Here is a 57,671-nt window from a genome sequence, read left to right on the forward strand (position 1 = left end):
CGACGGTCGCCGCGTTGTCGCGCATGGTGAACGACCAGTCCTGGCCCCAGTTGGGGGCGTCCACCATGAGCAGGTGCTGGAAGCCGGCCGTCCGCATGCGCTGGATGGCGGCCGAGGTGGCCTGGGTCCAGCCCGGGGTCACCGCGTTGTTGCCGATCGGCTCGTTGCCGATGTTGATGATGACGTTGTTCTCCTCGCCGGTCAGCACGCTCTGGAGGGAGATCCAGTAGTCGACCGCCGTGTCGAGGCTGACCGAGCCGCTCTGCTCGCCGAAGCCGGTCGTGTCGTGGTTCTCCAGGATGCAGATCAGCTTGCTGGCCTTGCACAGGGAGATCACGTTGGCGACGTCGGAGGCGCCGTTGGCGGGCCAGCGCCCGCCGCTGAGCACGATGCGGACCGCGTTGGCCCCCTTGGCCTTGATGTTCGCGATCGAGCTCGTCTGCGAGGTGTACCAGGTGTGCGCGTGGCTGGTGCCGCGGATGACGAAGACGCTGCCGTTGGCCTCCACGATGTTGCGGCCGCTGACCCGCAGGCCGACGGCGGCCTGGGCGGGGGTCGCGGCGACCAGAAGTGACGCGATCAGGGTGAGGACGGCCGCGCATGCCAGCGCGCATTGTCGTCTCATGTTGTGGACCTTTCCATGAACCGGTTAAGGAGCGTGCACCCCAGAGTCGGGGGAGGCGTGCGAGGTGTACAGGAATCCGTCTCCGGGAGGAGCCGAAGCCCAAGGTGACCGGCCAGGATGGATGAAAGCTTCAAGCGAGACGCGGACGGCCGAAGGCCGGCCGTGGCTCGCGCCATGAATCAGTCTCAGACAGGCGTCAAATTTGGTTGACACTTCCGCGAGCGTCAACCTACATTGACGTTGTCAACTTACATTGACGTCCCAAGGGGGCAAACCGTGACGTCGTCCTGGCAGATGCTCGGAGATCTCGTCAAACCACACCGGCGCACGCTCGTGTTCGCCGGTCTTCTCACGCTCGCCGGTTCGGCCGGCGGGCTCGCCATGCCGCTGTTCGTGCGGTCGGTGATCGACCGGTTCGGGGCCGGGGAGAGCGTCCTCGGGCCCGTGTTACTGCTCTCGGCGGTCGTGCTCGTCGGCGCGTCGATCTCGGCGCTCGGGCAGTTCGTGCTGGAGCGCATGGGCGAGGGCATCGTGTTGTCGGCGCGGGTGCGGCTCGTCGACCGGGTGCTGCGGCTGCGGGTGCCCGAGGTCGACCGGCTCAAGCCCGGCGACCTGCTGTCGCGCGTCACCTCCGACACGACGCTGCTGCGTACCGTCACCACCGACGGCCTGGTCGGCGCGGTCGGCTCGGCCGTGCTGTTCGTCGGCGCGGCCGTGCTGATGGGGGTCATGGACTGGGTGCTGCTGGTGGTCACCCTCGGGGTGGTGGCCGGGGTCGCGGGTCTGGGGTCGCTGCTGCTCCCGCGCATCCGCCGGGCCTCCCTCCTCGCCCAGGAGGCGCTGGGCGACATGGGCTCGGCGCTCGACCGGGCTCTCCAGGCCTTCCGTACGGTCAAGGCCTCCGGCGCCGAGGCCCGCGAGATCGCCGTCATCGAGGCCGCCGCGACCAAGGCCCGCGACCGGGGCGTGCGCTCCTCGGCCTACCAGTCGATCGCCGGCACCACCGCGTGGCTCTCGGTGCAGCTCGCCTTCCTGGTCGTGCTGGCCGTCGGCGGCGCCCGGGTGGCCGCCGGGTCGATGTCCATCGCCACCCTGATCGCGTTCCTGCTCTACCTGTTCTTCCTGGTCGCGCCGCTCGGCCAGCTGGTGCAGGCGGCCACCCAGCTGCAGAACGGCCTGGCCGCGCTGGTCCGCATCAGGGAGATCGACGCGCTGCCGGTCGAACCGGCCGCGACCCAGGGGCAGACCACCGGCGTCCCGGTCGGGGTGGTCTTCGACGACGTCGTCTTCCGGTACGGCGACGACCGCCCGGTCGTCCACCACGGAGTGAGCTTCGAGGTTCCCGCCGGCCGCCTGTCGGCGCTGGTCGGCCCGTCGGGCGCGGGCAAGTCGACCGTGTTCGCGCTGCTGGAGCGGTTCTACGAGCCCGGCTCCGGCCGCATCTCGGTCGGCGGGACCGACATCGCCGACTGGCACCTGCCCGACCTGCGGGCCGCCGTCGGCTACGTCGAACAGGACGCCCCCGTGCTCGACGGCACCCTGCGGGAGAACCTCACCTTCGCCGCCCCCGGCGTGACCGAGGAGGAGATCCGGCGCGCGCTGGCCCGCACCCGCCTCGACGACCTGGTTGACCGGTTGCCCGAGGGCCTGGAGACCGAGGTCGGCCACCGCGGCGTCCTGCTGTCGGGCGGCGAACGCCAGCGCGTCGCCATCGCCCGCGCCCTGCTCCGCCGCCCCCGTCTGCTGCTGCTCGACGAGGCCACCTCGCAGCTCGACGCCGTCAACGAGCTGCGGCTGCGCGAGGTCATCGCCGAAGTGGCCCGCGAGACGACCGTGCTGGTCATCGCCCACCGCCTGTCGACGGTCACCGGCGCCGACCGCATCATCGTCATGGAGGCCGGCCGGGTGCGCGCCAGCGGCACCCACGACGAGCTGATCGCCGAAGACGACCTCTACCGGGAACTGGCGGCAACCCAGTTCCTGGTCAACTCGTAGCCGGAGCTTTCCCCTGCGGGGGAGGTGACGCGAGCGGATCGGGGGCACCCCGCAAGGAGCGGAGCCTCTCCTTCGCCACAGAGCCGGACCCGGGTCAAACGCGTACGTGCGGTCGCGTCCGGGAGGGGGTGCCCCGGGACGCCGGGGTGCCCCTCCGACTCTCGCCGCCGTATCCTGCGTGAGACGACGTGAATAGTCTCATTCAGGAGAGTGCCCATGCCGACCGTGCGGAGCCCCCGCGGCACGACCTTGACCGCTAAGGGCTGGCCCCAGGAGGCCGCGCTCCGGATGATCCAGAACAACCTCGACCCCGAGGTGGCCGAACACCCCGAACAGCTCGTCGTCTACGGCGGCTCGGGCAAGGCGGCCCGTGACTGGCCCTCGTTCCAGGCGATCACCCGGACCCTCACCACCCTCGACGCCGACGAGACCCTGCTCGTGCAGTCGGGCCGCCCGGTCGGCGTCATGCGCACCCACGAGTGGGCGCCGCGTGTCCTCATCGCCAACTCCAACCTGGTGCCCGACTGGGCCAACTGGGAGGAGTTCCGCCGCCTGGAGGCCGCCGGGCTCACCATGTACGGCCAGATGACCGCCGGTTCCTGGATCTACATCGGCACCCAGGGCATCCTCCAGGGCACCTACGAGACCTTCGCCGCCGTCGCCGCCAAACGTTTCGGCGGCACGCTGGCCGGGACCGTCACGCTGACCGCCGGGCTCGGCGGCATGGGCGGCGCGCAGCCGCTGGCCGTCACGATGAACGGCGGCGTGGCCATCTGCGTCGACTGCGACCCCCGCTCGATCGAACGCCGCATCGAGCACCGCTACCTCGACGTCCGGGCCGACTCCCTGGCCGACGCGCTGCGGCTGGCGTACGAGGCCCGCGACCAGCGAAGGCCGCTGAGCATCGGGGTCGAGGCCAACGCGGCCGACGCGCTGCCCGAACTGCTGGCCATGGGCGCCGAGATCGACGTCGTCACCGACCAGACCTCCGCCCACGACCCGCTCATGTACCTGCCGCGCGGCGTCGCCTTCGCCGACATGGCCGCCGAGCGGGAGAAGGACCCGGCGGGCTTCACCGTCAGGGCCCGCGAGTCGATGGCCCGCCACGTCGAGGCCATGGTCGGCTTCCTCGACGGCGGGGCCGAGGTGTTCGACTACGGCAACTCGATCCGCGGCGAGGCCCAGCTGGCCGGGTACGCCCGCGCGTTCGCCTTCCCGGGCTTCGTGCCGGCGTACATCCGGCCGCTGTTCTGCGAGGGCAAGGGCCCGTTCCGGTGGGCGGCGCTCAGCGGCGACCCGCGCGACATCGCGGCCACCGACAAGGCGATCCTCGACCTGTTCCCCGACAACGAGCCGCTGGCCCGGTGGATCCGGCTGGCCGGGGAGAAGGTGCACTTCCAGGGCCTGCCGGCGCGCATCTGCTGGCTCGGCTACGGCGAGCGCGACAAGGCCGGCGAGCGCTTCAACCAGATGGTCGCCGACGGCGTGCTCCAGGCCCCCGTCGTCATCGGCCGCGACCACCTCGACTGCGGCAGCGTCGCCTCGCCCTACCGCGAGACCGAGGGCATGCTCGACGGCTCCGACGCCATCGCCGACTGGCCGCTGCTGAACGCGATGGTGAACGTCGCCTCCGGCGCGTCGTGGGTGTCGATCCACCACGGCGGCGGCGTCGGCATCGGCCGCTCCATCCACGCCGGGCAGGTCACCGTCGCCGACGGCACCCCGCTGGCGGCCGAGAAGCTGAACCGGGTGCTCACCAACGACCCCGGCATGGGCGTGATCCGCCACGTCGACGCCGGCTACACCGAGGCGGCCGAGGTGGCGGCCGATACGGGGGTCCGGGTGCCGATGCGGGAGGATTGACCCGTGGTCGACGGTCTCGAACGCCTCCTCGACGGTCGCCGTCTCTCCCCGGCGCAGCGCCGCATCGCCCATTACCTGGGCGAACACCTCCACGAAGCGATCTTCCTGTCGAGCGTGGAGCTGGCCGACCGGGCCGGGGTGAGCCAGCCGTCGGTGACCCGGTTCGCCGCGGCGCTCGGCTTCGCCGGATATCCGGAGCTGCGCCACGCGCTGCGCCCGCTCGTGCTGGGCGGCCCGCCGCCCAGAGTGGAGGCGGGGCCCGACGCGCTCGACGCCGAGATCGGCAACCTGCGCTCACTGCGCGAGCGCATCGGGCCGGTGACCGAGACCGTCGGCGAGGTCGGGGCCGCGCTGGCCGCCAGCGAGCCGCTGCCCATCCTGGGCCTGCGCGTCTCCAGCGGCCTGGCCACGACCTTCGCCTACTTCGCCCGCCGCATCCACCCCGACGTGCGGCTGTTCACCCACGGCGGGTCGGAGCTGGCCGACGGCCTCCACGCCGCCCGGCGGGCCGGGGCGGGCTGGTTGCTGGCGGTGGTGCTCCCGCGTTACCCCGCCGAGGCGGCGGCGGCCCTGACCGAGGCCCGCGACCTGGGCCTGTCGATCGCGGTGCTCACCGACCGCCCCGACGTGCCCTTCCCCGCCGACGTCGTCTTGGACGCGCCGGTCGGGGAACGGCTGGTGTTCGACTCGCACGTGGCGCCGCTGGCCCTGGCGATGCTCCTGGTGGAGGCCATGGCCGACGCCGCGCCTCTTCGCACCAGGGCCCGCCTCGACGACCACGAGCGCATGACCGAGCGCGGCGGCGTCTTCCTCTAGGAGGCCAGCCGGCGCAGCGACCGCATCGACCACACCATCGTGATCAGCGCCAGGCCGATGAGCAGCGCGAACGCGATCGGGATGGTCGAGTCGCCGAGGTCGCCGCGGAACAGCGAACGGCCGGCCTCGACGCCGTAGTAGAGCGGGTTGAACCGGGCGAGGGTCTGCAGCCAGTCGGGGCCGAGCGAGACGGGCAGGAACAGGCCCGCGATCAGGGTCAGCGGCATCGCGAAGAACTGCACGAGCTGCGAGACGCCGTTCTCGTCCTTGATGGCCAAGGCCAGGCCGTAGGAGAGGCTGGCCGCGAACAGGCCGGTCACCGCCATCAGCAGCAGCATGATCAGGAACGCGGGCAGGCCGATGCGCAGGCCCATCAGCATGGCCACGCCCATGACCAGGATCGCCTGGATGACCAGCACGAGCATGTCTTTGGCGACCCGGCCCAGGATGATCGCGGGCGGCCAGGCGGGGGAGACGGCCAGGCGCTCCAGCACCCCGTTCCGGGTCTCGTTGATCATGCCGAAGCCGGCGAACAACGAGCCGAACAGCGCGATCATCATCATCGAACCCGGCGTGAACATGGCCAGCACCTCGGGCATCGACCCGCTCGCCGTGGTCCTGCCGAGCAGCGGCGCGAAGAACAGCAGGTAGAGCACCGGCTGCATGATGCCGAACAGCGGCCACACCGGGTTGCGCAGCAGGAAACGCAGCTCGTAGCCGAGGAACAGGGAGGTCTGGCGGATCATGCGGCATCTCTCAGGGATCGGCCCGTGTGGCGGAGGAAGACGTCGTCGAGGGTGGCCCGGTCGAGCGAGATCGACTCGAGCGTGAGGTCGCGCTCTTCGAGCACGCGCAGCAGGTGGGGCAGGCCGTGCTCGCCGTCGTCGAGGTAGGCCCGCAGCAGGCCCTCCTCGGTGCGCACCTCCTTGACGTAGGACTGCGCGCGCAGCACCTCGGCCGCCTCGTCGACGCCCTTCAGCTTCAGCGTGACGACGTCGCCCGCGACCTCCTTCTTCAGCGAGGAGGGGGTGCCCTCGGCGACGACGGTCCCGTGGTCGATGATGACGAGCCGGTCGCAGAGCGCGTCGGCCTCGTCGAGGTAGTGGGTGGTCAGCAGGACGCTGGTGCCCCGGTCGCGCAGGGCCCGCACCTCGTCCCACAGGTTGGCGCGGTTCTGCGGGTCGAGGCCGGTCGTGGGCTCGTCGAGGAACACCAGCGGGGGAGCGGTGACCAGGCCGAGCGCGATCGAGAACCGGCGCTTCTGGCCGCCCGACAGGGTGCGCGCGGGCCGCCGGGCGATCTCGGTCAGGCTGAACGCGGCCAGCAGCTCGTCGGCGCGGGCCAGGGCCTGCTTCTTCGACAACCCGGCGATCCGGCCGGCGAGCAGGAGCTGGTCGATGCCGGGGTTGTTCTCGTCGACGCCGCCGGCCTGGCTGACGTAGCCGATGTTCTCGCGGACCTTCGCGGCCTCCTTCACCACGTCGAACCCGGCCACCCGGGCGGTGCCGGCGGTGGGCGCGATGAAGGTGGCGAGCATGCGGACGGTGGTGGTCTTGCCGGCGCCGTTGGGGCCCAGCGCCGCGAAGATCTCGCCCTTCTGGACCTCCAGGTCGATGCCCCGGACGGCCTCGACCTCCTCGGTCTTCCCACGCCCGCGTTTGGCGTGGAAGGTCTTGCGCAGCCCGTGCGCTTCAATGATCATTCGGAAAACCTGTTCTCGCTCAGGGGGAGGACCCAGCGTCGTGGATGACGCAGGGTCAGGGTCAACCGGTTTTACGGCAGCTCGCCGTTCTCGACCCGCACGATCGCGCCCTCGACCCATTCGAGCTGCGACCGGAGCTGCGCGTTGGCCAGCCGGATGCACTCGTCGATGTGGCGCGGGGCGTCGAACGCCAACTTCGCCTCCAAGGCCCGCTCGGTCGAGGAGACCGCCGCCCGCAACTGCTCCAGCCGGGCCTTCATGGCGTTGACCAGGTCGGGCGTGGGCAACCGGTCGATGAACGTGAGCGCGACCTGGAACGGGTCGACGATCGGCTTGATCTCCCACCAGTAGCCGAGCAGCTGCCGCCGGAACTCCTCGCGCCCCTCGTCGGTGACCTCGTAGACGGTCTTGCCGCCCTGGCCCTGCTCGACGACGGCCAGCAGCCCCTCGCCGGCCATCTTGGCCAGCCCGTGGTAGATCGACCCGTAGGCCACGTTGGCCCAGTAACCCGCCCCCCACAGCTCCAGCCGCCGCCGCACCTCGTAGCCGTGCAGCGGACCGTCGAGCAGCGTGCCCAGGATGAGAACCCGTGTGGAGGACATGCTCAAATTTATATACAAATTTGAATAGCGGTCGCAACCCAGGGCCAGAACTGGACGCGGTAGAGCTCGGCCAGGCCGACGCGGGCGTCGAAGTCGGGCTCCCGGTCGTTGACCAGGACCCGGGTGGTCAGCCGGGCCGACCACGTCGCGCCGGCCCGCCCCAGGTCGAACTCCTCTCCCTCGTCGGTCCCGCCCCAGTCGGCCGCCGCGACGACGCCCGAACGCACCGTCAGGCGCCCGCTCCACAGTTCCTCCCACTCGGCGGGCGACGGCGGTGGGCCGTCCCATGATTCGAACCTGATGTGACTCGGGTGGCGACAGGAGAGGTCGGGTGGCCGGGCAGGCGGAGCCGTAACGGAAAGAAAGCAGTTCACCGGAGACGGCGGGGAGGGGATGCGCGGCGATCATCCGGAGTCGGCGGGAATCACGCAACTAAGGTGAGCGGCATGAGTGATCGACCTGTCGCCCTGATCACGGGCGGTTCTCGCGGCCTCGGGGCCGCCGTCGCGCGGGCCCTCTCCCCTTCCTACGACCTGATCCTCGGTGGCCGGGGTGGCGGGAAGCTCGACGAGATCTGCAAGGAGCTCGACGCGCGGCCCTTCCCGGTGGAGCTCACCGAGATCACCGGGCGCGACGTCGAAGGGCTCGGGCGCATCGACCTGCTCGTGCACAGCGCCGGGGTCGTCACGCTCGGGCCGGTGGCGGAGACGCCGTTGCGCGTCTGGCGGGAGACCTTCGAGGTCAACGTCTTCGCCGTCGCCGAGCTGACCCGGCTGCTGCTGCCCTCGCTGCGGGCGGCCAAGGGCCAGGTCGTGCTGGTCAACTCCGGGGCTGGGCGCAACGCCCACCCTGACTGGGGGTCCTACGCCGCCAGCAAGTGGGCGCTGCGCGCCTACGCCGACGTGCTGCGGCAGGAGGAGCCGGAGCTGCGGGTCACCACCGTCTACCCGGGGCGCATCGACACCGACATGCAGCGCGACGTGCGCAACCAGGAGGGCGGCGAGTACGAGCCGCACCGCTACCTGAAGGCCGAGTCGGTGGCCGGGGCCGTGGTCGCGGCGGTGACCGCGCCGGCCGACGCCCATCTGACCGAGGTGATCGTCAGGCCGCGCTAGACACCCCGTCAGACACGGCGGCGGGGCGTGCGGCGCGGATACTGCTTGGCCGTCTCGGCCAGGACCTGGGCGTGTTCGGCCTGCTTGCGCCAGTGGCCGTAGGCGTCGCCGCGCTGGGCCAGGCGGTCGAGCTCGGTCGAGGTGGTCAGCGGGATCAGCGCCGGTTCGGCGTCGCGCCACGGGGTGCCGGGCAGCGGCATGAACGTGTGGGTGTGGATGCGGGCGCCCAGGTCGGCCAGGTCGGCGGCCAGTTTCAGGGACGCCTTCTGGTCGTCTTCGGTCTCGCCCGGCATGCCGAAGATGAAGTCGACGTTGGGGCGGAACCCGAAGTCGATCGCGATCCTGGCCGCGTCGAGGACCGGCGCCGCGCCGTGGCCCCGGCCCGAGGCGGCCAGGATGCGGTCGGAGCCCGACTGGGCGCCGATGATGATGTTGTCGTTGGCGACGTAGCCGCGCAGCATGCGCATCGCCTCGGGCGTCACGTGCTCGGGGCGGATCTCCGAGGGGAAGCTGCCGAAGAACACCCGGCCGTTCGCGGGCGCCTCCTCCTTGCACGCCACCAGCAGCTCCTCGACCTTGTCGAGGTCGGGCTCGGCGGTCTGGCTGCCGTAGCTGAGCGAGGTCGGCGTGATGAACCGGACGTCGCGCAGGCCCCTGGCGGCCATCCGCCGCACGTGGTCGCGCACGCTCTCGACCGAGCGGTGCCGGAACTGGGCCCCGAACATGAACGGGGTCTGGCAGAACTTGCAGGTGTAGCGGCAGCCGCGGGTGATCTCGATAGGCCCGGCCCGGCCGGCCGGGAACGAGGGGAAGGCGTCGAGCGGCAGCTGCGGCGCGCCCGGGGTGCGGAGCGCGATCCCGTCGTGGTCGCGGACCGCCAGGCCCGGCACCCTGCGCAAATCGGGTTCGGCGACCAGAGAGATGATCGTGGTCTCGCCCTCGCCGATCGCGGCGACGTCCCAGCCGGCGTCGATCACCTGCTGGGGTTCGGCGGTCGCGTGGACACCGCCGGCCACGTGGACGACATCGCTTCTCGTGGAAAGCGCCCTGACTTCGGCCAGTTCGGCCGTCATTAACGGGAAATCGGGCGAATAGAAGGACCAGAGCACCAGAATCCGGTCGGCGTCGGCCTGGCCGATCTGGATCGCCGTCTCTTCGGCGCTGGTGGCGTACCGGACCTCGAAGTTCACCGCCGGGGGCGCAGCTTCGAGGGCCGCCAGCAGGGCGTGCATGCCGTAGGTGACCGCCTTGCGGTAACGGACGACCACGCTGACATCGAAACTCACCGGGTCAGGGTAGCCCTCCCTGGACTGAATGAAGCCATTCAGTAGGGTGGAGGAATGCTGGCGGACATCGAGCAGATCGGCAGAAACCCGCGCACCGGGGGCTATCGGCGTGACGCCTGGTCGTCCGCCGACATGGAGTTGCGCGAATGGTTTGCCCACCAGGCCGCGAAACGGGGCCTGACCAGCCACGAAGACCGAAACGGCAACCTGTGGGCCTGGTGGGGCGACCCGTCCAGGCAGGGGCCGGGACTGGTCACGGGCAGTCATCTCGACTCGGTCCGCGAAGGCGGCGCGTTCGACGGGCCGCTCGGCGTGGCGTCCGCGTTCGAGGCGATCGACCTGCTCCGGGGCGACGGGTTCGAGCCCGACCGGCCCATCGCGGTCGCCTGCTTCACCGACGAGGAGGGCGCCCGGTTCGGGGTGCCCTGCATCGGGTCGCGGCTGCTGACCGGCGTGCTCGACCCCGACCGCGCCCGTGGCCTGCGCGACGACCAGGGCCACAGCCTCGGCGAGGTGCTCACCGCCCGGGGCCGCGAGCCGGGCCACCTGGGCCGCGACGACGAGACCCTCGCCCACGTCGGGGTCTTCGTGGAACTCCACGTCGAGCAGGGCCGCGCCCTGGAGGCTCCGGTCGGGGTGGCCAGCGCCATCTGGCCCCACGGGCGCTGGCGCTTCGATTTCCGCGGTACGGCCGATCACGCCGGCACCACCGCCTTCGACGACCGCGACGACCCGATGCTCGCCTACGCCCAGGCCGTGCTGGCCGCCCGCGCCCAGGCCGAGGCCCACGGAGTCCGCGCCACCTTCGGCAAGGTCCGGGTCGAGCCCAACAACGCCAACGCGATCCCCTCCCTGGTCACCGCCTGGCTCGACGCCCGCGGCCCGGAGACCGACGCGGTGCGGAGCCTGGTCGCCGAGCTCGCCGCCGGTGCCGAGGTCACCGAGGAGTCGTGGACGCCGGAGGTCGCCTTCGACGAGGTGCTGCGCCTGCGCGTCGCCTGCGTGGCCGGGCTCGACGGCCATCCCGCCCCGATCCTGCCGACCGCCGCCGGGCACGACGCCGGGATCCTGGCATCCGCCGGGGTGCCGACCGCGATGTTGTTCGTCCGCAACCCCACCGGGGTCTCCCACGCGCCCGGCGAGTTCGCCGAGCCGCGCGACTGCGTCTCCGGGGTGATCGCGCTGGCCGCCGTGCTGGCCGATCTGACCGGGGGCGGCGCCTGATGGAGACGTACTGGTGCGAGCTGGCCCTGGTCGGCGGCGCCGTCGCCGAAGGGGTGCAGATCGACGTCGAGGGCCGCCGCATCTCCGAGGTGAAGCAGGGCGTGCCGCCCAGCGGCGAGATCCTCGGCGGCCTGACCATCCCGGGCCTGGCCAACGCCCACTCCCACGCCTTCCACCGCGCCCTGCGCGGCCACACCCAGGTCGGCCGGGGCAGCTTCTGGACCTGGCGCGAGCAGATGTACGCCGTCGCCGGCCGCCTCGACCCCGACACCTATTACCGGCTGGCCCGCGCCGCCTACGCCGAGATGGCCCTGGCCGGGATCACGGCCGTGGGCGAGTTCCACTACCTCCACCACGGCCCCGGCGGCGTCCCCTACGAAGACCCCAACGAGATGGGCCACGCCCTGGTCAGGGCCGCCCGCGACGCCGGGGTGCGGCTCTCGCTGCTCGACACCTGTTATCTCAGCGGCGGCTTCGGCGCCCCGCTCGAAGGCGTGCAGACCCGGTTCGGCGACGGCACCGCCCACGAGTGGGCCGACCGCGCCGACCGGCTCGCCGGGGCGTACGCCGGGGCCGACGACGTCGAGATCGGCGCGGCCATCCACTCGGTGCGGGCCATGCGCCCCGAGCAGATGCCCGTCGTGGTCGAGTTCACCCACCACCACGCCGGGCCGCTGCACGCGCACGTCTCGGAGCAGCCCGCCGAGAACGACCAGTGCGTGGCCGCCTACGCGGCCTCCCCGGTCCGGGTCCTGCACGAGGCCGGCGCGCTCGGCCCGAGGTCGACGGCCGTGCACGCCACGCACGTCTCCGACGAGGACGTCGCCCTGCTCGGCGGCTCCGGCACCCACGTCTGCGTCTGCCCGACGACCGAACGCGACCTGGCCGACGGCGTCGCCGCCGCCCGCCGCCTCCACGCCGCCGGGAGCCCCATCACGCTCGGTTCCGACAGCCACGCCGTGGTCGACCTCTTCGAGGAGGCCCGCGCCGTCGAGCTCGGCGAGCGCGTCGTCAGCGGCGAACGCGGCCACTGGCGCGCCGACGAACTGCTCACCGCCGCCACCCTGGCCGGGCACACCTCCCTCGGCTTCCCCGACGGCGGCCAGCTCGTCCCGGGGGCCTGGGCCGATCTGGTCACAGTAAGGCTCGACTCCGTCCGTACGGCTGGCGCGACGGCCCGTTCGGCAGTGGAATCGGTGGTGTTCGCGGCGACGGGTGCCGACGTCGTGTCCGTCGTGTCGGGTGGACGACGGGTCGTCGGCTCCGGCCGCCACGTGATCGGTGAGGTGGGCCACCTGCTCCGGGACGCCATCGGCGCGGTCCGCGGCTGACGTGATTGCGAGTGCTGAATGAGCGCGACGCTCTTCTATGACATCGGGCTGCTCTTCACGGCCGACCCCGGCCGCGAGGAGATCGTCAAGGCGGCGGTGGTGGTCGACGGCGCGGAGATCGCCTGGGTGGGCGAGGCCGCCCGCGCCCCGGCCGCCGACCACCGCATCGACGCCCGCGGCCGGGCCGTGATCCCCGGGTTCGTCGACAGCCACGCCCACCTGGTGTTCGCGGGCGACCGGACCGCCGAGTTCGCGGCCCGGATGGCCGGGGAGCGCTACACCGCCGGGGGCATCCGGACCACGGTCGCCGCGACGAGGGCGGCGACCACCCCGGAGTTGGCGAACCGGACCGCCGGGCTGGTCCACGAGATGACCGGCCAGGGCACCACCACGGTCGAGATCAAGAGCGGCTACGGCCTGACCACCGGCGACGAGAAGCGCTCCCTTGAGGTGGCGCGGGCGTTCACCGAGGAGTCGACGTTCCTGGGCGCCCACGTGGTGCCGCCCGGCACAGACGCCGACGAGTACACCCGCCTGGTCGCCGGGCCGATGCTGGCCGCCTGCGCCCCCCACGCCAAGTGGATCGACGTCTTCTGCGAGCGCGGCGCCTTCGACGAGGCGCAGAGCCGCGAGATCCTCACCGCCGGTAAGGCGGCCGGGCTGGGCGTGCGGGTGCACGCCAACCAGCTGGGGGAGGGGCCGGGCGTCCGGCTGGCCTGCGAGCTCGGCGCGGCCTCGGCCGACCACTGCACCCACCTCACCCAGGAGGACGTCGGCATGCTGGCCGACGCCGGGGTGGTCGCCACCCTGCTCCCGGGGGCCGAGTTCTCCACCCGCTCGCCCTATCCCGAGGCCCGCCGGCTGCTCGACGCCGGGGTCACGGTGGCGCTGGCGACCGACTGCAACCCGGGTTCCTCGTTCACCTCGTCGATGCCGTTCTGCGTGGCGCTGGCCGTACGGGAGATGGGCATGACCCCGGCCGAGGCGGTCAGGGCCGCGACGGCGGGCGGGGCGGCGGCGCTGCGCCGCGATGACGTCGGGGTGATCAGGCCGGGCGCGCGGGCCGATCTGGTCATCCTCGAAGCGGCCTCCTATGTGCACCTCGCCTACCGTCCCGGTGTCCCGTTGGTCACACAGGTGTGGCAGGCCGGACGGCGGGTAGTGTGAGATTTCGCGATAAAGAGATGCGCATCCTCCTTTAGGAGGAATCGAAAACCATTCTGGCGGCGTATCTCTTGAGGGAATCTTTGCCCTGTTCCAGCCGTTGGCACGTTCAGGACGAGGGTGTTCGCGCTGCGGAACGAGGTGCCTTGAATGGCGACGGGGAACAGGACGCAGGAAGTCGCGGATCGTGATCTGCTGGGAACCTACCTGGCGGAGATCGGGCGCGTTCCGCTCCTGAGCGCAGAGCAGGAGGTCGAGCTCGCCAAGCGGATCGAGGCGGGGCTGTTCGCCGAGCAGCTGCTCGACACGGGCGACCCGGAGCCGAAGGTCTCCGACGCGCTCGACGAGGAACTCGAACGGATCGCGGTCTCGGGGCGCCGCGCCAAAGACGAGTTCATCCAGGCGAACCTGCGCCTGGTGGTGGCGGTGGCCAGGAAATACTCCGGCCGCGGAATGCCGCTCATCGATTTGGTGCAAGAGGGAAACCTGGGTCTGGTGCGCGCGGTCGAGAAATTCGATTACCGCCGGGGTTACAAGTTTTCGACGTATGCGACCTGGTGGATCCGCCAGTCGGTGGGCCGCGCCATCCACGAGCAGGCCCGCCCGGTGCGCCTGCCCACCCACGCCGGCGAGCAGATGACCCGCCTGATGCGGGTGCGCCGCGACATGCTGGCCGAATTCGACGCCGAACCGACCGACGACGATCTCGCGAACGTGCTCGACCTGCCGATCGAGCGGGTCCGCGAGCTGCGCCGCTGGGCCTCCGACCCGGTCTCGCTCCAGCTGGGCGTCGGCGACGAGGACGAGACCGAACTGGGCGACATGATCGCCGACGAGTCGTGGGCCGACCCCGAGGAGCAGGCCCTGGCCACCCTCGACCGCGAGCGCCTGGAGCACTGGCTGACCGGCCTGGAGGGCCAGGCCAGCGAGATGCTGCGCTGGCGTTACGGCCTGGTCGACGGCCGCGAGCACACGCTGACCGAAGTGGGCGAAAGGTACGGCATCGGCCGTGACCGGGCCCGCCGCCTGGAACGCGACGCGCTGGCCCGCCTGCGGAAGATGGCTCACGCCGCCGCGTAGTCTTACCAGCTCAAGAGACGCCTGCCGGTTTACCGGCAGGCGTTTTTTGCGTGTACGTAGCGTCCGAAACACCCCCGAAACACCCCTGTGGCGAGTTTCACAGATGTGAAACATGCAGGGTCGCGACCTGAAACGGCGGAAGAACACCCTGGCGTGCACGGGATAGCTAGCCAACCCCGACTACGTCAGTGCGCGAGCCGGTCGATGACGCCTAGGTGAAGCCCACTGCGCAAGTGATAACCGGCCACACGCCAATTGGAAGGAGGGTCGCATCGAATGAAGATCGATAGCGGCTCCACTGCCTGGATGCTCGTGAGCACGGCGCTCGTGCTGCTCATGACGCCGGGACTCGCATTCTTCTATGGGGGCATGACCAGGGCGAAGAGCGTCCTGAACATGATGATGATGTCGTTCGTGGCCATCATCACGGTGACGATCGCGTGGGTGGCCTACGGCTACTCCCTCGCGTTCGACGCCTCTGATGGCTTCCTGAACAAATTCGTCGGCGGGCTCGACAACATCGGGCTGATGGGCGTCAACGAGGCTGCCTACAACGACACCTTTCCCATGATGGTGTTCTCCGCCTTCCAGCTGACTTTCGCGATCATCACGGTCGCCCTGATCAGCGGTGCGATCGCCGACCGTGCCAAGTTCGGCGCGTGGGTGGTCTTCACCGTCGTCTGGGCCACCCTCGTCTACTTCCCCGTCGCCCACTGGGTGTGGGGCGGCGGCTGGCTCACCGAGCTCGGCATCGAGGACTTCGCGGGCGGCACGGTCGTCCACATCAACGCCGGCGCGGCCGCTCTGGCCCTGGCGCTGGTCCTCGGCAAGCGCTCCGGCTGGCGCAAGGAGCCGATGCGTCCGCACAACCTGACGCTGGTCCTCCTCGGCACCGGTCTGCTGTGGTTCGGCTGGTTCGGCTTCAACGCGGGCTCCGAGCTCGCCGCCGACGCCACCGCCGGTCTCGCCTTCATGAACACCCAGGTCGCCACGGCCATCGCGGCCGGCGCCTGGCTCGTGGTGGAGAAGCTCCGCGACGGGCACGCCACCACCCTCGGCGTCGCCTCCGGCGCCGTGGCCGGTCTGGTCGCCATCACCCCCGCGTGTGGTTTCGTGGACGTCTGGGCGGCCGCCCTCATCGGTCTGCTCGCCGGTGCGATCTGCGCCTACGCCGTCGGCTTCAAGTACAAGTTCGGCTTCGACGACTCCCTCGACGTGGTCGGCGTCCACCTGGTCGGCGGTGTCATCGGCGCCGTGGCGCTGGGCTTCGTCGCCAACTACCCGTTCCTCGACGGGCAGGAGAAGGGCCTCATCTACACCGGGTCGTTCCGGCAGCTGGGCCTCCAGGTGCTCGGCCCGGTCGTGGTCGGCCTCTACTCCTTCATCCTCACCTACGTGATCGGTAAGGTCATCGACAAGACCATGGGCTTCCGGATCACCCAGGAGGACGAGGTCACCGGCATCGACATCACGACCCACGCCGAGACCGGTTACGACCTCGGCACCATTCACTCCTCGGGCGTGTCCTCGCTCAACGGGCCGGCCGTCCCGGCCGAGGCGAAGAAGGTGGACGCATGAAGCTGATCACGGCCATCATCAAGCCGTTCAAGCTCGACGACGTCAAGGCGGCGCTGGAGCAGTTCGGCGTGAAGGGCATCACCATCAGTGAGGCCAGCGGCTACGGCCGCCAGAAGGGCCACACCGAGGTCTACCGAGGCGCCGAGTACCAGGTCGACCTGGTGCCCAAGGTGCGCGTCGAGGTGCTGACCGAGGAGGACGACGCCGAGGACGTCATCGACGTCATCGTCAAGGCCGCCCAGACCGGCAAGATCGGCGACGGCAAGGTCTGGTCGGTCCCCGTGGACACGGTCGTCAGAGTCCGTACCGGGGAACGCGGCCCGGAGGCGCTGTAACCGGATGATGAGAGGGGAAGCTCGCTCGTTCGCCGCCGCCCGTAAGGAACGGGCGGCGGACATCGACCGGTGGCTCACGGACCTGCTCCGGACCGCCGTCAGTCAGCGGAACGGAAAGGGCGGGCTCCTCGACCCCGACACACGAGGCCCCGATTCCCGGGGTGCGGAGCGCGGCCCCCTCACCGGGGTCGCGCTCGTCGCGGTCGGGAGCCTGGGGCGCGGGGAACTGGCGCCCGGCAGCGATCTCGACCTCGTGCTGCTGCACAACGGGCGCGACGACGTCGCCCAGATCGCCGACCGGATCTGGTACCCCATCTGGGACTCCGGGGTCGGCCTCGACCACTCGGTCCGGACCGTCGACGAGGCCGTCAAGGTCGCGCGCGAGGACCTCAAGGCCGTGCTCGGCCTGATCCAGGCCCGCCACATCGCGGGCGACCCCGAGCTGACCCGCGCCGCGCGCGAGGCGGTGCTGGCCGAATGGCGGTCCGACTCCCGGCGCCGGCTGGCCGAGCTGCGCGAATCGGCCGACAAACGCGCCGACTCGTCCGGTGAGCTCGCCTTCCTGCTCGAACCCGACCTCAAGGACGCCCGCGGCGGCATCCGCGACGTCCAGGCGATGCAGGCCGTGGCCGCCGCCTGGGTCGCCTCCGCGCCCGGACCGCGCGTCAGGGAGGCCCACGAACTGCTGCTCGACATCCGCCACGGGCTCCACCTGGTGACCGCGCGCGGCACCGACCGCCTGGTGCTCCAGGAACAGGACGCCGTGGCGGGCACGCTCGGGCTGCTCGACGCCGAGGCGCTGATGCGCCGCCTGGCCGAGGCCGGGCGCACGATCGCCCACTCCTTCGACGCGACGTGGCGTACCGTCGACCGGCTGTTGTCCGGGCCGGCGCCGCGCGGACGGCGGCCGCTGGCCGACGGCGTGGTGGAGCACGGGGGAGAGGTCGTGCTGGCGCGCGGGGTGAACCCGCGCAACGATCCCGTCCTGGTGCTGCGGGCCGCCGCCGCAGCGGCCGAGGCGGGGCTGCCGCTGGCGCCCGCCACGGTGACCGCGCTGGCCTCGCAGTCGCCGGCGCTGCCGGTGCCCTGGCCCGACGAGGCGCGCGACGCGCTGGTGGGGCTGCTGGGGGCCGGGCGCGCGGCCGTGCCCGTCTGGGAGGAGCTCGACCAGGCAGGAGTGCTGGTACGCCTGATCCCCGACTGGGAGCGGGTGCGGCACCGGCCGCAGCGCAACCCGATCCACACCTACACGGTCGACCGGCACCTGATCGAGACCGTCGCCGGGGCCGCCGCGTTCACCCGTGAGGTGTCCCGGCCCGACCTGCTGCTCATCGGCGCGCTGCTGCACGACATCGGCAAGGGCTGGCCCGGCGACCACTCGACCACCGGCGAGGTGGTGGTCCGCGACATCGCGGCCCGCATGGGCCTGCCGGCCGCCGACGTCGAGGTGCTGGCCACGATGGTGCGCTACCACCTGCTGCTGCCCGAGACCGCGACCCGGCGCGACCTCGACGACCCGGTGACGATCTCGCGGGTGGCCGAGGCGGTCGGCTCCCACGAGGTGCTCGAACTGCTCGCCGCGCTGGCCGTGGCCGACGGCCTGGCCACCGGCCCGGCCGCCTGGAACTCCTGGAAGGCCAACCTGGTCGCCGACCTGGTCAGACGGGTGAGGTCCGCGCTCGCGGGCACCCCGCCCGCACCCGCTCCCGCGTTGTCGGCCGAACAGGCGTCGCTCGCCCGGCACGGCGGCGGGGCGATCCGGGTGAACGGGGGAGCGGTCACCGTCGTCGCCCCCGACCGGCCGGGCCTGCTCTGGCGGGCCGCCGGGGTGCTGGCCGCCCACCGCATGGTCGTGCGGTCGGCGTCGGCGGCCTCGGCCGGGTCGACGGCCGTCATCGAGTTCGCGGTGGTGCCCGAATACGGCTCCCCGCCCGACCCCGCCACCCTGGAGGCCGATCTGCGCCTGGTGCTCGCCGGGCGCCTGGACATCGAACAGCGGCTGGCCCGCCGCACCCGCTCGCTGCGCCCGCCCCGCGTGCCGGTCGCACCGCCCCGGGTGACTCTGGTGGACGACGCCTCGAACACCGCGACCGTCGTCGAGGTCCGCGCCCACGACCGGCCGGGCCTGCTGTGGAAGATCGGCCGTGCCTTCGGCGACTGCGGCCTGGACGTGAAGGCGGCCAGAGTGGAGACTCTGGGAGCCGAGGCGGTCGACGTGTTCTACGTCGTCGACCGGGCCGGACGCCCCATCACCGATGAGACGCAACGTGGTCAAGTCAGAGAGCATGTCCTTTCTGCACTGCGGTGATCATGTTTGAGTGCTTCAGTCCACTTACCACTTGGTAACGATTGTGTCCTGTGGGATGGGTAACCCCGTGGCCGATCATGACCTTGTGGTCGAATTGTGCCCGCTTGTATGGCTATGTCACTTCACGCTGTCAGGAGTGTGAAGGGCTTTTTGTCAAGTACGAATGGCGGGGGCCGGTGTCCACTCACAAGCGGGCAAGCCGTTTCGCGCTGCGCAACTGGCGTGTGCCCACAAGGCTCACTGCGCTGATCCTCGCGCCGACGCTCATCGCGGTCATCCTGGCCAGCATGCGGGTCGTCGGTTCCGTAGACAGCCTGTCCGCCTATGAGCGGACCGCGACCGCGGCGGAGTACGCCGGTCGCCTCCGGGAACTCGCGCAGCAGCTGGCGGCCGAACGCGACCACAAGGCCTGGCTCGACGGCCTGGTCGGCGTACAGAGCGCGCTGCGCAACGCCGACGAGACGATCCGCCAGCATCGGGACACGCTCGCGGAACAGAAGCTGGTCGTCGACGGCCTGATCAAGAAGTCGGCGGCCGATCTGGCCGCCGTGGACACCTCGTTCGGGCCGCGTGTCGTCGAGGACGCCCGCCAGGTGCTCAACCGCCTGGAGACGGTGACCGACAGCCACGCCGCCGAACGCGACGACGACCCGGCGACCTCGATCTTCTTCGAGTACGGCGCCACCATCGCCACCGTCCTGCGCCTGCACGACGACCTCGGCGAACTCAGCGACGACCCCGGTGTGGTGAGCTCCTCGAACGCGCTGAGCGCGCTCGCCCACGTCAAGGACGAGGCCTCGCAGCAGCGCGCCATCATGGTCGGCGAGCTCCTGGAGCCCCGGCAGGCGTTCACGCCCGACGACCTCCAGCGTTTCCTGGGCTCGTGGTCGCGGCAGGAGACGTACGAGAGCGCCTTTAACGCCGAAGCGACCACGGCGCAGTTCCAGGCTTTCCACGCGGCCCGCATCAGCAAGGCGAGCACCGACGTCGAGATGGCCAAGGCGTGGGCGGTCGCGCTCGGTTCGCGCAACCAGCCGCTCAAGCCGATCCCCGGCCGGGTGCTGACCGCGCAGGACTGGTTCCGCGACAACGGGACCGTGCTCAACGCGATCGACGAGGTCGAGGCGCAGGTGGCGACCGCGTTGCGGACCCGCGCCGACAACCTGCGCTCCACCGAGCGGCGCAGCGCCATCGTGGCCGCCGCGCTGATCCTCGCGCTGATCCTGCTGGTCCTGGTGACGACCGTGCTGATCGCCCGCTCGATGGTGCGCCCGCTGCGGCGGCTGCGCGCCGAGGCGCTCGACATCGCCGGCACCCGGCTGCCGGAGATCGTGCGCCGCATGCGCGAGTCGGAGACGGGCGACACCTCCCCGGCGGTGCAGCCCATCGCGGTCGACAACCACGACGAGATCGGCGAGGTCGCGCAGGCGTTCGACGAGGTCCACCTCCAGGCGGTCAAGCTGGCGGGCGAGGAGTCCCGGCTGCGCAACAACGTCAACGCGATGTTCGTCAACCTGTCGCGGCGCACCCAGACCCTGGTCGAACGCCAGATCTCCCTCATCGACGGACTGGAGCGCGGTGAGCAGGACGGCGCCCGCCTGTCGGACCTGTTCAAGCTCGACCACCTCGCCACCCGCATGCGCCGCAACTCCGAGAACCTGCTGGTCCTCGCCGGGCACGAGACCGCGCGCAAGCGCAGCTCCCCGGCCCGGCTGGTGGACGTCGTGCGCGCCTCCCTGTCGGAGGTCGAGGACTACGAGCGGGTGACCGTGCGGGTGCACCGCTCGCCGGCCGTCGCCGGGCACGCCGCCAACGACGTCGTGCACCTGGTGGCCGAGCTGGTCGAGAACGCCATCTCGTTCTCGCCGCCCAGCACGAAGGTCATCGTGTCGAGCAGCCCGATCGAGGGCGGCGCGGTGCTGCTGGCCATCACCGACAACGGCATGGGCCTGAGCCCCGACGAACTGCTGGAGATCAACACCCGGCTGGCCGAACCGCCGGTCGTGGACGTCTCGGTCTCCCGCCGCATGGGCCTGTTCGTGGTCGGCCGCCTGGCCGGTCGCCACGGCATCCGCGTCCAGCTCCGCAGGGGCGACAGCACCGGCATCATCGCGATGGTCCTGTTCCCGGCCGAGCTCATCACCAACGCCGACGCCCCCGCCCAGCCCCCGCAGCAGCCCCAGGTGACCCGGCCCCGCCCGGAACTCCCCACGGGCCCGCTGCCCGCCCTCCCGACGGGCCCCTTCACCCAGCACACGGGCCCGATCACCACGGGCCCGGTGTCTTTCGGCACCGGCCCCCACGCGACCGGCCCCCACGCGACCGGACCGGTCGGAGCAGGGCCGGGCGGAGCGGGGTCGGGCGGGCTGCCGCAGCGCAAGCCCCCGTCGCCCCGCCCTCCGGCGGACGACTCCTTCGCGCCTCCCGGCGGCCGGGTGCCCCGCCAGAGCCAGCCCCCGGGCGGCACGTTCCCCGGCTTCGAACGCCGCCACCCGAACAACCCGACGAACCAGACGGGACCAATCAACCCGGCCAACTCGACCGGCCCGATCAACTCCAGCGGTTCGACCGGCCCAATCGGTTCAACCGGCCCGATCAATGCGACGGGTCCGACCGGTTCGACCGGCCCGATCAATGCGACGGGCCCGATCGGCTCTACCGGCCCGATCGGTTCGACGGGTCCGAGCGGCTCTACCGGTTCGACCGGCCCGATCGGGTCTGCAGGCTCGACCGGTTCTGCGGGCTCGACCGGCCCGATCAGCCGGATCGGCCAGGCGGGCGCGGCGGGTCCCGGTAGCTTCGCGGGCGCTGGCGGCACGGCGAACCCCCCTGGTGGCGCAGCGAATCCCGCAGGGTCTGACGTCTTCAGGAGTCCTGGCGGGTCCGGAGGTCCGTCGGGTCCTGGTGGTCCTGGTGGTCCTGGCGGTCTCGGTGGTGCTGCGGGTTCGGGCGGCTTCGGCGGTCCGGCCGGTCCGGCGGGTCCCGGGGGTCCCGCGGGGCGGGCTGGGCAGCAGGCTGGGCCGACCGGGCGGTTGCGGCCGTCCAGTGGGGACACGCAGCCGACGCCGCTCGCGCCGCCGTTCACCGAGCACTCCGGGGCGTTCCCCGTGCTCGGGGCGCCCGCGCCGGTCGTCGGGCGGCCGGTGGCGGACACGCCGCTGGAGCGGGGGGACGAGTTCCTGCCGATCTTCGCGTCGGTCGAGTCGTCGGCCTGGTTCACCCGGCCGGAACCGTCCGCCGCTCCTGGGGCTCCAGATGCCCCTGTGACGCCTGAGGCGACTCCGTGGGGCCGGCATGCCGATCAGGGCTTCCAGGCGGCCCGAGCGGCCAACGAACCGGCTTCGGGGGGCGTCACACAGTCGGGGCTCCCGAAGCGGACGCCTCGTGCCAATCTGGTGCCGGGTTCCGTCGGGACGCAGCCCCAGGGCGCGCCGCCGCCGGAGTCGCCCCGGCCCCAGGTCTCGCCGGAGGCCGTACGCGACCGGCTGTCCAGCTTCCAGCAGGGCGTACGACGAGGGCGGGCCGAAAGGACGCAGGAAGGCACGGGTAATGAGGAGGAGGGCTCGTGACTGAGCTCAGTGTCGACGCCAGCCGGTTCGACTGGCTGATCACCGACTTCGTGGGCGGCACCCCGGGGGTGGCCCACGCGGTGGTCGTATCGGCCGACGGACTGCGCCTGGCCAACTCCCAGGGGTTCCCGGCCGACCGGGCCGACCAGCTGGCCGCCGTGGCGGCCGGACTGGCCTCGCTGACCACCGGCGCCTCCCGGGTGTTCGAGGGCGGACCGGTCCGGCAGACCGTCGTGGAGATGCAGCGCGGACTGCTCATGGTGATGTCGATCAGTGACGGATCGGCCCTCGCCGTACTGGCGTCACACGATTGTGATCTGGGCCTTGTCGCGTACCAGATGACCCTCCTGGTGGAGCGCGCCGGACAGGCGCTGACCCCGGCTCTGCGTGCCGAGCTGCACTCGGCGCGGCGGTGATGCCCGATGCGCGCGGGTGAGGGGACCGAGGACGAACCCCTTTTCCGTCCTTACGCCGTCACCGGAGGACGCGCCGAGCCGCGTTACCATCTGGCGATGGAGACGCTGGTCTCCACGGCGACCATGATGGGCGATGACTACTCCCTGCTCGGCCCCGAGCAGGAGGCGATCATGACGCTCTGCCGATCCGTGCGATCGGTCGCGGAGATCTCCGCGCTGCTCCGGGTCCCCCTCGGGGTGGCACGGGTGCTGATCGCCGACATGGCCGACGAAGGGCTGGTGCGACTGCACATGCCTCAGCTCATCAGCTCGGGCCAGCCCGACCTTAACTTGCTCGAAAGGGTGCTCAGTGGACTTCGCAGGCTCTAGTCGCGGCCTGACCTCGACGAAGATCGTCGTGGCGGGTGGTTTCGGCGTGGGCAAGACGACGTTCGTCGGCGCCGTCTCGGAGATCCTTCCGCTGACGACCGAGGCCGTCATGACCGACGCCAGCGCGGGGATCGACGACCTCGGGCTCACGCCGGAGAAGACGACGACCACCGTCGCCATGGACTTCGGTCGTCTCTCGCTCGATCAGGACCTCATCCTTTACCTGTTCGGAACCCCCGGGCAGCACAGGTTCTGGTTCATGTGGGACGATCTGGTCCGCGGCGCGATCGGTGCTGTCGTACTGGTCGACAGCCGCAGGCTTGCCGACAGCTTCCCGGCGATCGACTACTTCGAGGAGGCGCAGCTTCCGTTCGTCGTGGCGCTGAACGGGTGGGACGGCGTGTTCATGCACGCCGAAGAGCAGATTCGCGAGGCTCTGTCGCTGCAGCCGCACGTGCCCATCGTGCGGACGGACGCGCGGTCCCGCGAAGCCGTCAAGTCCACCCTGATCACCCTTGTTGAGTACGTACTGACCGTGCGTTCCGCATACGGTCGGCAATACTGATCGGGAACAATCCGCACCTCACGGGCATTGAGGGCCATCTGTCCCCGGCAGATGGCCCATGTTTTTGTCCGGGTTGTGGTGGTTCGTGGATGTGTGAGAGTTGGGATCCCATTTCACTGGTTGACAGGATGCTGAAGCATCCTTCAAATCGAAGTGTGAACGTCCAGCTAACAATGTCCTGAAAAGTCTTGATCTGTGTTGATACGTGCTGCAACACTCCCCCTTTGGTCTGCCCCCCTGCAGGCCATCAGGCAAATTTCAGAAGGAGTAGCGGTCGTGTCCCGAATCCGGCACACCCGTCATCTGCCGGCTGTTGTCACCGCCGCCGGCCTTGTCCTCGCCCTGGCCGCGTGTGGCGGCTCGAACTCCGCCACCACGGCGGACGGCGCCGCCGCGCCGAGCGCCACCGCCGCGCAGCTCGACCCGAACGCCGACCTCACCAAGCAGAGCCTGACCTTCACCATCTGGGACGGCTACAGCCCCGAGGACCTGAAGGACCGCGTCAAGGAGAAGCTCGGCTTCACCATCGAGAAGGCGATCCACGACACCAACGAGACGGCCATGGCCAAGATCACGGCCTCCAAGGGTGTCGGTTTCGACGTGGCGTTCGTGTCGGGCCAGTACGCCCAGGCCCTCAACGAGGCAGGCCTGCTGGAGCCCCTGCACAAGGAGCTCATCCCGAACCTCGCGAACCTCTACCCCGAGGCCTCGAACCTGTCCTACGACAAGGGCAACAACTTCTCGGTTCCCTACACCTGGGGCACGACCGGCATCTGCTACCGGACCGACCTGGTGAAGCCCGCTCCCACGAGCTGGAACGATCTTCTCCAGCCGAAGCCGGAGTACGAGAAGAAGATCACCCTCATGACGACCGAGCGCTGGCTCGCGCTGCCCGCCCTCAAGGCCATGAACGCGTCGATCAACACCACCGACGACGCGGTGATCGCCAAGGCCAAGGAGATGCTGGAGGCCGCCAAGCCCAAGCTGCTGGCCTTCGACGACACCGAGTTCGGCGCCAAGGTCGCCAAGGGTGAGGCCGTCATGGCCGAGGCCTGGGACGGCTGGTGCCCCACCGGTGAGCCCAACGTCGGCTTCGTCGTCCCCAAGGAGGGCAGCGACCTCTGGGTGGACACGATGGTGATCCTGAAGGCGTCCAAGAACAAGGAAGCGGCGCACGCCTTCATCAACTTCATCCTCGACCCCGAGCAGCACGGCTGGGCGGCCCAGAACATCCTCTACAAGGTCCCGAACAAGGCGGCCATGGAGAAGGTCCCGGCCGACGTCCTCGCTTCGAACGAGCCGCTGAAGTACACGCCGGCCGATCTGCTGCAGGGCGAGTCGATCATCGACCTGGGCTCCGACTCGGCGAAGTACACGACCCTGTCGACCGAGGTCACCGCCGCGCAGTGACGCTGTGACGGGCACCGCGGCGGAGTCTCCGGGGGCTTCGCCGCTTTTTCGCCGACTGCGTTGGAACGATCGTTTACCGCGAGAAGAGAACCCCAATGTCTGCTGAGAAGCCGCTGACCGTCCTGTTCATGCCGGAGAGCGCGTACGGGCCCACCAACAACTGCATCGGCATCGGCGACGTCCTCCTCAAGCGCGGCCACCGTGTGGTGTTCGCGGCCGAGGCGTCGTGGAAGGGCAAGCTGACCGCCCTCGGTTTCGAGGAGGACCTGGTCGACCTCGCCCCGCCGGCGGAGGACGCCGAGGAGCAGGACGCGGGCCAGTTCTGGAAGGACTTCATCCGCGACACCGCGCCCGAGTACCGCAAGTCGACGCAGGAGCAGCTCGAGACGGTCACCAAGCCGATCTGGGACGCCCTCATCGACGGCGCGAAGTACTGCGAGCCGCAGCTCAAGGCCATCATCGAGCGGGTGAAGCCCGACGTCATCGTCGAGGACAACGTCATCACCTTCCCCGCGCTGCTCACCGCGGGCGTGCCGTTCGTGCGCATCATGTCGTGCAACCCGCTGGAGATGCGCGGCGAGGGCGTGGCCCCGGTCTTCTCGGGTCTCCCGGCCACCGGTGAGGGGTGGAAGGAGTTCAACGAGGAGTACGACCGCACCCACCGCGAGATCTGGACGGCGTACAACGAGTGGGTCGTGGAACAGGGCGCCCCGCCGCTCCCGGACCTCGACTTCATCCACGAGGGTGACGCGAATCTCTACGTTTACCCCGAATTCCTCGACTACACTGTCGAGCGCCCGCTCGGGCCTTCGTGGACCCGGTTGGATTCGTCGGTACGCGAGACGGACGAGGACTTCACGTTGCCGTTCGAGCGCGGTGACAACGCGCTGATCTACTTCTCGCTCGGTTCACTCGGTTCGGCCGACGTCGAGCTGATGCGCCGGGTGATCGACGTGCTGTCGCGTACACCGCATCAGTACATCGTCTCCAAGGGCCCCCTCCACGAGGAGATCGAGTTGGCCTCCAACATGTGGGGCGCCGAGTTCGTTCCGCAGACGAAGATCATCCCGCTGGTGGACCTCGTCATCACCCATGGCGGCAACAACACCACCACCGAGGCGCTGCACTTCGGCAAGCCGATGATCGTGCTGCCCCTGTTCTGGGACCAGTACGACAACGCCCAGCGCGTCGACGAGAAGGGCTTCGGCGTCCGCCTGGACACCTACAAATTCTCCGACGAAGACCTCATCGGCGCCGTCGACCGCCTGATCGGCGACTCCGCCCTGCGCGCCGACCTGGCGGCGAAGGGCGAGGAGCTCCGCCGCCGAGACGGCCTCCGCGTGGCCGCGGACGTCATTGAGAAGGTCGCGGCCAAGTAAGAAGCACCAATCGCACTTGATGTCCGATTCGGCGATCCGGGTGTTAATTCGCTGATCTGGTAACAGTGTGTTCCAATTTCTGGTGCCATAGAGGGCAACAGGAGTGACAGGCGAGAGGTTGTAAAAGCCAGTGACAACGCACGACCCGAGAGGTGGCCTCGGCATCGAGGCAGGCGTGCAGGAGAAGGCGGCGCCCGCCCCCGCCGCCAAAGCTCCAGGGGCCGCGTTCATGCGGCTGGGAAACTGGCGGGTGCGCTCCCGTCTCGTCGCCCTGATCCTGCTCCCGACGGTGGTCGGTGTCATCTTCGCGTCGGTGCAGCTCACCTCCGCGATCAACACCTCCGCCGAGTACCGGAGACTGACCGAGGTCGCGCGGCTCGTGGTCCAGCTCGACGGGCTGAACCACGAGCTTGCCCAGGAACGCGACTACACGGCCCTGTTCATCCAGGACGGCCGCAGGAACAGCCGGTTCGACGAGGTCCAGAAGGTCTCCGCGGAGGTCGACGACCTTTCCGGCAAGGCACTTGCCACGCTCCAGTCGCTCGACTCCAGCCACTCGACGCGTGTGCTCACCCGGGCCGCGAAGATCGCCGGATGGCTCCGGGGCCTCGACGGTCTGCGCAAGGGCGTTCTCGAGAACGAGAGCGTGCCCGCCCGAGCGGCCATCGTGATGTACACCACGATGATCTCGGAGCTCACCTCGCTCCACGAAGACCTGATCCGCTCCGCCGGTTCCGACGAACGGCTGTTCGCCGACACCACCGCCCTGGCCGCCTTCACCCGGGCCAAGGAGGACATCTCCAAGAGCCGCGGCCTGCTGGCCATCACGCTCGCGAGCCGGCCGCTGCAGCGCAACGTCAGGTTCGACTACGACGACCTGTCCGACTTCCTCAGCGCCGGCCGCTCCCAGGACGCCCAGCTCGCCGCTTTCCAGAGCGAGGCCTCCCCGGCCGACGCCTCGTTCTACCGCCAGACGGTCAAGGGCGAGATGACCGAGCGCGCCCACTCGATGCGCGCCGCCGCCCTCGCCCAGCTCCGCCAGCACAACGGAGCGATCCAGGACCTCGACCGCACCCGGACCGACGACCTCCAGCGCTGGTTCGACTCGACCACCGCGACCATCGACCTGATGCGCGAAGTCGAGAAGCGGGTCGGCGACTCGGTCGTCACCCAGTCGGTCGCCCTGCAGGACTCCGAGCAGCGCAGCGCCATCGTCTCCGGCGTCCTGATCGTGGTCCTGCTGCTGGTGGTCCTCGTCATCACCACCCTGGTCGCCGGTTCGCTCACCCGGCCGCTGCGCCGCCTGCGCCGCGAGGCGCTCGAGATCGCCGGTTCGCGGCTGCCCGACACGGTCCAGAAGCTGCGCGAGTCCGGTGAGGCCGCCGACCTGCCCGAGGTCGCGCCGATCGGCGTCACCACCTCCGACGAGATCGGTGAAGTGGCGCGCGCCTTCGACGAGGTCCACCGCGAGGCGATCCGGCTGGCCGGCGACGAAGCCCGCCTGCGGAGCAACGTCAACTCGATGTTCGTCAACCTCTCCCGCCGCACCCAGACGCTGGTGGAACGCCAGCTGTCCCTCATCGACGGCCTGGAGCAGGGCGAGCAGGACGAGACGCGACTGGGCAACCTGTTCAAGCTCGACCACCTGGCGACGCGCATGCGCCGCAACTCCGAGAACCTCCTGGTCCTCGCCGGCCAGGAACCTGCCCGCCGCTGGGGCCAGCCGGTCCCGATCGTCGACGTCGTCCGCGCCTCCCTCTCCGAGGTCGAGAACTACGAACGCGTCGCCATCCAGGTGCAGTCGGGCGCGGCCGTCGTCGGCCAGTCGGTCAACGACGTCGTCCACCTCATCGCCGAGCTGGTCGAGAACGCCATCTCCTTCTCCCCGCGCGAGACCCGCGTCACCGTGTCGAGCAACCGCATCGACGGCGGCGGTCTGATGATCTCCGTAAGTGACGTCGGCATCGGCATGACCGGCGACGAACTCGCCGGCGCCAACTGGCGCCTGGCCAACCCGCCGGTCGTCGACGTGTCGGTGTCGCGTCGAATGGGCCTGTTCGTGGTCGGCCGCCTGGCCCTGCGCCACGGCATCCGCGTCCAGCTCCGCCAGCAGGACGTCGGCGGCCTCACCGCGATGGTGCTGCTGCCCGAGACCCTGCTCTCCCAGCCCGCCGCCGCCTTCCCCGGCGCCCCCCAGCAGGGCCTGCCCACCGGCGGGCAGCCCGCGCTGCCCGGGACGGCGACCGGTTCGTTCGGCACGCCGGCCCCCGCCGCGTTCGGGCAGCAGCCCGCGCTGGCCAGCCCGACCCCGTTCGAGACGGTGCCCCGGCCCTTCGGCAGCGACGGGCCGCCCGACCCCTGGGCGAGCACCACCGGCGGCACGCCGTTCGACTCCTCGTTCGGCCAGCTTCCGCAGCGCAACCCCTTCGACAACCCTCCGGCCAACACCCTGCCCCCTGCGGGCATGCCCCCCGCGGGCCCGCCCGGACTGCCCGCCGCGCCGCGCAACCCCTTCGACCAGCCGGAGCGCGATCCCTTCGCGCCCATGCCGGATCGGGGCTCCTTCGACACCGGCCCGCGCATGTTCGGCGGCGGGCCGAGCCCGACCGACACCGGTCCCTTCGACCGCACCGCGTTCGCCCGCGGCCCGCTCGACAGCGGCGCCTTCGAGCCCCCCTACGACCAGCGGGGCTTCGACACCGGCGGTCACAACCTGGGCGGTCACAACACCGGCGCTCACAACACGGGCGGCCACAACATCGGCGGCTTCCCCTCGGGCGGCTACCCGCACCCCGGCGCCAACGACACGCCGTGGCCGGGGCAGACGCCCGCGGCCGGCACCCCTGGCTGGCCCGGCGGACCGGCCGAGAACGGCTCCTGGCCGGGCACGCCCGCTAACCGCGGGCCCTTCGAACCTGATGTCGACAACACCGGACCGCTTCCCGCGGTCCGGAACTCGCCCCTCGACGAGATCGACGAGTTCCTGCCGATCTTCGCCGCCGTGGAGTCCGACTGGTTCCGGCGTGCGCCGGACCAGCCGGAGGTTTCCGGCGACGACGAGAGCCCCGGTGAGCGCACCGCGTGGTCGTCCCCCGCGGTGGACGCCGGTTGGCAGGCCGCCCAGGCGGCCGCCGAGCCCTCACTCGGCGGAATCACCTCGTCCGGCCTGCCGAAGCGGGTGCCCAAGGCCAACCTGGTGCCGGGCTCGGCCGAACTGGCCGCGCCCTCGGCTCCCGTGCCGGTGGCTCCCGCGCCGTCGCTCTCGCCCGACCGTGTACGCAACCGCCTGGCGAGCTTCCAGGCCGGCGTACGCCAGGGCCGCGCGGTGGCGAGGGGAGACATCAGCGAGGAGCAGGGTTGGCCCGGGGCGAACCCCGCCCAGGGTCAGGGTCAGGGTCAAGAGACCGATAAGGATGAGGCATGAGGGAAATGAGCCAGGCCGCTCGCGGCGTCAATTGGCTGATCACAGACTTCGTGAACAACGTGCCCGGTGTGGCGCACACGGTTGTGGTCTCCGCTGACGGGTTGCCCCTGGCGTACTCGGAGGGATTCCCGAAGGACCGCGCCGACCAGCTGGCGGCCGTGGCCGCGGGTCTGATCTCCTTGACGCAGGGTGCCTCGCGGGTCTTCGAGGGTGGAGCCGTGACGCAGACCGTGGTCGAGATGCAGCGCGGGCTGCTGTTGATCATGTCGATCAGCGATGGTTCCTGTCTGGCCGTGCTGGCCGCGGCCGACTGTGACATGGGTCTGGTGGCGTACCAGATGACGCTGCTGGTCGAGCGGGCGGGTCAGGTCCTGACCCCGGCCGTCCGCGCCGAGCTCCAGGCTTCCCACCCCCGTTGATCGAGATTAGGAGGTCGCCGTGGCAGGCGGCTGGACAGGCGAGCCCCCGGCGGAGCAAAGTTCGCTGGTGCGACCCTATGCGGTGACCGGTGGGCGCACGGCCCCGCGAGTTCAGCTCGCCATGGAGGCACTCGTCTCCTCTGTCATTGCGGCGCACGTGGACCTCTCGACCATGCCCCCGGAACGGCAGGCGATCACGTCGCTCTGCCGTCAGGTCAGGTCGGTCGCGGAGATCTCGGCCATGCTGCGCATGCCGCTGGGCGTGACGCGGGTGGTCATCGCCGACATGGCGGCGGAGGGCCTGGTGCAGGTGCACCAGCCGCAGCTCGACGCGGGTAAGCCGGATCTGGGTTTGTTGGAAAGGGTGCTCAGTGGACTTCGCAGGCTCTAGCCGGGGCCTGACCTCGACGAAGATCGTCGTGGCGGGTGGCTTCGGCGTCGGCAAGACGACATTCGTCGGTGCGGTGTCGGAGATCGTGCCGCTCACGACGGAGGCGGTGATGACCGACGCCTCCGAAGGCATCGACGATGTCGGCCTGACCCCCCACAAGACCACGACGACCGTGGCGATGGACTTCGGCCGGGTGTCGCTCGACCAGGATCTGATCCTCTACCTGTTCGGCACCCCCGGTCAGCACCGCTTCTGGTTCATGTGGGACGACCTGGTGCGGGGCGCCATCGGCGCGATCGTGCTGGTCGACACGCGCCGCCTGGCCGACAGCTTCCCGGCCGTCGACTACTTCGAGGAGGCGCAGCTCCCGTTCGTGATCGGCATCAACGGTTTCGACGGCAGCTACCCCCACGGGGAGAACGAGGTGCGCGAGGCGCTGTCGCTGTCGCCGCACACCCCGATCGTGCGCACCGACGCGCGGTCGCGTGACTCGGTGAAGAACACGCTGATCACTTTGGTGGAGCACGCTCTGACGATGCGGGTCGCGGTCCCCGGCTGGCAGCGCTAGCCGGGGACCTCGGTCCCGTCTTAGTTCGGTACTGCTTCGATGACGCTGGCCCAGCCGGTCAGCGGCAGGATCCGGGCGGTGGTCAGGCCGCTCTTCTCCAGCAGCGTCTGATACTCGGCGGGCGTGCGCTCCATGCCGCCGCCCGAGAGCGACAACATGCGGATGTCGCCGTCCTTGCCCACGTGGGGCGAGTCGTCGTCGCTCAGCACGATCTCCAGGATCAGCACCCGTCCGTCGTCGGGCATGGCCGCCCGGACGTTGCGCAGGATCCGCACGCTGTCCTCGTCGCTCCAGTTGTGGATGACGTTGGCCAGCAGGAACACGTCGGGGCCGCTCGGGATGTGGGCGAAGAAGTCGCCGACGACGAACTCGCAGCGGTCGGCGAGGCCCGCCTCGGTCAGCGCGTCGCGCCCGCTGCCGAGGACCCGCTCCAGGTCGAACAGCACGCCTTCGAGGTGCGGGTTGGCTTCGAGCAGCGCGCCCAGGATGTGGCCGCGGCCGCCGCCCAGGTCGATGACCTTGCGGGCGTCGCCGAGGTCGTAGTTGTCGGCCAGGCCGGCCGCGAAGGGCTCGGCGCGGATCGTCATGTAGTGGTCGAACAGCACGGCGACCTCGGGGTCGCGGCCGACGTACTCGTAGACGTGGCCGTACTTCTCCTTGAAGGCGCTCCTGCCGGTCCTGACCGTCTCGGGGAGCTGCCCCATGGCGTACCAGAAGGCCTCCTGGCCGACCATGCGCACGGCCGAGCGCACCGAACCGGGCACGTCCTCGCACAGGAGCCGGCCCGAGTCGGTGAGCTCGTAGCCTTCGGGGACGGTACGGAGGAAGCCCATCGACGCCACCTCACGCAGCGTCCGGTGCAGCGACAGCGGGTCGGCGCCGCAGCGCTCGGCCAGGACGTCCGCCGTCAGGGGGCCGGCCGCGAGATGGTCGGCGCAGCCCAGCTCCGCCATCGTGGCGAGGGCGGCGAAGCGGGAGATCCCGTAGATCGCATCCCATACCGGGGCGGCCGGGTCGTTCTGGGTCACCTGGTCTCCACTCCAAATCCGTGCGTGTTGCGGTGGGGGGTCATGCCGCGGACGAGACGGCCGACTTCGGCGCGCAGCCGGACGAAGGCGTCGAGTTCGCGGGTGTGGATCTGGTCGCGCGGCCCGGGGAGCTGGACGGGCAGGTCGCCCACCACCGTTCCGGGGGCCTTGCTGAGCACCACGACGCGGTCGCCTACGTAGACGCTCTCGTCGACGTCGTGGGTGATCAGCAGGATGGTCATGCCGTGGTGGGCGCAGACGCGGAGGGTCAGGTCCTCCAGCTCCTCGCGGGTCTGCGCGTCGACGGAGCCGAAGGGCTCGTCCATGAGCAGCAGTTTCGGCTGGTACGCCAGCGCGCGGGCGATGGACACCCGCTGCTGCATGCCGCCGGACATCTCCCACGGGAACTTCGCGGCGGCCCCGGCCAGGCCGACCTGTTCGAGGGCGGCCATGGCGGCGGCGTCGCGCCGCTTCTTGTCCAGGCCGCGGCGGCGCAGCGGCAGGCCGACGTTGGCCACCGCCGACATCCACGGGTAGAGCGAACGGCTGTAGTCCTGGAAGACCACGGCCAGGTTCTCGGGGCTGCCGTCGACGGGTTTGCCGTCGAGCAGGACGGTTCCGCCGGTGGGTTTGATCAGCCCCGCGATCGACCGCAGCAGGGTCGACTTCCCGCAGCCCGATGGCCCGACGATGCAGACCACCTCGCCCTGGGCGACCTTGAGGTTGACGCGGTCGATGGCGCGGTAGGAGCCGTAGGTGTGGCTCAGGTCGACTAACTCAAGCACCGGATCTTCCTAAACGTTGCGCCTGGCGTTGGCGTGCCAGGACAGGACGCGGCCCTCGGCGACGAGGAACAGGGCGTTGAACAGCAGGCCGAGCACGCCGAGCAGGACGATGTGCGCCCAGACCCCCGCGTAGTCGTAGGTCTGCTGCGCGTAGAGCAGGCTGTAGCCGATGCCGCTGTTGCTGCCGACGAGTTCCGACACCACCATCAGGATCAGCGCCAGCGACAGGCTCAGCCGGAGGCCCGCGAAGATCTTCGGCATGGCCGAGGGCAGGATGACGCGGCGGAGGATGTCGTACCGGCTGAACTGGAAGACCCGTGCGGTCTCCAGGAAGCCCTTGTCCACCGCCCTTACTCCGTCGGTCGTGTTGACCAGCACCGGCCAGATGACCCCGAAGACGATGACGGCGAGCTGCGTGGGGGTGCCGATCTTGAACAGCACGAAGAAGATGGGCACCAGCAGCGGGGGCGGCAGGGCGCGCAGGAACTGCAGCACCGGGTCGGTGTACTCGGACAGGCCGCGGATCCGGCCGAGGGCCACACCGAGGGCGATGCCGAGCACGCCGGCGATGAGCCATCCCGCGATCAGCCGCCCGAGGCTGGGCCCGAAGGTGTCGAGCGCGCTGTCAGTCAGCAGCAGCTGGGAGGCCGGGCCGCTCAGCCACATGTCGTAGAACTGGGTGGCGATCCTGCTGGGCGGCGGGAAGTACGGCGACTCCGTCGCCCGCGTGAGCAGTTCCCACACCACCAGCGTCACGGGCACGATCCAGAAACGGAGCACGCCGGAGGTCGCTCGTCTCACGTGGCGGCCCCCGCTCTGGCGCGGTGCCACCGGAACAGCCGGTTCTCCCCGGCCACGAGCACGGCGTTGACCAGGATGCCGAACAGGCCGACCAGGATCGTCGCGCCGATCATCAGGTCGAGCCGGTTGCCGCTCGCCGCGATGGTGATGTAGACGCCGATGCCCTCGATGCCGCCCGCGATCAGCTCGGACGTCACGACCAGCACGATCGCGACCGAGGCGGCCAGCCGGATGCCGGTGGCGATGAAGGGCGCGGCGCCCGGCAGCACCACCCGGTAGGCGACCGATCCGGGACCGAAGCCGAAGCTGCGCAGGGTCTCCTTGGCCAGCGGGTCGACGTCGCGCACGCCGTAGATGGTGTTGATGAGCACGGGCCACAGGGCGGCGTACACCGCGACCGTGATCCGCATGTGGGTGGTCTCCGAGTAGAGCAGGATGACCAGGGGGATCAGCGCGACCGACGGGATCGGCCGCAGGAACTCGATCAGCGGCCGCACCGCCAGTTCGGCGGGTTTGACCATGCCGAGCAGCAGCCCGGCCGGCACGGCGATCGCGATCGTCACCAGCAGCGCCAGCGCCCACGTGGTCAGGCTCGACCGGGCGCTGACGAGGAACTCTGGGTCGGTGAGCAGCTCACCGGCCCGCAGCAGGACCGTGGAGACGAGGGGCAGCCTTTCGGTGTCCCACGCGCCCAGCCGGCCGGCCGCCTCCAGAACGACGAGCAGCCCCGCGGTCCCGATGAGACCGCGGAGCAGGCTCGCCCCGTTTACCTTCGGCACGTCGTCACTGCGCGGGGGCAGCCGGCGCCATCAGGGCCTTCACGTCGAAGCCGGCCGGGATCATGCCGTACTCCGTCAGCGTGTCGGCGACCCGCTGCAGGCGCGCCTCGCTCAGCGAGGTGGAGTAGGTGCCCAGCGCGATGACGGCCGCGGTGGCGGCGTCGATCTTCGTGTACTTCGGCAGCGCCTCCTCGACGACCTTGCGGTCGGAGGCGGCCAGGGTCTGCGCCTTGGCCAGGGCGCGCTGGAAGGCGGCGACGGTCTTCGGGTTCTCGCTGGTGAACTTGTCGGTCATCACCCAGCCGGCGATGGGGAAGTTCTCCAGCGGGCCCGCCATGCTGTCGGCGACCTTCTTGGCGCCGGCCTTGGCGTTCGCCGAGATGAACGGCTCGGCGACCCAGATCGCGTCGACGGTGCCGGTCTCCAGCGCCGCGCCCATCTCGGGCAGCGGCATGGCGACGTACTGCTCCTTCTCGTTGATCGTGACGCCGGCGACCTTGGCGGTCGCGGTCACCGCGAGGGTGCCGATCGCGTTGAGGGTGTTCACCGCGATCTTCTTGCCCGCGAGGTCGGCCGCGGTGTTGATGGCGGCGTTGTCACCCTTGGTCATGATGACGAAGTTGTCGGGGGCGGCCTGGTAGCTGTCGGCCACCACCTTGAACTTGCCGGCGCCGGCCTGCTGCGCGAGGAACAGCGCGACGTAGTTGCCGAGCATGGCGTCGAGCTGGCCCGCGACGAGCTTGGGCGTGGCCGCGGCGCCGCCGACCTCGACGGAGATCTTGACGTCGAGGCCCTCTTCCTTGAAGAAGCCCCGGTCCAGAGCGATCTGGATGGGGGCGGCGTCGGGCACGGCCACGACGCCGATGGTCAGCGCGCTCTTCTCGAGCCCGCCGGAGCCGGTGGCGGCCGCGCCGGTCTCGGGCTCGCCGGTGCCACAGGCCGAAAGGGTCAACGCAGCCAGAACGCCCACGATGAGCGTCCGGCCCGCAAATAGGCGCCTCATTGGTTGAGTCTCCTTAGATGGGGGGAAGCACACCCGCCCATGGCCAAGATCGCGGGGCCCGGCGGGCGACGGCGAAGACTGTATCGGTTCGAAATCACCATCAACAGGAATAAGAGCACTATGTCACCAAACTTGTAAATAAATAAGGTCCTGTGACTTTTGGGTGGTTTACGGAAGTAGTGGGCGTTTGGACCGGTCCGTCCATCGGCTGGACCTGATCGATGGATTCGGTCGGTCGCTGACCTGGTCTGGGATAACTATGTGATGAATCGTCATCTCTGGACCGGTCCAAAACCAATGTGACTATTGGTAGAGCTCCTAGTCATATGCTCCAATTGCCCCTGGCTTATGGGAGGTATCCCGAAGAAAATTGAAATTTCTTTTATCGGAAGGGTGCGGCCTGTGAGGACGGCAACGATCGAACGTGATCACCGCACCGCGCCCGAGGCGCTGCCGGAACCCCCAAGGGAGCCGGCCGGCCATCGGGACACGACATCCAAGCGGATGGCGTTGCACAACTGGCGGGTCCGTAACCGCCTTATCGCACTGATCATGATTCCGACCGTCGCGGCGGTCGTTCTCGGCGCCATGCGCGTCATCAGCGCGGTTACCAGTGCCGCGGAATATCAGCGGGTGAGCGATATCGCCGCGTTCACGGGAACGCTCGGCGAGCTCATCCAGGAGATCGAACTCGAACGAGATTTGACAATTCCCTGGATCGCCGACAGGCGACGTCAAGAGTCTGATCTCAACCTAATCGACGCACAACAGAGCAAAGTGGACGTGCTCGCCGAAAAGGTGCGTGAGCGCGTTCCAGAGATCGAAGGATCTCTCGGTGACCTCGGTAAAGAGAAGCTGACGCGCGTCGACGGACGGCTCTCCGAGCTCAAGAACCTGCGCGAGATCACCATCAAGACCCAGCTCCCCGCGCTTCCCGCGGTGGACAAGTACTCCCTCGTCATCGGCGACCTCCTGCGCTTCTACGAAGAGGTCGGACAGGCCGGCACCGACGAGTCGATCGACGGCACCGCCGCCGCGCTGACCGCGCTGGCCCGCGCCAAGAACGAGCAGTCGATCATGCGTGGCCTGCTCTCCCTCGGCATCAAGATGCGCAACTTCACGCCCATCGAGCTCGACGCCGTGACCGCCGCCCGCAAGCGGTTCGAGAGCGAGATCGCCGCGTTCCGCGTCGCGGCCACCCCCACGGAGCGGCAGCTGTACGCCGACACCGTGACCGGCTCCCGCGTCGACCAGGCCGAGTTCCTGCGCGGCTCGGCGATGGAGCGCATCCGCCTCGACCGCCAGCTCGTCAACCTCGACGGCACCCCCGGCGAGGACTCCGAGATCTGGTTCGAGTCGAGCAGCTTCGGCATCGAGCGCATGAACGAGGTCGAGAAGCAGCTGGTCGGCTCGGTCGTCAAGCAGGCCGACACGCTGGCCGCCGCCGACCAGCGCGGCGCGCTCGTCAACATCCTGGTCGTCGTGGTCATCCTGGCGCTGGTGCTGCTCATCACCACCGGAATGGCGCGCTCGCTGACCACGCCGCTGCGGCGGTTGCGGTCGGAGGCCCTGGAGATCGCCGGGCACCGGCTGCCCGACCTGGTCCAGCGCCTGCGCGAGTCCGACTCCGCGGCCGACGCGGTCCCGCACGTCGCCCCCATCGGCGTCAGCGGCTCCGACGAGATCGGTGAAGTGGCGCGGGCCTTCGACGAGGTCCACCGCGAGGCGGTCCGGCTGGCGGGTGACGAGTCGCGGCTGCGCAGCAACATCAGCGCGATGTTCGTCAACCTCTCCCGCCGCACCCAGACGCTGGTGGAACGCCAGATCGCCCTGATCGACGGTCTGGAGCAGGGCGAGCAGGACGAGTCCCGGCTCGCCAACCTGTTCAAGCTCGACCACCTCGCGACGCGCATGCGCCGCAACTCGGAGAACCTCCTGGTCCTCGCCGGCCAGGAACCCGCCCGCCGGTGGAGCCAGCCGGTGGAGGTCACCGACGTCGTGCGCGCCTCGCTCTCGGAGGTCGAGGGCTACGAGCGCGTCGTCATCAACGTGCCGGGTGAGGTCGCGCTGGCCGGTCAGGCCGTCAACGACGTCATCCACCTGCTCGCCGAGCTGGTCGAGAACGCCCTGTCGTTCTCCGCCCGCGACACCCGCGTCATCGTCTCCGGCAACCGCATAGACGGTGGGGGAGTGATGGTGTCGGTGACCGACTCCGGCATCGGCATGAGCCCCGATGAGATCGGCGCCACGAACTGGCGGCTGGCCAACCCGCCGGTCGTGGACGTGTCGGTGTCCCGTCGAATGGGCCTGTTCGTGGTCGGCCGGCTCGCGCTGCGCAACGGCATCCGCGTGCAGATCCGCAACCACGACGGCGGCGGCCTCACCGCGATGGTGCTGCTGCCCGAGTCGCTGATCGCGGTGCCGCCGAGCGCGGTCCAGCAGGGCCCGCACTTCGGCACCGGCGGGTACGCCCCCGCCTGGACCCCCAAGGGTCAGCTGCCCCAGATGCCGCCGCAGCAGGACAACACCACCGGCGGCTGGGGCCCGCCGCAGCTCGGCTCGCCCGGTGGACGGCCCGCGCTGCCGTCGCCCGGACCGCTGGGGCCGTCGACGGGGCCGTACAACACCCAGCCCGCGCCGCCCTCCCAGCACACGGGACCTCAGCACACGGGCCCGCAGTACACCGGTTCCCAGCACACGGGGCCCCAGCAGCACATGGGTCCTCAGCACACGGGACCGCAGCCGTCGATGTTCGGCCCGCCGCCCCGGCAGCAGGGTCCGTCGTCGACCGGACCGAACGGCGCTCCGGGAGGTCAGCCCACGATGTTCGGACCGCCGCCCCCGATGCCGCAGCAGCCCGGAAACCCGCTGCCCCGGCGCAAGTTCGACTCGGCTCTCGGCGGTCTGTCGGGCCTGAGCGAACGGGACGCCGACGTCACCGGCCCGCTGCCCGCGGTCCGGGAACCCGCCGGACAGGACCGGCCCGAGGAGTTCCTGCCGATCTTCGCCTCCGTCGAGTCGGCGTGGTTCAAGAAGCCCGCCGAGGAGAGCAAGGCCGAGGAGACCTGGAAGGAAACCAAGGCCGACTCCGCGTGGGGGGTCGCCGCCGCGGCCCAGCAGCCCCAGTTCGAGGCCAGCACCTCCGCCGGCCTGCCCAAGCGTGTACCCAAGGCCAACCTCGTCCCGGGCTCCGCCGAGCCGGGCCGGCAGGCGGCCGCGTCACCACCGCCGTCGCTCTCCCCCGACCGCGCCAGAAGCCGGCTCTCCAGCCTCCAGTTCGGCGTACGCCAGGGCCGCGCCGTGGCCCGGGGCGAGATCAGCGAGGACGAGGGTTACCCAGGAAGAGGGGAATGACCAGCGTGAGAGAGATGAGCCAGGCCGCCCGCGGCATCAACTGGCTGATCAACGACTTCGTGATGTCGGTGCCGGGCGTCGCCCACACCGTCGTCGTCTCGTCCGACGGCCTTCCGCTGGCCTACTCGGACGGATTCCCGAAGGACCGCGCCGACCAGCTAGCGGCGGTCGCGGCCGGGTTGATCTCGCTGACCCAGGGCGCATCCCGGGTGTTCGAGGGCGGCCCGGTCACGCAGACCGTCGTGGAGATGCAGCGCGGGCTGTTGCTGATCATGTCGATCAGCGACGGCTCGTGCCTGTCGGTCCTGGCGGCGGCCGACGCGGACATGGGCCTGGTTGCCTACCAGATGACGCTGTTCGTCGAGCGTGCCGGTCAGGTACTCACGCCCGCGGTCAGGGCGGAGCTTCAGGCTTCCAACCCGAGGAGATGACCATGGACTCGTGGGGGTCTCCGCCCTACGGTGGCGGCCAGCCGCCACCGCGCCCGGAGCCGGCCTCGCCGGTCCGCCCCTTCACCGTCACCGGCGGCCGCACGACACCACGCATGCAGCTCGCGCTGGAGGCGCTGGTGTCGTCGGCCACGTCGCTGCAGCACGACCTGTCCCAGCGGCCGCCGGAATACCGGGCGATCAGCTCCCTGTGCCGTCAGGTGCGGTCGGTGGCGGAGGTGTCGGCGCTGCTGCACATCCCGCTCGGGGTGATCCGTGTGGTGATCGCGGACATGGTCGCCGAGGGTCTGGTGCACGTGCACCAGCCGCAGTTGGACGCCGGTATGCCGGACTTGGGCTTGTTGGAAAGGGTGCTCAGTGGACTTCGACGTCTATAGTCACGGCGGCGGCGCGAGCCGCGGCCTGACCTCGACGAAGATTGTTGTGGCGGGTGGCTTCGGGGTGGGCAAGACCACCTTCGTCGGAGCGGTCTCCGAGATCGTCCCGCTGACGACCGAGGCGGTGATGACCGACGCCTCGAAGGACATCGACGACGTCGGGCTGACCCCCCACAAGACCACCACGACGGTGGCCATGGACTTCGGCCGGGTGTCGCTGGAGGAGGATCTGATCCTCTACCTGTTCGGCACCCCCGGTCAGCACCGTTTCTGGTTCATGTGGGACGACTTGGTCAGAGGCGCCATCGGCGCGATCGTCTTGGTGGACACGCGGCGGCTGGCCGACAGCTTCCCCGCGGTCGACTATTTCGAGGAGGCCCAGCTTCCGTTCATCGTGGGCATCAACGGCTTCGACGGCCGCTACCCCCATGCCGAGGACGAAATCAGGGAGGCCCTGACCCTCTCCGCCCACGTCCCGCTCGTCCGTACGGACGCCCGCTCCCGCGATTCGGTGAAGAACGCCCTCATCACGCTGGTGGAGCACGCGCTCACCTCGCGTGTGGGCGGTCCTCGCTGGTGAGCGGATAGGCTTGGGGGGCCGGGGGTAGTCCCCTGATCCACGACGATTCCCTTCGAGGCTGGCCAATCACGTGTTCGAGACGCTTTCCGACCGGCTGACTTCGGTCTTCTCCTCGCTCCGGTCCAAGGGCAGGCTTTCCGACGCCGACATCGACGCGACCTGCCGTGAAATCCGCATCGCCCTGCTCGAGGCAGACGTGGCGCTGCCGGTGGTCAAGGACTTCGTGGCCCACGTCAAGGAGCGGGCCCGGGGAGCCGAGGTCTCACAGGCGCTGAATCCGGCGCAGCAGGTCGTGAAGATCGTCAACGACGAGCTGATCGACATCCTCGGCGGCGAGACCCGCCGCCTGCGCCTGGCCAAGACCCCGCCGACGGTCATCATGCTCGCGGGTCTCCAGGGCGCCGGTAAGACCACCCTGGCCGGCAAGCTGGCCCGCTGGCTGCGCGACCAGAACCACGTGCCGCTCCTGGTGGCCTGTGACCTCCAGCGGCCCAACGCGGTGCAGCAGCTCTCGGTGATGGCCGAGCGCGCCGGGGTCGCCGTCTACGCGCCAGAACCGGGCAACGGCGTCGGCGACCCGGTCCAGGTCGCCCGCCAGTCGATCGACCACGCCCGCCGCCAGCAGCACGACGTCGTCATCATCGACACCGCCGGCCGCCTGGGCATCGACCAGGAGCTGATGGCCCAGGCCGCCGACATCCGCGACGCGGTCAGCCCCGACGAGGTGCTGTTCGTGGTCGACGCCATGATCGGCCAGGACGCCGTGACCACGGCGCAGGCGTTCATGGACGGCGTCGGCTTCGACGGGGTCGTGCTCACCAAGCTCGACGGCGACGCCCGCGGCGGCGCGGCCCTGTCGGTGCGCCACATCACCGGCCGCCCGATCATGTTCGCGTCCACGGGTGAGAAGCTCGAAGACTTCGACGCCTTCCACCCCGACCGCATGGCGGGCCGGATCCTCGACATGGGTGACATCCTCACCCTGATCGAGCAGGCGCAGCGCACGTTCGACGAGGCCGAGGCCGCCAAGATGGCCGGCAAGCTCGCCTCGGGCGACGACTTCACGCTCGACGACTTCCTCGAGCAGATGATGATGGTCCGCCGCATGGGCCCCATCAAGAACCTGCTCGGCATGATGCCCGGCATGGGGCAGATGCGCGACCAGCTCAACCAGGTCGACGACAAGGACCTCGACCGGGTCGCCGCCATCATCCGGTCGATGACCCCGGGTGAGCGGTCCGAGCCGAAGATGATCAACGGCTCCCGCCGGGCCCGCATCGCGCGCGGCTCCGGCGTGAGCGTCACCGAGGTCAACAACCTGGTGACGCGCTTCTTCGAGGCGCAGAAGATGATGAAGCGCATGTCGCAGGGCATCGGCATCCCCGGCATGCCCGGGGGCAAGCGCAACCAGAAGCAGGCCAAGCCGAAGAAGGGCCGGCGCGTGAGCGGCGACCCGCGCAAGGCCGGTCTGCCGAAGGAGCCCGCCGCCGACGCGCCGGCCAAGCAGCCGGGCGGCGTGCTGGGCAACCTCGCCCCCGGCAAGCTGCCGCCGGGCCTGGAACTGCCGCCGGGGTTCGACCCGTCGAAGTTCAAGCTGCCCGGGCAGAAGTAGCCGCTCGGATCTGGCAGAATGTCATGTTGGAACATCGTGGTCCGGCGGGCGCCCTCTAATCCCCGCCCCCGCGCCTGTCCCTGGAGTGGCCGCCACCTCGTGCCCCACTCGATGTGACGCCGCTCATCCATTTTTGAAGCAGGAGAGACCACACCCGTGGCAGTCAAGATCAAGCTCAAGCGGCTCGGCATGATCCGCAACCCGCAGTACCGCATCGTCGTCGCCGACAGCCGCACCAAGCGTGACGGCCGGGCGATCGAGGAGATCGGCCTGTACCACCCGAAGGAGCACCCCTCGCGCATCGAGGTCAACTCCGAGCGGGCGCAGTACTGGCTGGGCGTCGGCGCGCAGCCGACCGACCCGGTTCTGAAGCTCTTCAAGCTGACCGGTGACTGGCAGAAGTTCAAGGGCGAGGCCGCTCCGGCTCCGCTGCTCGTCGCCGAGGCCGCCGCCGACCGCCACGCCGCCTACGAGGCCGCCGCCAAGGAGGCCCTGTCGGCCGACACCGGCGCCGCCACCACGCCGCGGAAGTCGAAGAAGGCCGAGCCCAAGGCCGAGACCGCCGCCGAGGCGCCCGCCGAGCCCACCTCGGAAACCGAGGCCTGAAATGCTCGAGGAGGCCCTCGAGCACCTCGTCAAGGGCATCGTCGAACATCCCGACGAGGTCCGCGTCCGCGCACGGAAGATCCGCACCGGGCGTGTCCTGGAGGTGCGGGTCCACCCCGAAGACCTGGGCAAGGTCATCGGGCGCGGGGGCCGCACGGCCAAGGCGTTGCGCACCGTCGTCAACGCCCTGTCCGACGGCAAGTACGTCCGGGTCGACCTGGTTGACCTGAACGAAGCCCGCTGAGAAGCATGAGCCCGTCATCCCGGGAGGCCGTATCGGTCTCCCGGGATCGTCGTTTCTGGAGAACTCCTGATGCAGCTCGTCGTCGGCCGGATCGGCCGCCCCCACGGCGTCCGCGGTGAGGTGACCGTCGAGGTCCGCACCGACGAGCCGGGGGAGCGGTTCGCGCCCGGCGCGCGGCTGGCCACCGACCCGGCCTCCCGGGGGCCGCTCACGGTCCGCCAGGCCCGCTGGCACAAGGGCATCCTGCTGCTGTCCCTCGACGGGGTCGAGGGGCGGGAGGCCGCCGAGGCGCTGCGCGACACCATGCTCGTCATCGACTCGGCCGAGATCGCGCCCTCCGACGACCCCGACGAGTTCCACGACCACCAGCTCATCGGGCTGGCCGTGGTGAACGCCGAGGGCGAGAACCTGGGCGAGGTGACCGACGTGCTGCACCACGGGCAGGACCTGCTGGTCGTCAAGCGGCCCGGCCGCGACGACGCCTACGTGCCGTTCGTGAAGGCGCTGGTGCCCGACGTCGACCTCGCGGCCGGCCGCCTGGTCGTCTCGGCGCCCCCGGGCCTGTTCGACCTCGACGCCTGACATGCGCATCGACGTCATCTCGATCTTCCCCGAGTACTTCGCGCCCCTCGACGTCTCGCTGATGGGCAAGGCGCGGGCCAAGGGCATCCTCGACGTGCGCCTGCACCAGTTGCGGGAGTGGGCGCACGACGTGCACAAGACCGTCGACGACACGCCCTACGGGGGCGGGCCGGGCATGGTCATGAAGCCCGAGATCTGGGGCGCGGCGATCGACGACGTGATCGGCGAGGGCTCGCCGAGGCTGGTCGTGCCCACCCCGAGCGGCCGCCCGTTCACCCAGGCCGTCGCCCTGGAGTACGCCGCCGAGCCGTGGTTGCTCTTCGCGCCGGCCCGCTACGAGGGCATCGACAGCCGGGTCATGATCGAGTACGGCGCCCGCCTGCGGCTCGACGAGGTCTCGATCGGCGACTACGTGCTGGCAGGGGGCGAGGCGGCGGTGCTGGTCATGATCGAGGCCGTCGCCCGGCTGCTGCCCGGGGTGCTCGGGAACGCGGTCTCGGCGGTCGACGACTCGTTCGCGCCGGGGGCCATGGAGAACCTGCTCGAAGGCCCCGTGTTCACCAAACCGCCGGTCTGGCGCGGGCACGAGGTCCCGGAAGTGTTGCTCTCGGGCCACCACGGCAAGATCGCCCGCTGGCGGCGCGACGAGGCGCTGCGCCGCACCCTGCGCAAACGACCCGAACTGATCGAACGCGGGGAGCTGTCGCCCGCCGATCTGCGGGCGATCGAGTCGTTTCGCGCCGACGGCGATCCTGTGGCAGACTGAAGCGCTGAATGCCTGCCGTTCGCAGGTTAGTCGTGCCCGCGTCCTTCTCGACGCCCCGCCTCGCAGGGGACGGACGGACCTCCGGGCGCTCTCTCAACTGATGAGGAACCTCACTCATGCACACGCAGATCCAGGAGCTCGAGAAGGCTGCCCTCCGCAGCGACATCCCGGCGTTCCGCCCGGGTGACACGCTCGAAGTGCACGTCCGCGTCGTCGAAGGCAACCGCTCCCGAATCCAGGTCTTCAAGGGCTTCGTGCTGCGCCGCCAGAACGGTGGTCTCCGTGAGACGTTCACCGTTCGCAAGATCAGCTACGGCGTCGGCGTCGAGCGGACCTTCCCGGTCCACAGCCCGGTCATCGAGAAGATCACGCTGGTGACCCGTGGCGACGTCCGCCGCGCCAAGCTCTACTACATGCGTGACCTGCGCGGCAAGGCCGCCCGCATCCGCGAGCGCCGCGACGCCCTGCCCGCGAAGTAAAGCGGCATATCCCTGCAAGCCCGTGCCTGACCGGCGCGGGCTTTCGCAGTTTTGGCGCCCGGAAGCCGAGTCGGCGACGTCGCGTACTGTGACCATGATTTAGGCTCGTCTAGGCACGCGCGGGCGCGCCGCATCACTTGACTTCCCAGACCAGGACGGGGTGGACGTGGTCGCCGAAGACACCCATCAGAACGCCAAGCCCGGCAAGGACAAAAAGAGCGGCTCGTTCTGGCGTGAACTGCCCGTGCTGATCGTGGTCGCGCTGGTGCTCGCCCTGCTCATCAAGTCGTTCGTGGTCCAGGCGTTCTACATCCCGTCGGAGTCGATGGAGAACACCCTCCTGAAGAACGACCGGGTGCTGGTCAACAAGCTCGTCTACCGGGTCCGCGACATCGAGCGCGGCGACATCGTCGTCTTCTCCGGCGTCGACTCCTGGGCCGGCGAGGTCCAGTTCGACCCGCCCGCCAACCCGGTCGCCGGGTTCTTCCGCTGGGTCGGCACCGCGTTCGGCGTGGTCCCCGGCGAGAAGGACTACATCAAGCGGGTCATCGGCGTCCCCGGCGACAAGGTCAAGTGCTGCGACGAGGGCCAGGGCGGCCGCATCACCGTCAACGGGGTGCCCCTCGACGAAGAGAGCTACCTCTATCCCGGTGACGTTCCGTCACTGGGCAACTTCGAGATCGAGGTTCCGCCCGGCCGTCTGTGGGTCATGGGCGACCACCGCTCCGTCTCGCTCGACTCGCGCGCCCACGGCGGCGACCCGGGCGGCGGCGCCATCCCGATCGACCAGGTCATCGGCCGCGCGTTCGTGAAGGTCTGGCCCTTCGACCGGGCCGGGATCCTGCCGATCCCCGAGACCTTCGGCCAGAAGGGCCTGGCCGCCGCGGCGGGCGCGGCCCCGCTGCTGCTGGGCTTCGTCGGGGCCTTCCCGCTCGTGGCCCTTAGGCGCCGCATACGGGTCAAGCGGTAGTCTTTCCGCCCGTGGCCGTCGCAGAAGAAGAGACCAACGCCTCCGGCAAGCCCGAGGAATCCGGCAAGCCGGAGAAAAAGAAGAAGTCCGCCCTCCGGGAGACGATCACCTTCACGATCGGCGGCATCGTCGTCGCCCTCCTGGTCCACTTCTTCGTCATGCGGTCGTTCTGGATCCCGTCGGAGTCGATGGAGAACACCCTGCTGGTCAACGACCGGGTGGTGGTGCTCCAGTTCGGCTCCATCGACCGCGGCGACATCGTGGTCTTCAAGGGCTGGGACGGCGAAGACACGATCAAGCGGGTCATCGGCAAGGGCGGCGACACCGTGAAGTGCTGCGACGCCCAGCGCCGCATCACCGTCAACGGCACCCCGATCGAGGAAGAGGGCAAGTACCTCTACCCCGGCGACTACGCCGGCCGCACCTTCGAGGTGAAGGTGCCGGCGGGACGCCTGTGGCTGATGGGAGACCACCGGTCCAACTCGATGGACTCCCGGTCGTACATCGACGACGAGTTCAAGGGGACGATCTCCGAAGACGACGTCATCGGCTTCGCCTTCGCCCGTTACTGGCCCCTTGACCGGCTCACATTCATATCGCAGCCGGACACCTTCTCCAACGTCCGGTGATGGGGCGTACGCTGCTTCTGTCATGACAGTCGCTTACCGTCCGCGCCCGAGCGTGGTCCGCCGTGACTCCGGCCTCTACGGCTACGAGCGCGCCCTGGCCCGCCGGGGCCTCAAGCCCGTCGCCGGCGTCGACGAGGCCGGTCGCGGCGCCTGTGCGGGCCCGCTGGTGGTCGCGGCCGTGGTCCTCGGACGCGAGATCGACGGCCTCAACGACTCCAAACTGCTGACCGAGGCCCGCCGCGAGGAGTTCCACGCCAGGATCATGGCGACCGCGAAGGCCGTCAGCGTCGTCGTCATCCCGCCCGAGGAGATCGACCAGCGCGGCCTCCACAAGTGCAACGTGGCGGGAATGCGCCGCGCGGTCGCCGGGTTGGGTCTCACGCCCGGATACGTCCTGACCGACGGATTCCCGGTCCCCGGCCTGCCGGCGCCCTCACTCGCCGTCTGGAAGGGCGACCAGGTGGCCGCCTGCATAGCGGCCGCGTCCATCATCGCGAAGGTGACCCGGGACCGCATGATGACAACCCTGCATGAATCATTCCCCCAATACGGTTTCGCCGGGCATAAGGGCTATGTGACAAGAGACCACAGAGCCGCCCTCGCGCATCACGGGCCAAGCCAGCACCATCGGTTCTCGTTCGTGACAGTGGCTCGGACGATGCCGGGTATGAGGATGCGGGAGAATGAACCAGGGGCCGAAACGGGGTTGGGAACAGGAGGGCCGGAATGAGCGCGGAGGATCTCGAGAAGTACGAGACCGAGATGGAGCTGCAGCTCTACCGCGAGTACCGCGATGTGGTCGGTCTGTTCACGTACGTCGTCGAAACCGAACGTCGGTTCTACCTGACGAATTCGGTCGACATGGAGGTGCGCACCGCAGAGAACGGCGAGGTCTTCTTCGACGTGAAGATGCAGGACGCATGGGTGTGGGACATGTATCGACCGGCGCGGTTCGTGAAGAACGTACGAGTGGTGACATTCAAGGACGTGAACGTCGAAGAGCTCGCCAAGCCTGACTTGGAGATGCCGAAGGAGGGCTTCTCCAGCTGAGGCTCACGCCGTCTTCGGGGCCGGGTCCGCTGTCCAGCGGGCCCGGCCCTTCTGCTTTTCCACAGGGCTGGGTTTGTCCACAGGCGGCGGCTGGGGTCCTTCACGGGCTGAGGTGTCCTGCGAGCCTGTGGCGCATGGGAGCGGCGAAGGACGAGCTGGGGCGGGCCGGGGAGGAACTGGCGGCCGGCTATCTGGTGCGGCAGGGGATGGAGATCCTCGCGCGAAACTGGCGGTGCCGTGAGGGGGAGATCGACGTCGTCGCCCGTGACGGGGCGGTGCTGGTGGTCGTGGAGGTGCGGACGCGGTCGTCGGGGGCTTACGGGTCGGCGTTCGCGTCCGTGACGGAGGCGAAGCTGGCGCGGTTGCGGCGGCTGGCGGCGCGGTGGCTGGCGGGGCAGCCGGAGCGGTTCGCGTCGGTGCGGATCGACGTGGTGGCGCTTGATGGGTTCGCGGGAACGTTCTCGGTTCGGCACGAGAAGGGGGTGTTCTGAGGTGTCTGCTGACGGGGCGGTCAAAGCTGGCCGTTTAGGTCTGGACGGTTCCGAGGCTGGGGCCCTTCGAGACTGGGCTGCCTCAAGGCCGGGGCGCTGTTTAGAAGTCGGCGCCTTAAGGCTGCGGTTGCCTTGGGCCGGAGGCCGTCCGAAGGCTGGGCCTTTGGGGGGCGGGCGGTTGAGGCTGAGGTGGTCTGGGCCGAAGCTGTTCAACGCCAAGGCCGATTGTGCGGGGTTGTTCAAGGTCAGAGCCGCTTCAGGCGGAGGCCGTTCGAAGCAAGGGCCGCTCTGAGGCAGGGATCGTTCGAGGCAAGGACTGCTCTTGGACGGGGGTCATCAAGGCCGGGACTGTACCTGAGCGTTTGTGGACGGACCGTTCGTGAGCGGGACCGCCTGGGGGCTGGAGCCTTTCTTGAGACCGAGGCCGTCTGAGGCCGAGGCTGTGTTGAGGCCAGGCCGTCTGACGCCGGGGCCCTGTGGAGCCGGGGCGGTTCGCGGCTGAGCCCATTCGGGGCGAGGCCGTTCGTGGCTGAGGCCGTTTAGGGCCGGGGTTGTTCAAGGCGAGGACCGTTCGGGCGGGGGCGTTCCGGGCCAGGGCTGTTTGGAGTTCGGGTCGTTTGAGGCCTGGGTCGTTCGAGTCTGGGGCGGTTTGAGGTCGGGGCTGTATTGGGACTGGGAGCGCTTCGAGGCGGGGGCCGTTTCAGGTCGGGGAGATCGCAAAGCCATCCGTGTTCAAGATCGCCCTAACGGTCGGGTCAGGCCGTCTGCTGGCGCGAGTTCCTCTGATGATCATGTTGCTGCCTTCGGTGGAAGGCGTAGGGGGTTGTTCGATGCCTGTTGCACGTACGCGGTCCGCCGCGCTGGTCGGGGTGGCCGGGCACACCGTCGAGGTCGAGGCCGATGTGGGCCGGGGGCTGGTGGGCACCCACTTCATCGGCCTGCTCGACACGGCGATCAGCGAGGCCAGGGACCGGGTGAGGTCGGCCCTGCTGAACAGCAGGTTCGACTGGCCCGACGCCCGGGTGACCGTCTCGCTCTTCCCCGCCTCGCTGCCCAAGAAGGGCTCCTCCTTCGATCTGGCCATCGCCATGGCCGTGCTGGGTGCGGCGGGGCTCGTCCTGCCCGAACGCATCGCCGAACCGTTCTTCCTCGGCGAGCTGGGGCTCGACGGGCGGGTAAGGCCCGTCCGCGGCGTTCTCCCGGCCGCGCTCGCCGCGGTCGCCGCTGGGGCGCGCACGATGGTGGTCCCCGCGGCCAACGCCGCCGAAGCTGCCCTCGTACCGGAACTCGCGGTGTTACCCGTGTCATCGCTGGGCGAGCTGGTCGAGATCCTGCGAGAGGGCGAGGCGCGGGCCAGGGCACCCTATTTCGACCCGATGGAGTTCGCCGTCCCCGCCGAGGAGAAGACCCTCGACCTCGCCGACGTCGCGGGCCAGGCCCTGGGCCGCTGCGCTCTGGAGATCTGTGCAGCCGGGGGTCACAACCTGTGGTTCCTCGGCCCACCCGGAACCGGCAAGACCATGTTGGCCGAGCGGCTGACCACGATCATCCCGCCGCTCGACCGTGAGCAGGCGCTGGAGGTCACCGCGATCCACTCCATAGCGGGCACCCTCCCCGCCGACCGCCCCCTCCTGGCCCGGCCGCCCTTCGTCGCCCCCCACCACACCGCCTCGGCCGCAGCGGTGATCGGCGGCGGCACCGGCCAGATCCGCCCCGGCGCGGTCTCGCTGGCCCACCGCGGCTGCCTGTTTCTGGACGAAGCACCCGAGTTCCCACCCCGAGTGCTCGACTCGCTCCGCCAGCCGGTCGAGTCGGGCCAGGTCACGGTCTCGCGGGCGAGCGGCTCGGTCACCTTCCCGGCCCGGTTCACCCTCGTGCTGGCCGCCAACCCGTGCCCGTGCGGCCTCAGCGGCGAAGCCGGCCGTTTCTGCACCTGCACTCCGGCCGTCCGGCGACGCTACCTGGCGCGCCTGTCCGGCCCGCTGCTCGACCGGATCGACGTGAAGGTACGGCTCTCGCCCCCCACCCGGGCCGAACTCCTCGCCGACCGCGCCCTCACCGAATCCAGCGCCACCGTCGCCGAACGGGTCGTCGAAGCCCGGGAACGCGCCGCCGCCCGCCTGACCGGCACCCCGTGGCGTCTAAATGCCGAGGTCCCCTCGTCGCTGCTGCACGGCGGCTGGCGCCTCGACCCCCGCGTACTGGCACCCCTGCACCGGGCCGTCGACCTGGGCACCCTCAGCGCCCGAGGGGTCGACCGAGTGCTGAGGGTGGCCTGGACGATCGCCGACATCAGCCGGCGCCCCCGGCCGTCGGCCGACGAGATCTCACTGGCACTCACGATGTGGATGGGAGAAGAACTGTGACCGGTGACCGGCCCGCACGCGCGGCCTTGACCCGGATCGCCGAAACCGGCGACGAGACCATGGGCCGCCAGATCGCGGCCCACGGCGCGGAGGCCGTCCTGGCCGCGATCCGCAAGGGCGCCTTGCAGGGCGTCGACGACCGCCGGGCAGCGGCCTGGCGAACCCGGGCCCTGGCCGCCGGCGACCCCCACGACGACCTCGCGCGCTACAGGTTCGTCATTCCCGGCGACCCCGACTGGCCGAGTCAACTTGACGACCTGGGCGACGCCCGCCCCATCGGCCTCTGGACAGACGGCAGGGGAGACCTCCGCCGCGCGTCCGTCCGCTCGATCGCGCTGGTCGGCGCACGGGCGGCCAGCGCCTACGGGGTTAACGTGGCCTCCGAACTGGCCTGCCGCCTCTCCGACCGCGGCTACTCGGTGATCTCCGGGGGCGCGTACGGCATCGACGCCGCCGCCCACCGAGGCTGCCTCGCCGGCCCGTCGCCCACGATCGCGATCCTGGCCTGCGGCGTGGACGTCCCCTACCCGGCCGCCCACCAGGACCTGTTCGCCGCCATCCGGGAAGAGGGCTTGGTGATCAGCGAATCACCGCCCGGGGTGAACCCGACGCGGTTACGCTTCCTCGTCCGCAACCGGGTCATCGCGGCACTGTCGCGGGGGACGGTGGTCGTCCAGGCTGCTCCCCGCTCAGGGGCGCTGAACACCGCCCACCACGCCTTCCAGCTGAACCGTCACCTGATGGCGATCCCAGGCCCGGTCACCAGCGACGTCTCGGTCGGCTGCAACAACCTGATCCGTCTCGGAAAAGCCATGTGCGTGACGTCGGCCGACGAGATCCTGGAACAGGTCGGCCAAGCAGGAGACGACATCGCCCCCATCCCGCGCGGCCCCGTCACCCGCCGAGACCTGCTCAGCCTGGAGTCCAAGCGCATCCTCGACGCCATGCCGGGCGGCCTGGGCGTGATCGGCCCGGCCGAGGTCGCCCTCAAGGCGGGCCTCCCGTTGCCGGTGACCCTGAGCTGCCTGGGCAGCCTGGAAGCCGGCGGTTACCTGAAACGGGAGGAGACCGGCTGGCGGCTGAGCGCCAGAGGAAGGGGAAGATAAACGGATATGTCGGGAGATCTCGAGGACGCGATACGAGCCTTCGAACGCCACCTCCGGGTCGAACGCGGCCTGGCGGCGAACACGGTGCGCGCGTACACGGGCGACATGGCCTCCCTGGCGGAACACCTCATCGACGCGGGCGTCGACCGCGTCGAACTGATCGACGTGGGGGTCCTGCGCGATTGGCTGGGGGAGCAGCACGAAACGGGCAAGTCCCGCGCGACCCTGGCCCGACGCACGGCCTGCGTGCGCTCCTTCACGTCGTTCTGCCACCGGGCGGGGTGGTTGTCGTCCGACCCGGGCCTCCTGCTCGGCACGGCCCGCGCCAAGAGGACCCTCCCGAAGGTGCTCGACCAGGCGGAAGCGGTCCGGATGCTGGACCTCAGGAGACCCGGTGCGGGTCTGTCCGGCGGAGATCATGCTGACGGGGGAGAGGCATCAGGTGAAGGCGCGCCCCTAGGTGGTCGTCTGGGGGGAACCGGCGATCTTCACGGAGGGATCTGGGACGGGCCAGGCCTGGCCCGTTCGGCTTCGGAAACTGGCAATCCACGGTTCTCCCGGCCCGGTCCCGACGACTCAGTGGCGGGTTCAGGCGATGGCGTCCTTGCGGCTGGCAGCCGGTCGGAGGAAACCGACGATCGTTACCCGTGCGTCTGGGATGTGCCGGACCTGAGCGGGCCGGCTCACCAGGCTGGCACTTCACGGCTTGCCCCGCCCCGCTTCAGCGATCCTGCACAGGTATCTAGCGACGGAGAATCTCCAGGTGGTGACTCGTGGAGGGAAAGCGAGGATCGCTTCGGCCCGGTCTGCGATGGGCCGGACCCCAATGGCTTCGCTTCTGAGGTCACGAAGACCACCTCGGTTTATGAGGGCACGAATCCGGTCGACCGGCCCTGCTTCAACGACTCAGCGGAAGCTCCAGGCAATGGCGGCTCTCCAACTGGCGACTCATGGTGCCTCCGGACGGAGAGTGAGGATCGTTTCGGCCGAGGTGGAGATGGGCGGGACCCCAGCAGCCCGGCGGCAAATGTCGGCAATCCACAGGTCGACCGCCTTCACTTCAATCCGCCGGCATCCGACTCTCCACGTGGTCGCTCCGGACGCCGTGATCTTTCGCTTGATCGTGATGCTGGAAGCCTGAACCCGAATCGCAAGCCCACCCGTGTTCCTCACGCTGGGGAACCGGTCGCGGATATCGAGAGAGGGCAGGATCGGGCACAAGCGCGCAGGACGGGTCCGAAACCGATCGAAGACGACCCGATCACCCTGGCGAAGGAACTGCGCGATCAGGCTCTGCTGGAGGTCCTCTACGCCACGGGAATCCGGGTCGGCGAACTCTGCGGACTCGACGTGGACGATGTCGATCGGGAGCGGCGGACGATCCGGGTGCTCGGCAAGGGCGGCAGGGAACGGGTCGTGCCGCTGGGCATGCCGGCCCTAGATGCGGTGGACGCCTGGTGTGTGCGAGGACGGCCGATCCTCGTCTGCGGGCGCTCCGGCCCAGCGTTGTTCCTCGGGGTCAAGGGCGGCCGGATCGACCAAAGCGCGGTACGGCGGATGGTGCACGCCCGCCTGGGCGAGGCAGGCGTGACGGACATGGGCCCGCACGGCCTCCGCCACACGGCGGCCACCCATCTTCTGGAGGGCGGCGCCGATCTCCGCAGCGTGCAGGAACTCCTCGGCCACGCGTCGCTGGGAACCACCCAGATCTACACCCACGTCTCGATCGAGCGACTGAGGGCCGCCTACCAGCAGGCTCACCCCCGAGCCTGATCGCTGGATGCCGCCGAGGTTTCAACGGGTCCCTCTCAAGCCACGCGAAGGCCTGGACAGTTCTTTTGCGGGTTCGCCACGCAAGCCGACGGGCCCGCGCCACCCAGCTCGCCCCAATCCGCAACGACGAAGGATTTGGTACTCCTACCGGTCCGCAGGAGGGAGGGTGATCTCTAAGTGAGGGCGAGTCCAGCCGTCAGTCCTTCCCAAGCGGCAGCAGTCTGACCTGGCCCAACCCCATCAGCAGCAGCGGATCCAAATACAGGTCCCCGCTCACCAGCCCCCAATGCAAACAAACAGCAGGACAGTGCCCGTCAGGCCCGCCCACCGTCCCCAGCACCTCCCCCGCCCGCACCCGCCTCCCCTCAGAGACAAGAGCGTCCACCGGCAGATACGTCGTCCGCAGCCCGTTCGGGTGCGTCACCGTCACCACCCCCCGCCCCGCCACCCGCCGGGCCACCGTCACCACTCCCTCGCCGGAAGCCAGCACCTCCTGCCCCGGCACCGCCGGCAGGTCGACCCCCCGATGCCCCGATAACCACCGCTCAGCCGGCGGAGCGAAGTAGCGGACGGGCCGGGGTTCGCCGGCCAGCGGCCACCCCCATTGGGCGGCGAGCACGAGCGCCATCGAAGCTGGGAAGAACATGGGCGTCAGCCTGGCGGAATCCATACGCACCGCGGCCCGCTGGCGACTGCTTGTGGAAAAGCGTTCGAGGTATGTCCGGATCTGAGGGATCGGCCTGTGGAAGAGCTTGTGGAAAACGTGGGGATGCGATGAAGGTCATCCATGACCTGGGGCGACTCGTCGGTGTCGACCTCGGCCACGTCGCCGTCACCGGCCGCGAGCCGGTCATGCCCTCCCCGTTCCGCATCGGCACCGCCGCCGCGGCCTCCATCGGGGCGGCGACCGCCGCCGTCGCCCTGCTCAAGGGGCGACGCGGCCAGGCGGAGGTCGACATGAGGCACGCCGCCGTCGCCTTCCGCAGCGAGCGGCACTTCCGCATCCACGGCGAGCCGATCCCCCTCTGGGCCCCGCTCAGCGGCGACTACGCCAGCGAGGACGGCCAGGTCAGGATCCACGCCAACTTCGACCACCACCGCGACGCCGCGCTGGCCGCGCTCGGGCTTCCCCTGGACGCCACCCGTGAGCAGGTGAAACAGGCGTGCGAACGGCGTACAGGCAAGGAGATCGAGGAGGCGGTCACCGCAGCGGGAGGATGCGCGGCCGCGATGCGCAGCAGGACCGAATGGGCGCAGCATCCCCACGGCCGGGAGCCGCTGATCATGCTCGACCGGCTCCCTGGGCCGCCGCCGCAGGAACCACGCCTGCGGGTCGTCGATCTGACCAGGGTCATCGCCGGGCCCGTCGCGAGCAGGTTTCTCGCCTCCCACGGCGCCGACGTCATGCACGTCTGCGGGCCGGGGATCCCCGAGGTCCCGGGGCTGGTGCTGGAGACCTCGGCCGGCAAACGTTCGTGCCACGTCGAGTTGCCCGCCGAAGCCGGCCGCCTCAGGGAGCTCGTCAGGGGTGCCGACGTCGTTATCCGCGGGTACCGCCCGGGGGCGCTCGACCGGCTCGGGTTTGGAATAGACGATCTCGTCGCCTTGCGGCCCGGTCTCGTGGTGGTCGACGTCTCCGCCTACGGGCAGGGGCCGTGGCACGGCAGGCGGGGGTTCGACAGTCTCGTGCAGATGGTCACGGGGATCGTGGCCGAATCGGGGGCGCTGCCCTGTCAGGCGCTCGATCACGCCACCGGCTATCTGGCCGCCTTCGCGGCCGTCACCGCGCTCGTCCGGCGGCAGCGGGAGGGCGGGTCGTGGCACGCCCGGCTCTCCCTCGCGGGCACCGCCCACTGGCTCGACGGCCTCGGCCGCATCCGGCCCGGCGTCGAACCCGAGACAGCAGATCTCCTCGACGTGCGCGACGGCTACACCTTCGTCCGGCCGGCCGGGCTCATCGGCGGGCGTCCGCCCGTATGGGCGCCGCCGCCTCGGCCCGGGGAGCACGCCGCCGCTTGGTGAAGCCCGCCAGCGGTGACGACCACAGGCAGGGGATGGTCAGCAGCGCGCCGGCGAAGCACCACCACATCGCCGGGCGCAGACCCAGGAGTTCGCCCGCGACGCCGCCGAGCAGGCCGCCGATGCCCAGCGCGCCCTGCGTGAGGAAGTTGATCGACGCGTTCACCCGGCCGATCAGCTCGGGGGGCGTCTCGCGCAGCGACAACGCGCCCGAGCAGACGCTGAAGCAGACCACGGCCACGCCCACCACGGCCTCGGCCGCTCCGATGGCCAGCACGCACCACCACACCGGGCCGCTGACGGCGGCCATGACCAGGAAGCCGAGCGGGAAGAACAGGACCGCGCCCAGCAGCACCGGGCCGCCGCCGAAGCGGCGTGACAATTTCGGCGCGACGAACGCGCCGACGAGGCCGCCGGCGCCGAAGCCGATCATCATGATCCCGACGAGGCCGCCCGGCAGGCCCAGCACGTGGACGGCGTAGAGCACGTAGACCGCCAGCTGGGCCGCCGCGAACAGGTTGACCGTCATCCCGCACAACGTCAGGGCGCGCAGCACCGGGTGCCGGGCCAGCGCCGAGACGCCCTCGGCGATCTCGCGCCGCAGCGCCCGCCTCGGGGCGACCGGGCGTTGCGGCTCCTCGGCGCGGATCGAGCGCAGCAGCAGGGCCGAGGTCACGAAGGTCACCGCGTTGACCAGCAGGGCCAGGGGGGCCGAGAGCACGCTCACCAGGATGCCCGCCAGGCCGGGGCCGCCGAGCTGGGCGATCGAGAAGACCGACTGCATGCCGGCGATGGCCTCGGTCCGCTGGGGCTCGGCGACCACGCTGGTCAGGTGGGGCATGGTGAAGTTCCGGAAGGTCACGGTGCAGGCGCCCACCACCAGGGCCACGCCGATCAGCCAATAGACCGTCAGCAGGCCGAACAGCCAGGCCAGGGGGACGGTGACGACGGCCGTACCGGAGATCAGTTCGCAGAGCACCAGCACCGGTCGGCGGCGGCGGACGCGGTCGGCCCAGACCCCGACGGGGAGCCCCACGAACAGGAACGGCAGCGAGGCGGCGGCGGTGAGCACCCCCATCTCCATCGGCGAGGCGGCGAGCAGGGTGACGGCGGTGAGCGGGACGGCCAAGCGCGACACCTCGCTGCCCGCCTCGGTGACGGCGCGGGCGGACCAGAGGAGGCGGTAGTCGCGCTGACGGCGAAGGGGGATCATATTTATGAAAGTACTCTTTCAGAGTTATGAAGGCAATGCTTCATATCTGCCGACGCCCTACCGTGGAGCCCTATGACGACCCATCGGATGGTCACCGACGACGTCGGGCTGCTGCGCGCCATGGCCCACCCGGCGCGGCTGGCGATCCTCGGCCGCCTCCAGGAGGAGGGCCCGGCGACGGCCACCGAGTGCGCCGAGGTCGCCGGGTTGTCGCCGAGCGCGTGCAGCTACCACCTGCGCACCCTGGCCAAGCACGGCCTCATCGAGGAGGCCCCCGCGCGCGGCGACGGCCGCGAGCGCGTGTGGCGGGCGCTCCAGAAGGGCTGGGGCATGAAGGACCCCGAGAGCGGCGAGCTCACCGCCGAGCTGCTCGCCGCCCAGGGCGCCGTCATCCAGACCGTCCTCGACGAGGCGTCCCGGCGCCTGTCGGAGTACCTGGCCCAGTCGTCGCGCGAGTCGGCCGACTGGCGCCACGCGACCCGGCTCGCCCACATCGTGCTCTACATGGACCCTGACGAGATCCGGGCGCTGGCCGAGCGCGTCGACGAGCTCGTCACCCCCTACCGCATCACCGACCGCGACCCCGAGACCGCCCCCAACGGCGCCCGCGTCACCGAGTTCCAGCTCCGCGTCTTCCCCCGCGCTCCGAAGAGGTCGTAAAGGCTCTTCTTCCGTTACGGCTCCGCCTGGCCGGCCACCCGACCGGCTCCGGCCACCCGAGGCGCGCGGGCAGGTCAAGTCGTCCACCGGTTCCGGGTAGACTGTCCGGTGGTCTCCTTAGCCGAGGCCGAATTCGCACGCCCATTCACGAAACGTCCTCTCGGTCCGCCGATAAGGCGGCTGGAACGGTTCGGGGCGTCAGGGCGCGGGCCGCCGGCCCGTGCGTATAACCGAGATCGTGGAGGACCATTTCATGGCCACCCCCGTCGTCACCATGCGACAGCTCCTGGAGAGCGGCGTTCACTTCGGCCACCAGACCCGCCGGTGGAACCCGAAGATGAAGCGCTTCATCTTCACCGAGCGCAACGGCATCTACATCATCGACCTCCAGAAGTCGCTGTCGTACATCGACCGC

General features: G+C 70.1%; 54 protein-coding genes and 2 pseudogenes (2 of these 56 only partly in view). 43 read left to right on the forward strand and 13 right to left on the reverse strand.

Annotated features, from left to right (window positions below):
- Positions 1-625 carry the start of a cellulase family glycosylhydrolase gene (locus tag AW274_RS30270; protein ID WP_062439200.1) on the reverse strand. It extends 1,259 nt beyond the left edge of the window, so the window shows 625 of its 1,884 coding nt (coding positions 1-625); the start codon lies at positions 623-625; its stop codon lies off the left edge, out of view.
- Positions 626-901: 276 nt separating this feature from the next.
- On the opposite strand from AW274_RS30270, the gene AW274_RS30275 reads away from it, so the two are divergent.
- From AW274_RS30275 to AW274_RS30285, 3 genes are all read left to right on the forward strand, one after another.
- Positions 902-2,620: an ABC transporter ATP-binding protein gene (locus AW274_RS30275; protein WP_232320499.1), complete on the forward strand. Its 1,719-nt coding sequence runs from the start codon at positions 902-904 to the stop codon at positions 2,618-2,620.
- 216 nt (positions 2,621-2,836) lie between these two features.
- Positions 2,837-4,483 carry a urocanate hydratase gene (gene hutU, locus AW274_RS30280; RefSeq protein WP_062439203.1) on the forward strand — a complete coding sequence of 549 codons (1,647 nt, stop codon included), beginning with the start codon at positions 2,837-2,839 and terminating at the stop codon, positions 4,481-4,483.
- 3 nt (positions 4,484-4,486) lie between these two features.
- Positions 4,487-5,299: a MurR/RpiR family transcriptional regulator gene (locus AW274_RS30285; protein WP_062439205.1), complete on the forward strand. Its 813-nt coding sequence runs from the start codon at positions 4,487-4,489 to the stop codon at positions 5,297-5,299.
- Here AW274_RS30285 and AW274_RS30290 read toward each other — a convergent pair.
- The 4 genes from AW274_RS30290 to AW274_RS41565 all read right to left on the reverse strand — a co-directional run bounded on the left by AW274_RS30290 (position 5,296) and on the right by AW274_RS41565 (position 7,830).
- A complete protein-coding gene (locus AW274_RS30290) occupies positions 5,296-6,045 on the reverse strand; it encodes an ABC transporter permease (RefSeq protein WP_062439208.1) in 750 nt (249 codons plus the stop codon). The two genes, AW274_RS30285 and AW274_RS30290, sit on opposite strands and share 4 nt — an antisense overlap.
- On the reverse strand, positions 6,042-7,001 hold the full coding sequence (locus AW274_RS30295) for an ATP-binding cassette domain-containing protein (protein ID WP_198169485.1): 960 nt from the start codon (positions 6,999-7,001) through the stop codon (positions 6,042-6,044). The genes AW274_RS30290 and AW274_RS30295 overlap by 4 nt, the downstream gene beginning before the upstream one ends.
- A 71-nt stretch (positions 7,002-7,072) precedes the next feature.
- Positions 7,073-7,603, reverse strand: a complete 531-nt coding sequence (locus AW274_RS41560) for a PadR family transcriptional regulator (protein WP_062439211.1) — start codon at positions 7,601-7,603, stop codon at positions 7,073-7,075.
- Positions 7,604-7,611: 8 nt separating this feature from the next.
- Positions 7,612-7,830, reverse strand: coding sequence for a hypothetical protein (locus AW274_RS41565; protein ID WP_062439215.1), 219 nt, complete (start codon positions 7,828-7,830; stop codon positions 7,612-7,614).
- 219 nt (positions 7,831-8,049) lie between these two features.
- Here AW274_RS41565 and AW274_RS30310 point away from each other — a divergent pair, with 219 nt between their 5' ends.
- Entirely contained in the window at positions 8,050-8,718 is a 669-nt protein-coding gene (locus tag AW274_RS30310; protein ID WP_062439218.1) for an SDR family oxidoreductase, read from the forward strand.
- An 8-nt stretch (positions 8,719-8,726) separates the two neighbouring features.
- Here AW274_RS30310 and AW274_RS30315 read toward each other — a convergent pair whose 3' ends face one another.
- Positions 8,727-10,004 carry a TIGR04013 family B12-binding domain/radical SAM domain-containing protein gene (locus tag AW274_RS30315; protein ID WP_232320501.1) on the reverse strand — a complete coding sequence of 426 codons (1,278 nt, stop codon included), beginning with the start codon at positions 10,002-10,004 and terminating at the stop codon, positions 8,727-8,729.
- 54 nt (positions 10,005-10,058) lie between these two features.
- Between AW274_RS30315 and AW274_RS30320 the strand changes: the two genes are divergently transcribed.
- The 17 genes from AW274_RS30320 to AW274_RS30400 all read left to right on the forward strand — a co-directional run bounded on the left by AW274_RS30320 (position 10,059) and on the right by AW274_RS30400 (position 31,534).
- Positions 10,059-11,228 (forward strand): allantoate amidohydrolase, encoded by a 1,170-nt coding sequence (locus AW274_RS30320; protein WP_062439221.1) that lies wholly within the window; start codon positions 10,059-10,061, stop codon positions 11,226-11,228.
- Complete coding sequence (locus tag AW274_RS30325; RefSeq protein ID WP_062439225.1) at positions 11,228-12,559, forward strand: formimidoylglutamate deiminase; 1,332 nt, start codon at positions 11,228-11,230, stop codon at positions 12,557-12,559. Before AW274_RS30320 ends, AW274_RS30325 begins: the two co-directional genes overlap by 1 nt.
- An 18-nt stretch (positions 12,560-12,577) precedes the next feature.
- Positions 12,578-13,726, forward strand: a complete 1,149-nt coding sequence (hutI, locus tag AW274_RS30330) for an imidazolonepropionase (RefSeq protein WP_062439227.1) — start codon at positions 12,578-12,580, stop codon at positions 13,724-13,726.
- 147 nt (positions 13,727-13,873) lie between these two features.
- Complete coding sequence (locus tag AW274_RS30335; protein WP_030455637.1) at positions 13,874-14,803, forward strand: sigma-70 family RNA polymerase sigma factor; 930 nt, start codon at positions 13,874-13,876, stop codon at positions 14,801-14,803.
- 276 nt (positions 14,804-15,079) lie between these two features.
- Positions 15,080-16,381, forward strand: coding sequence for an ammonium transporter (locus AW274_RS30340; RefSeq protein ID WP_062439230.1), 1,302 nt, complete (start codon positions 15,080-15,082; stop codon positions 16,379-16,381).
- Positions 16,378-16,716 (forward strand): P-II family nitrogen regulator, encoded by a 339-nt coding sequence (locus tag AW274_RS30345; protein ID WP_030455639.1) that lies wholly within the window; start codon positions 16,378-16,380, stop codon positions 16,714-16,716. Before AW274_RS30340 ends, AW274_RS30345 begins: the two co-directional genes overlap by 4 nt.
- A 7-nt stretch (positions 16,717-16,723) precedes the next feature.
- A complete protein-coding gene (locus AW274_RS30350) occupies positions 16,724-19,024 on the forward strand; it encodes a [protein-PII] uridylyltransferase (protein ID WP_062439538.1) in 2,301 nt (766 codons plus the stop codon).
- A 224-nt stretch (positions 19,025-19,248) separates the two neighbouring features.
- The gene (locus AW274_RS30355) at positions 19,249-22,593 is read left to right on the forward strand and encodes a nitrate- and nitrite sensing domain-containing protein (RefSeq protein ID WP_062439233.1); all 3,345 of its coding nucleotides are present in this window, start codon (positions 19,249-19,251) and stop codon (positions 22,591-22,593) included.
- Entirely contained in the window at positions 22,590-23,009 is a 420-nt protein-coding gene (locus AW274_RS30360; RefSeq protein ID WP_062439236.1) for a roadblock/LC7 domain-containing protein, read from the forward strand. The genes AW274_RS30355 and AW274_RS30360 overlap by 4 nt, the downstream gene beginning before the upstream one ends.
- A gap of 6 nt (positions 23,010-23,015) precedes the next feature.
- Entirely contained in the window at positions 23,016-23,378 is a 363-nt protein-coding gene (locus AW274_RS30365; RefSeq protein ID WP_030455643.1) for a DUF742 domain-containing protein, read from the forward strand.
- A complete protein-coding gene (locus AW274_RS30370; RefSeq protein WP_030455644.1) occupies positions 23,359-23,943 on the forward strand; it encodes a GTP-binding protein in 585 nt (194 codons plus the stop codon). The genes AW274_RS30365 and AW274_RS30370 overlap by 20 nt, the downstream gene beginning before the upstream one ends.
- A gap of 276 nt (positions 23,944-24,219) precedes the next feature.
- Positions 24,220-25,353 (forward strand): polyamine ABC transporter substrate-binding protein, encoded by a 1,134-nt coding sequence (locus tag AW274_RS30375; RefSeq protein WP_083975036.1) that lies wholly within the window; start codon positions 24,220-24,222, stop codon positions 25,351-25,353.
- Between the two features lie 95 nt (positions 25,354-25,448).
- Positions 25,449-26,732: a glycosyltransferase gene (locus AW274_RS30380; protein ID WP_062439239.1), complete on the forward strand. Its 1,284-nt coding sequence runs from the start codon at positions 25,449-25,451 to the stop codon at positions 26,730-26,732.
- A gap of 130 nt (positions 26,733-26,862) precedes the next feature.
- Positions 26,863-30,156 carry a sensor histidine kinase gene (locus AW274_RS42750; RefSeq protein ID WP_157520800.1) on the forward strand — a complete coding sequence of 1,098 codons (3,294 nt, stop codon included), beginning with the start codon at positions 26,863-26,865 and terminating at the stop codon, positions 30,154-30,156.
- Positions 30,153-30,575, forward strand: coding sequence for a roadblock/LC7 domain-containing protein (locus AW274_RS30390; protein WP_061296951.1), 423 nt, complete (start codon positions 30,153-30,155; stop codon positions 30,573-30,575). Before AW274_RS42750 ends, AW274_RS30390 begins: the two co-directional genes overlap by 4 nt.
- Positions 30,576-30,594: 19 nt before the next feature.
- The gene (locus AW274_RS30395; RefSeq protein WP_030455649.1) at positions 30,595-30,966 is read left to right on the forward strand and encodes a DUF742 domain-containing protein; all 372 of its coding nucleotides are present in this window, start codon (positions 30,595-30,597) and stop codon (positions 30,964-30,966) included.
- A 7-nt stretch (positions 30,967-30,973) separates the two neighbouring features.
- A complete protein-coding gene (locus tag AW274_RS30400; RefSeq protein WP_062439545.1) occupies positions 30,974-31,534 on the forward strand; it encodes a GTP-binding protein in 561 nt (186 codons plus the stop codon).
- A gap of 20 nt (positions 31,535-31,554) precedes the next feature.
- Here AW274_RS30400 and AW274_RS30405 read toward each other — a convergent pair whose 3' ends face one another.
- From AW274_RS30405 to AW274_RS30425, 5 genes are read right to left on the reverse strand one after another with little or no spacing between them, the layout of a single operon-like run.
- Complete coding sequence (locus tag AW274_RS30405; RefSeq protein WP_062439246.1) at positions 31,555-32,562, reverse strand: methyltransferase; 1,008 nt, start codon at positions 32,560-32,562, stop codon at positions 31,555-31,557.
- Entirely contained in the window at positions 32,559-33,347 is a 789-nt protein-coding gene (locus AW274_RS30410) for an ABC transporter ATP-binding protein (RefSeq protein WP_062439249.1), read from the reverse strand. Before AW274_RS30410 ends, AW274_RS30405 begins: the two co-directional genes overlap by 4 nt.
- 9 nt (positions 33,348-33,356) lie before the next feature.
- On the reverse strand, positions 33,357-34,148 hold the full coding sequence (locus AW274_RS30415) for an ABC transporter permease (RefSeq protein WP_157520801.1): 792 nt from the start codon (positions 34,146-34,148) through the stop codon (positions 33,357-33,359).
- A complete protein-coding gene (locus AW274_RS30420; RefSeq protein ID WP_062439256.1) occupies positions 34,145-34,927 on the reverse strand; it encodes an ABC transporter permease in 783 nt (260 codons plus the stop codon). The genes AW274_RS30415 and AW274_RS30420 overlap by 4 nt, the downstream gene beginning before the upstream one ends.
- 4 nt (positions 34,928-34,931) lie before the next feature.
- Positions 34,932-35,897: an ABC transporter substrate-binding protein gene (locus tag AW274_RS30425; RefSeq protein ID WP_232320503.1), complete on the reverse strand. Its 966-nt coding sequence runs from the start codon at positions 35,895-35,897 to the stop codon at positions 34,932-34,934.
- Positions 35,898-36,518: 621 nt separating this feature from the next.
- On the opposite strand from AW274_RS30425, the gene AW274_RS30430 reads away from it, so the two are divergent.
- The 19 genes and pseudogenes from AW274_RS30430 to AW274_RS42245 all read left to right on the forward strand — a co-directional run.
- Complete coding sequence (locus AW274_RS30430) at positions 36,519-39,284, forward strand: sensor histidine kinase (protein WP_232320516.1); 2,766 nt, start codon at positions 36,519-36,521, stop codon at positions 39,282-39,284.
- Positions 39,285-39,298: 14 nt separating this feature from the next.
- Positions 39,299-39,715, forward strand: a complete 417-nt coding sequence (locus AW274_RS30435; protein ID WP_198169488.1) for a roadblock/LC7 domain-containing protein — start codon at positions 39,299-39,301, stop codon at positions 39,713-39,715.
- Between the two features lie 113 nt (positions 39,716-39,828).
- The gene (locus tag AW274_RS30440) at positions 39,829-40,110 is read left to right on the forward strand and encodes a DUF742 domain-containing protein (protein ID WP_439648798.1); all 282 of its coding nucleotides are present in this window, start codon (positions 39,829-39,831) and stop codon (positions 40,108-40,110) included.
- Positions 40,111-40,135: 25 nt separating this feature from the next.
- Complete coding sequence (locus AW274_RS30445; protein ID WP_062439549.1) at positions 40,136-40,690, forward strand: GTP-binding protein; 555 nt, start codon at positions 40,136-40,138, stop codon at positions 40,688-40,690.
- A 70-nt stretch (positions 40,691-40,760) separates the two neighbouring features.
- Positions 40,761-42,302, forward strand: coding sequence for a signal recognition particle protein (gene ffh / locus AW274_RS30450; RefSeq protein WP_062439267.1), 1,542 nt, complete (start codon positions 40,761-40,763; stop codon positions 42,300-42,302).
- 156 nt (positions 42,303-42,458) lie between these two features.
- A complete protein-coding gene (rpsP, locus tag AW274_RS30455; RefSeq protein WP_062336074.1) occupies positions 42,459-42,908 on the forward strand; it encodes a 30S ribosomal protein S16 in 450 nt (149 codons plus the stop codon).
- A gap of 1 nt (position 42,909) precedes the next feature.
- On the forward strand, positions 42,910-43,152 hold the full coding sequence (locus tag AW274_RS30460) for an RNA-binding protein (protein WP_062336076.1): 243 nt from the start codon (positions 42,910-42,912) through the stop codon (positions 43,150-43,152).
- A gap of 69 nt (positions 43,153-43,221) precedes the next feature.
- Entirely contained in the window at positions 43,222-43,734 is a 513-nt protein-coding gene (gene rimM, locus AW274_RS30465; protein WP_062439269.1) for a ribosome maturation factor RimM, read from the forward strand.
- A 1-nt stretch (position 43,735) separates the two neighbouring features.
- Positions 43,736-44,500 carry a tRNA (guanosine(37)-N1)-methyltransferase TrmD gene (gene trmD, locus AW274_RS30470; protein ID WP_062439272.1) on the forward strand — a complete coding sequence of 255 codons (765 nt, stop codon included), beginning with the start codon at positions 43,736-43,738 and terminating at the stop codon, positions 44,498-44,500.
- A 116-nt stretch (positions 44,501-44,616) separates the two neighbouring features.
- Complete coding sequence (gene rplS, locus AW274_RS30475) at positions 44,617-44,979, forward strand: 50S ribosomal protein L19 (protein ID WP_030455665.1); 363 nt, start codon at positions 44,617-44,619, stop codon at positions 44,977-44,979.
- 166 nt (positions 44,980-45,145) lie between these two features.
- On the forward strand, positions 45,146-45,949 hold the full coding sequence (lepB, locus tag AW274_RS30480) for a signal peptidase I (RefSeq protein WP_232320505.1): 804 nt from the start codon (positions 45,146-45,148) through the stop codon (positions 45,947-45,949).
- A gap of 11 nt (positions 45,950-45,960) precedes the next feature.
- Positions 45,961-46,578 carry a signal peptidase I gene (gene lepB / locus AW274_RS30485; protein ID WP_062439277.1) on the forward strand — a complete coding sequence of 206 codons (618 nt, stop codon included), beginning with the start codon at positions 45,961-45,963 and terminating at the stop codon, positions 46,576-46,578.
- A gap of 22 nt (positions 46,579-46,600) precedes the next feature.
- Positions 46,601-47,308: a ribonuclease HII gene (locus AW274_RS30490; RefSeq protein ID WP_062439279.1), complete on the forward strand. Its 708-nt coding sequence runs from the start codon at positions 46,601-46,603 to the stop codon at positions 47,306-47,308.
- A complete protein-coding gene (locus AW274_RS30495) occupies positions 47,305-47,628 on the forward strand; it encodes a DUF2469 domain-containing protein (RefSeq protein WP_030455669.1) in 324 nt (107 codons plus the stop codon). Before AW274_RS30490 ends, AW274_RS30495 begins: the two co-directional genes overlap by 4 nt.
- Before the next feature lie 134 nt (positions 47,629-47,762).
- Positions 47,763-48,119 (forward strand): YraN family protein, encoded by a 357-nt coding sequence (locus AW274_RS30500; RefSeq protein ID WP_062439282.1) that lies wholly within the window; start codon positions 47,763-47,765, stop codon positions 48,117-48,119.
- An 830-nt stretch (positions 48,120-48,949) separates the two neighbouring features.
- Positions 48,950-50,485: a YifB family Mg chelatase-like AAA ATPase gene (locus AW274_RS30505; protein WP_062439285.1), complete on the forward strand. Its 1,536-nt coding sequence runs from the start codon at positions 48,950-48,952 to the stop codon at positions 50,483-50,485.
- Complete coding sequence (dprA, locus tag AW274_RS30510) at positions 50,482-51,591, forward strand: DNA-processing protein DprA (protein ID WP_062439288.1); 1,110 nt, start codon at positions 50,482-50,484, stop codon at positions 51,589-51,591. The genes AW274_RS30505 and dprA overlap by 4 nt, the downstream gene beginning before the upstream one ends.
- 6 nt (positions 51,592-51,597) lie before the next feature.
- A pseudogene (locus AW274_RS42240) lies at positions 51,598-51,858 on the forward strand (site-specific integrase); the annotation flags it as partial.
- A gap of 1,008 nt (positions 51,859-52,866) precedes the next feature.
- Positions 52,867-53,364 (forward strand): annotated as a pseudogene (locus AW274_RS42245) (tyrosine-type recombinase/integrase); the annotation flags it as partial.
- A gap of 196 nt (positions 53,365-53,560) precedes the next feature.
- On the opposite strand, the gene AW274_RS30520 reads toward AW274_RS42245, so the two are convergent.
- A complete protein-coding gene (locus AW274_RS30520; protein ID WP_198169489.1) occupies positions 53,561-54,010 on the reverse strand; it encodes a M23 family metallopeptidase in 450 nt (149 codons plus the stop codon).
- Between the two features lie 128 nt (positions 54,011-54,138).
- Here AW274_RS30520 and AW274_RS30525 point away from each other — a divergent pair, with 128 nt between their 5' ends.
- Entirely contained in the window at positions 54,139-55,386 is a 1,248-nt protein-coding gene (locus AW274_RS30525; RefSeq protein WP_062439302.1) for a CoA transferase, read from the forward strand.
- On the opposite strand, the gene AW274_RS30530 is transcribed toward AW274_RS30525, so the two are convergent.
- Positions 55,319-56,596 (reverse strand): MFS transporter, encoded by a 1,278-nt coding sequence (locus AW274_RS30530; RefSeq protein ID WP_062439305.1) that lies wholly within the window; start codon positions 56,594-56,596, stop codon positions 55,319-55,321. The genes AW274_RS30525 and AW274_RS30530 overlap by 68 nt on opposite strands.
- Positions 56,597-56,668: 72 nt before the next feature.
- Here AW274_RS30530 and AW274_RS30535 point away from each other — a divergent pair, with 72 nt between their 5' ends.
- Together AW274_RS30535 and rpsB are read left to right on the forward strand one after the other, a co-directional pair.
- Positions 56,669-57,256: a helix-turn-helix domain-containing protein gene (locus tag AW274_RS30535; protein ID WP_063813703.1), complete on the forward strand. Its 588-nt coding sequence runs from the start codon at positions 56,669-56,671 to the stop codon at positions 57,254-57,256.
- Positions 57,257-57,509: 253 nt separating this feature from the next.
- A protein-coding gene (rpsB, locus tag AW274_RS30540; protein WP_062439310.1) for a 30S ribosomal protein S2 crosses the window boundary here: on the forward strand, positions 57,510-57,671 show its beginning. The gene runs 771 nt beyond the window's last position; only the first 162 of its 933 coding nucleotides appear in the window; its start codon is at positions 57,510-57,512; the stop codon falls past the right edge of the window.

Origin of the sequence: Herbidospora daliensis (genome assembly GCF_001570585.1) — a bacterium.
Taxonomy (GTDB): Bacteria; Actinomycetota; Actinomycetes; order Streptosporangiales; family Streptosporangiaceae; genus Herbidospora; species Herbidospora daliensis.

Coding starts and splice junctions, on each gene's coding strand:
- hutU (WP_062439203.1), top strand. CDS start 2,837: ATGCCGACCGTGCGGAGCCCCCGCGGCACGACCTTGACCGCTAAGGGC.
- AW274_RS30290 (WP_062439208.1), bottom strand. CDS start 6,045: ATGATCCGCCAGACCTCCCTGTTCCTCGGCTACGAGCTGCGTTTCCTG.
- AW274_RS30295 (WP_198169485.1), bottom strand. CDS start 7,001: ATGATCATTGAAGCGCACGGGCTGCGCAAGACCTTCCACGCCAAACGC.
- AW274_RS41560 (WP_062439211.1), bottom strand. CDS start 7,603: ATGTCCTCCACACGGGTTCTCATCCTGGGCACGCTGCTCGACGGTCCG.
- AW274_RS30310 (WP_062439218.1), top strand. CDS start 8,050: ATGAGTGATCGACCTGTCGCCCTGATCACGGGCGGTTCTCGCGGCCTC.
- AW274_RS30320 (WP_062439221.1), top strand. CDS start 10,059: ATGCTGGCGGACATCGAGCAGATCGGCAGAAACCCGCGCACCGGGGGC.
- AW274_RS30325 (WP_062439225.1), top strand. CDS start 11,228: ATGGAGACGTACTGGTGCGAGCTGGCCCTGGTCGGCGGCGCCGTCGCC.
- hutI (WP_062439227.1), top strand. CDS start 12,578: ATGAGCGCGACGCTCTTCTATGACATCGGGCTGCTCTTCACGGCCGAC.
- AW274_RS30335 (WP_030455637.1), top strand. CDS start 13,874: ATGGCGACGGGGAACAGGACGCAGGAAGTCGCGGATCGTGATCTGCTG.
- AW274_RS30340 (WP_062439230.1), top strand. CDS start 15,080: ATGAAGATCGATAGCGGCTCCACTGCCTGGATGCTCGTGAGCACGGCG.
- AW274_RS30345 (WP_030455639.1), top strand. CDS start 16,378: ATGAAGCTGATCACGGCCATCATCAAGCCGTTCAAGCTCGACGACGTC.
- AW274_RS30350 (WP_062439538.1), top strand. CDS start 16,724: ATGAGAGGGGAAGCTCGCTCGTTCGCCGCCGCCCGTAAGGAACGGGCG.
- AW274_RS30365 (WP_030455643.1), top strand. CDS start 23,016: ATGCGCGCGGGTGAGGGGACCGAGGACGAACCCCTTTTCCGTCCTTAC.
- AW274_RS30380 (WP_062439239.1), top strand. CDS start 25,449: ATGTCTGCTGAGAAGCCGCTGACCGTCCTGTTCATGCCGGAGAGCGCG.
- AW274_RS30390 (WP_061296951.1), top strand. CDS start 30,153: ATGAGGGAAATGAGCCAGGCCGCTCGCGGCGTCAATTGGCTGATCACA.
- AW274_RS30430 (WP_232320516.1), top strand. CDS start 36,519: ATGCGCGTCATCAGCGCGGTTACCAGTGCCGCGGAATATCAGCGGGTG.
- AW274_RS30435 (WP_198169488.1), top strand. CDS start 39,299: ATGAGCCAGGCCGCCCGCGGCATCAACTGGCTGATCAACGACTTCGTG.
- AW274_RS30440 (WP_439648798.1), top strand. CDS start 39,829: ATGCAGCTCGCGCTGGAGGCGCTGGTGTCGTCGGCCACGTCGCTGCAG.
- AW274_RS30460 (WP_062336076.1), top strand. CDS start 42,910: ATGCTCGAGGAGGCCCTCGAGCACCTCGTCAAGGGCATCGTCGAACAT.
- rimM (WP_062439269.1), top strand. CDS start 43,222: ATGCAGCTCGTCGTCGGCCGGATCGGCCGCCCCCACGGCGTCCGCGGT.
- trmD (WP_062439272.1), top strand. CDS start 43,736: ATGCGCATCGACGTCATCTCGATCTTCCCCGAGTACTTCGCGCCCCTC.
- rplS (WP_030455665.1), top strand. CDS start 44,617: ATGCACACGCAGATCCAGGAGCTCGAGAAGGCTGCCCTCCGCAGCGAC.
- AW274_RS30490 (WP_062439279.1), top strand. CDS start 46,601: ATGACAGTCGCTTACCGTCCGCGCCCGAGCGTGGTCCGCCGTGACTCC.
- AW274_RS30495 (WP_030455669.1), top strand. CDS start 47,305: ATGAGCGCGGAGGATCTCGAGAAGTACGAGACCGAGATGGAGCTGCAG.
- AW274_RS30500 (WP_062439282.1), top strand. CDS start 47,763: ATGGGAGCGGCGAAGGACGAGCTGGGGCGGGCCGGGGAGGAACTGGCG.
- AW274_RS30505 (WP_062439285.1), top strand. CDS start 48,950: ATGCCTGTTGCACGTACGCGGTCCGCCGCGCTGGTCGGGGTGGCCGGG.
- AW274_RS30520 (WP_198169489.1), bottom strand. CDS start 54,010: ATGTTCTTCCCAGCTTCGATGGCGCTCGTGCTCGCCGCCCAATGGGGG.
- AW274_RS30525 (WP_062439302.1), top strand. CDS start 54,139: ATGAAGGTCATCCATGACCTGGGGCGACTCGTCGGTGTCGACCTCGGC.
- AW274_RS30530 (WP_062439305.1), bottom strand. CDS start 56,596: ATGATCCCCCTTCGCCGTCAGCGCGACTACCGCCTCCTCTGGTCCGCC.
- AW274_RS30535 (WP_063813703.1), top strand. CDS start 56,669: ATGACGACCCATCGGATGGTCACCGACGACGTCGGGCTGCTGCGCGCC.